At 66.4% G+C, this 55,849-nt stretch carries 54 protein-coding genes (1 of these 54 cut by a window edge); 27 read left to right on the top strand and 27 right to left on the bottom strand.

Features of this window, described 5'->3' with window-relative positions; genetic code table 11:
* Positions 1-113: 113 nt before the first annotated feature.
* The 3 genes from H1S04_RS14015 to H1S04_RS14005 all read left to right on the top strand — a co-directional run bounded on the left by H1S04_RS14015 (position 114) and on the right by H1S04_RS14005 (position 3,037).
* Positions 114-1,895 carry a nitrite reductase gene (locus H1S04_RS14015; RefSeq protein WP_181746157.1) on the top strand — a complete coding sequence of 594 codons (1,782 nt, stop codon included), beginning with the start codon at positions 114-116 and terminating at the stop codon, positions 1,893-1,895.
* A gap of 71 nt (positions 1,896-1,966) precedes the next feature.
* On the top strand, positions 1,967-2,227 hold the full coding sequence (locus H1S04_RS14010) for a hypothetical protein (RefSeq protein WP_181746156.1): 261 nt from the start codon (positions 1,967-1,969) through the stop codon (positions 2,225-2,227).
* Positions 2,228-2,290: 63 nt separating this feature from the next.
* Positions 2,291-3,037 carry a sulfite exporter TauE/SafE family protein gene (locus H1S04_RS14005; protein WP_181746155.1) on the top strand — a complete coding sequence of 249 codons (747 nt, stop codon included), beginning with the start codon at positions 2,291-2,293 and terminating at the stop codon, positions 3,035-3,037.
* Here the strand turns inward: H1S04_RS14005 and H1S04_RS14000 are convergent.
* Complete coding sequence (locus H1S04_RS14000) at positions 3,034-3,450, bottom strand: SufE family protein (RefSeq protein ID WP_181746154.1); 417 nt, start codon at positions 3,448-3,450, stop codon at positions 3,034-3,036. The genes H1S04_RS14005 and H1S04_RS14000 overlap by 4 nt on opposite strands.
* Before the next feature lie 122 nt (positions 3,451-3,572).
* Here H1S04_RS14000 and H1S04_RS13995 point away from each other — a divergent pair, with 122 nt between their 5' ends.
* Positions 3,573-4,085 (top strand): hypothetical protein, encoded by a 513-nt coding sequence (locus H1S04_RS13995; RefSeq protein ID WP_181746153.1) that lies wholly within the window; start codon positions 3,573-3,575, stop codon positions 4,083-4,085.
* Here H1S04_RS13995 and H1S04_RS13990 read toward each other — a convergent pair.
* The 5 genes from H1S04_RS13990 to rpsA form a co-directional block, all read right to left on the bottom strand.
* The gene (locus H1S04_RS13990; protein ID WP_181746152.1) at positions 4,082-4,534 is read right to left on the bottom strand and encodes a GNAT family N-acetyltransferase; all 453 of its coding nucleotides are present in this window, start codon (positions 4,532-4,534) and stop codon (positions 4,082-4,084) included. The two genes, H1S04_RS13995 and H1S04_RS13990, sit on opposite strands and share 4 nt — an antisense overlap.
* Entirely contained in the window at positions 4,531-5,178 is a 648-nt protein-coding gene (locus tag H1S04_RS13985) for a phosphoribosylanthranilate isomerase (protein WP_181746151.1), read from the bottom strand. The genes H1S04_RS13990 and H1S04_RS13985 overlap by 4 nt, the downstream gene beginning before the upstream one ends.
* Position 5,179: 1 nt before the next feature.
* Complete coding sequence (locus H1S04_RS13980) at positions 5,180-5,566, bottom strand: lipopolysaccharide assembly LapA domain-containing protein (RefSeq protein WP_181746150.1); 387 nt, start codon at positions 5,564-5,566, stop codon at positions 5,180-5,182.
* Positions 5,567-5,603: 37 nt separating this feature from the next.
* Positions 5,604-5,888: an integration host factor subunit beta gene (gene ihfB, locus H1S04_RS13975; protein ID WP_181746149.1), complete on the bottom strand. Its 285-nt coding sequence runs from the start codon at positions 5,886-5,888 to the stop codon at positions 5,604-5,606.
* A 175-nt stretch (positions 5,889-6,063) separates the two neighbouring features.
* Positions 6,064-7,743 carry a 30S ribosomal protein S1 gene (gene rpsA / locus H1S04_RS13970; RefSeq protein WP_181746148.1) on the bottom strand — a complete coding sequence of 560 codons (1,680 nt, stop codon included), beginning with the start codon at positions 7,741-7,743 and terminating at the stop codon, positions 6,064-6,066.
* 371 nt (positions 7,744-8,114) lie between these two features.
* On the opposite strand from rpsA, the gene H1S04_RS13965 reads away from it, so the two are divergent.
* Positions 8,115-9,491, top strand: a complete 1,377-nt coding sequence (locus H1S04_RS13965) for a dicarboxylate/amino acid:cation symporter (protein WP_181746147.1) — start codon at positions 8,115-8,117, stop codon at positions 9,489-9,491.
* 54 nt (positions 9,492-9,545) lie between these two features.
* On the opposite strand, the gene H1S04_RS13960 is transcribed toward H1S04_RS13965, so the two are convergent.
* From H1S04_RS13960 to rpsB, 3 genes are all read right to left on the bottom strand, one after another.
* Positions 9,546-10,130 (bottom strand): d(CMP) kinase, encoded by a 585-nt coding sequence (locus H1S04_RS13960; protein ID WP_181746146.1) that lies wholly within the window; start codon positions 10,128-10,130, stop codon positions 9,546-9,548.
* Positions 10,131-10,235: 105 nt separating this feature from the next.
* A complete protein-coding gene (gene tsf / locus H1S04_RS13955; RefSeq protein ID WP_181746145.1) occupies positions 10,236-11,147 on the bottom strand; it encodes a translation elongation factor Ts in 912 nt (303 codons plus the stop codon).
* 70 nt (positions 11,148-11,217) lie between these two features.
* Positions 11,218-11,994, bottom strand: coding sequence for a 30S ribosomal protein S2 (rpsB, locus tag H1S04_RS13950; RefSeq protein ID WP_181746144.1), 777 nt, complete (start codon positions 11,992-11,994; stop codon positions 11,218-11,220).
* Positions 11,995-12,357: 363 nt separating this feature from the next.
* Between rpsB and H1S04_RS13945 the strand changes: the two genes are divergently transcribed.
* The 7 genes from H1S04_RS13945 to H1S04_RS13915 are packed head-to-tail and all read left to right on the top strand — an operon-like array spanning position 12,358 to position 17,247.
* Positions 12,358-12,633, top strand: a complete 276-nt coding sequence (locus H1S04_RS13945; RefSeq protein ID WP_181746143.1) for a lipid asymmetry maintenance protein MlaB — start codon at positions 12,358-12,360, stop codon at positions 12,631-12,633.
* Complete coding sequence (locus H1S04_RS13940) at positions 12,630-12,995, top strand: response regulator (RefSeq protein ID WP_181746142.1); 366 nt, start codon at positions 12,630-12,632, stop codon at positions 12,993-12,995. Before H1S04_RS13945 ends, H1S04_RS13940 begins: the two co-directional genes overlap by 4 nt.
* Positions 12,996-13,006: 11 nt before the next feature.
* Complete coding sequence (locus tag H1S04_RS13935) at positions 13,007-15,172, top strand: chemotaxis protein CheA (RefSeq protein ID WP_181746141.1); 2,166 nt, start codon at positions 13,007-13,009, stop codon at positions 15,170-15,172.
* Between the two features lie 4 nt (positions 15,173-15,176).
* A complete protein-coding gene (locus H1S04_RS13930; RefSeq protein WP_181746140.1) occupies positions 15,177-15,644 on the top strand; it encodes a chemotaxis protein CheW in 468 nt (155 codons plus the stop codon).
* Entirely contained in the window at positions 15,641-16,486 is an 846-nt protein-coding gene (locus H1S04_RS13925; protein ID WP_181746139.1) for a protein-glutamate O-methyltransferase CheR, read from the top strand. Before H1S04_RS13930 ends, H1S04_RS13925 begins: the two co-directional genes overlap by 4 nt.
* Positions 16,487-16,504: 18 nt before the next feature.
* Positions 16,505-16,891: a response regulator gene (locus H1S04_RS13920; RefSeq protein ID WP_181746138.1), complete on the top strand. Its 387-nt coding sequence runs from the start codon at positions 16,505-16,507 to the stop codon at positions 16,889-16,891.
* Positions 16,888-17,247, top strand: a complete 360-nt coding sequence (locus H1S04_RS13915; protein WP_181746137.1) for a hypothetical protein — start codon at positions 16,888-16,890, stop codon at positions 17,245-17,247. The genes H1S04_RS13920 and H1S04_RS13915 overlap by 4 nt, the downstream gene beginning before the upstream one ends.
* A 311-nt stretch (positions 17,248-17,558) precedes the next feature.
* On the opposite strand, the gene H1S04_RS13910 is transcribed toward H1S04_RS13915, so the two are convergent.
* On the bottom strand, positions 17,559-18,332 hold the full coding sequence (locus H1S04_RS13910) for a GntR family transcriptional regulator (protein ID WP_181746136.1): 774 nt from the start codon (positions 18,330-18,332) through the stop codon (positions 17,559-17,561).
* Positions 18,333-18,522: 190 nt separating this feature from the next.
* Here H1S04_RS13910 and H1S04_RS13905 point away from each other — a divergent pair, with 190 nt between their 5' ends.
* The 8 genes from H1S04_RS13905 (at position 18,523) to H1S04_RS13870 (ending at position 25,996) form a co-directional block, all read left to right on the top strand.
* On the top strand, positions 18,523-19,317 hold the full coding sequence (locus H1S04_RS13905; RefSeq protein ID WP_220185242.1) for a class I fructose-bisphosphate aldolase: 795 nt from the start codon (positions 18,523-18,525) through the stop codon (positions 19,315-19,317).
* Positions 19,318-19,341: 24 nt separating this feature from the next.
* Entirely contained in the window at positions 19,342-20,691 is a 1,350-nt protein-coding gene (locus H1S04_RS13900) for an FGGY family carbohydrate kinase (protein ID WP_181746135.1), read from the top strand.
* A gap of 49 nt (positions 20,692-20,740) precedes the next feature.
* On the top strand, positions 20,741-20,971 hold the full coding sequence (locus tag H1S04_RS13895; protein WP_181746134.1) for a hypothetical protein: 231 nt from the start codon (positions 20,741-20,743) through the stop codon (positions 20,969-20,971).
* A 67-nt stretch (positions 20,972-21,038) separates the two neighbouring features.
* A complete protein-coding gene (locus H1S04_RS18975) occupies positions 21,039-21,398 on the top strand; it encodes a DAK2 domain-containing protein (RefSeq protein ID WP_181746133.1) in 360 nt (119 codons plus the stop codon).
* A gap of 173 nt (positions 21,399-21,571) precedes the next feature.
* Positions 21,572-22,513, top strand: a complete 942-nt coding sequence (locus tag H1S04_RS13885; RefSeq protein WP_181746132.1) for an ABC transporter substrate-binding protein — start codon at positions 21,572-21,574, stop codon at positions 22,511-22,513.
* Between the two features lie 61 nt (positions 22,514-22,574).
* Positions 22,575-24,134, top strand: coding sequence for a sugar ABC transporter ATP-binding protein (locus H1S04_RS13880; RefSeq protein ID WP_220185241.1), 1,560 nt, complete (start codon positions 22,575-22,577; stop codon positions 24,132-24,134).
* Complete coding sequence (locus tag H1S04_RS13875; protein WP_181746131.1) at positions 24,131-25,096, top strand: ribose ABC transporter permease; 966 nt, start codon at positions 24,131-24,133, stop codon at positions 25,094-25,096. The genes H1S04_RS13880 and H1S04_RS13875 overlap by 4 nt, the downstream gene beginning before the upstream one ends.
* Before the next feature lie 72 nt (positions 25,097-25,168).
* Complete coding sequence (locus tag H1S04_RS13870) at positions 25,169-25,996, top strand: universal stress protein (RefSeq protein WP_181746130.1); 828 nt, start codon at positions 25,169-25,171, stop codon at positions 25,994-25,996.
* Positions 25,997-26,472: 476 nt separating this feature from the next.
* Here the strand turns inward: H1S04_RS13870 and H1S04_RS13865 are convergent, their stop codons facing one another.
* From H1S04_RS13865 to cobA, 10 genes are all read right to left on the bottom strand, one after another.
* A complete protein-coding gene (locus tag H1S04_RS13865) occupies positions 26,473-28,086 on the bottom strand; it encodes an acyl-CoA dehydrogenase family protein (protein ID WP_181746129.1) in 1,614 nt (537 codons plus the stop codon).
* Between the two features lie 81 nt (positions 28,087-28,167).
* On the bottom strand, positions 28,168-29,430 hold the full coding sequence (locus tag H1S04_RS13860) for a cyclopropane-fatty-acyl-phospholipid synthase family protein (protein ID WP_181746128.1): 1,263 nt from the start codon (positions 29,428-29,430) through the stop codon (positions 28,168-28,170).
* A gap of 433 nt (positions 29,431-29,863) precedes the next feature.
* Positions 29,864-31,399: a nitrite reductase gene (locus H1S04_RS13855; RefSeq protein WP_181746127.1), complete on the bottom strand. Its 1,536-nt coding sequence runs from the start codon at positions 31,397-31,399 to the stop codon at positions 29,864-29,866.
* Entirely contained in the window at positions 31,374-32,591 is a 1,218-nt protein-coding gene (nirJ, locus tag H1S04_RS13850) for a heme d1 biosynthesis radical SAM protein NirJ (protein ID WP_181746126.1), read from the bottom strand. The genes H1S04_RS13855 and nirJ overlap by 26 nt, the downstream gene beginning before the upstream one ends.
* Positions 32,592-32,601: 10 nt before the next feature.
* Positions 32,602-33,084 carry an AsnC family transcriptional regulator gene (locus H1S04_RS13845; RefSeq protein WP_181746125.1) on the bottom strand — a complete coding sequence of 161 codons (483 nt, stop codon included), beginning with the start codon at positions 33,082-33,084 and terminating at the stop codon, positions 32,602-32,604.
* Positions 33,081-33,560: an Lrp/AsnC family transcriptional regulator gene (locus H1S04_RS13840; protein WP_181746124.1), complete on the bottom strand. Its 480-nt coding sequence runs from the start codon at positions 33,558-33,560 to the stop codon at positions 33,081-33,083. Before H1S04_RS13840 ends, H1S04_RS13845 begins: the two co-directional genes overlap by 4 nt.
* Entirely contained in the window at positions 33,557-34,528 is a 972-nt protein-coding gene (locus H1S04_RS13835; protein ID WP_181746123.1) for an AsnC family transcriptional regulator, read from the bottom strand. Before H1S04_RS13835 ends, H1S04_RS13840 begins: the two co-directional genes overlap by 4 nt.
* A 2-nt stretch (positions 34,529-34,530) precedes the next feature.
* Positions 34,531-35,691: a cytochrome D1 domain-containing protein gene (locus H1S04_RS13830; protein WP_181746122.1), complete on the bottom strand. Its 1,161-nt coding sequence runs from the start codon at positions 35,689-35,691 to the stop codon at positions 34,531-34,533.
* The gene (locus H1S04_RS13825) at positions 35,688-35,999 is read right to left on the bottom strand and encodes a cytochrome c (RefSeq protein WP_181746121.1); all 312 of its coding nucleotides are present in this window, start codon (positions 35,997-35,999) and stop codon (positions 35,688-35,690) included. The genes H1S04_RS13830 and H1S04_RS13825 overlap by 4 nt, the downstream gene beginning before the upstream one ends.
* Positions 35,992-36,825: a uroporphyrinogen-III C-methyltransferase gene (gene cobA / locus H1S04_RS13820; RefSeq protein WP_255435624.1), complete on the bottom strand. Its 834-nt coding sequence runs from the start codon at positions 36,823-36,825 to the stop codon at positions 35,992-35,994. Before cobA ends, H1S04_RS13825 begins: the two co-directional genes overlap by 8 nt.
* A 1,313-nt stretch (positions 36,826-38,138) precedes the next feature.
* On the opposite strand from cobA, the gene H1S04_RS13815 reads away from it, so the two are divergent.
* From H1S04_RS13815 to H1S04_RS13805, 3 genes are all read left to right on the top strand, one after another.
* The gene (locus tag H1S04_RS13815) at positions 38,139-38,924 is read left to right on the top strand and encodes a ThuA domain-containing protein (RefSeq protein ID WP_181746119.1); all 786 of its coding nucleotides are present in this window, start codon (positions 38,139-38,141) and stop codon (positions 38,922-38,924) included.
* Positions 38,924-39,979 (top strand): Gfo/Idh/MocA family protein, encoded by a 1,056-nt coding sequence (locus tag H1S04_RS13810; RefSeq protein WP_181746118.1) that lies wholly within the window; start codon positions 38,924-38,926, stop codon positions 39,977-39,979. The genes H1S04_RS13815 and H1S04_RS13810 overlap by 1 nt, the downstream gene beginning before the upstream one ends.
* Positions 39,980-40,194: 215 nt before the next feature.
* Complete coding sequence (locus H1S04_RS13805; protein ID WP_181746117.1) at positions 40,195-42,150, top strand: DEAD/DEAH box helicase; 1,956 nt, start codon at positions 40,195-40,197, stop codon at positions 42,148-42,150.
* Positions 42,151-42,224: 74 nt separating this feature from the next.
* Here H1S04_RS13805 and H1S04_RS13800 read toward each other — a convergent pair whose 3' ends face one another.
* Together H1S04_RS13800 and H1S04_RS13795 are read right to left on the bottom strand one after the other, a co-directional pair.
* The gene (locus H1S04_RS13800) at positions 42,225-43,538 is read right to left on the bottom strand and encodes a dicarboxylate/amino acid:cation symporter (protein WP_220185240.1); all 1,314 of its coding nucleotides are present in this window, start codon (positions 43,536-43,538) and stop codon (positions 42,225-42,227) included.
* A 65-nt stretch (positions 43,539-43,603) separates the two neighbouring features.
* A complete protein-coding gene (locus H1S04_RS13795) occupies positions 43,604-45,019 on the bottom strand; it encodes an aspartate ammonia-lyase (RefSeq protein WP_181746116.1) in 1,416 nt (471 codons plus the stop codon).
* A 224-nt stretch (positions 45,020-45,243) separates the two neighbouring features.
* Here H1S04_RS13795 and H1S04_RS13790 point away from each other — a divergent pair, with 224 nt between their 5' ends.
* The 4 genes from H1S04_RS13790 to H1S04_RS13775 all read left to right on the top strand — a co-directional run bounded on the left by H1S04_RS13790 (position 45,244) and on the right by H1S04_RS13775 (position 50,169).
* A complete protein-coding gene (locus H1S04_RS13790; protein WP_181746115.1) occupies positions 45,244-46,149 on the top strand; it encodes a LysR substrate-binding domain-containing protein in 906 nt (301 codons plus the stop codon).
* Between the two features lie 108 nt (positions 46,150-46,257).
* Positions 46,258-47,343: an ABC transporter ATP-binding protein gene (locus H1S04_RS13785; protein ID WP_181746114.1), complete on the top strand. Its 1,086-nt coding sequence runs from the start codon at positions 46,258-46,260 to the stop codon at positions 47,341-47,343.
* A gap of 71 nt (positions 47,344-47,414) precedes the next feature.
* Entirely contained in the window at positions 47,415-48,437 is a 1,023-nt protein-coding gene (locus H1S04_RS13780) for a Fe(3+) ABC transporter substrate-binding protein (RefSeq protein ID WP_181746113.1), read from the top strand.
* 43 nt (positions 48,438-48,480) lie between these two features.
* Positions 48,481-50,169, top strand: a complete 1,689-nt coding sequence (locus tag H1S04_RS13775) for an iron ABC transporter permease (RefSeq protein ID WP_220185239.1) — start codon at positions 48,481-48,483, stop codon at positions 50,167-50,169.
* A 14-nt stretch (positions 50,170-50,183) separates the two neighbouring features.
* Here H1S04_RS13775 and H1S04_RS13770 read toward each other — a convergent pair whose 3' ends face one another.
* From H1S04_RS13770 to H1S04_RS13750, 5 genes are all read right to left on the bottom strand, one after another.
* The gene (locus H1S04_RS13770; protein ID WP_181746112.1) at positions 50,184-51,323 is read right to left on the bottom strand and encodes an iron-containing alcohol dehydrogenase; all 1,140 of its coding nucleotides are present in this window, start codon (positions 51,321-51,323) and stop codon (positions 50,184-50,186) included.
* Positions 51,320-52,807, bottom strand: coding sequence for a glycerol kinase GlpK (gene glpK / locus H1S04_RS13765; protein ID WP_181746111.1), 1,488 nt, complete (start codon positions 52,805-52,807; stop codon positions 51,320-51,322). Before glpK ends, H1S04_RS13770 begins: the two co-directional genes overlap by 4 nt.
* 69 nt (positions 52,808-52,876) lie before the next feature.
* Positions 52,877-54,595, bottom strand: coding sequence for an ABC transporter substrate-binding protein (locus H1S04_RS13760; protein WP_181746110.1), 1,719 nt, complete (start codon positions 54,593-54,595; stop codon positions 52,877-52,879).
* A gap of 68 nt (positions 54,596-54,663) precedes the next feature.
* Positions 54,664-55,089, bottom strand: coding sequence for a DUF2160 domain-containing protein (locus H1S04_RS13755; RefSeq protein ID WP_181746109.1), 426 nt, complete (start codon positions 55,087-55,089; stop codon positions 54,664-54,666).
* Positions 55,089-55,849 carry the 3' portion of a carbohydrate ABC transporter permease gene (locus tag H1S04_RS13750; RefSeq protein ID WP_181746108.1) on the bottom strand. It continues 43 nt past the right edge of the window, so only the last 761 of its 804 coding nucleotides appear in the window; its start codon lies off the right edge, out of view — the gene reads right to left on this strand; its stop codon occupies positions 55,089-55,091. Before H1S04_RS13750 ends, H1S04_RS13755 begins: the two co-directional genes overlap by 1 nt.

Below are 55,849 nucleotides of genomic sequence, written 5' to 3'. Positions count from 1 at the left end.
GCCCACACTCCTTAACAACGGTCAAGGCGGGGCTTCGGCGGCTCACCTAGTCGTGACGGCGGAACCACAAGCGCGCGAAAGACAGGTCTGGATTACATTTGGAGAAGGCCAGCATGACACGTCAGCATATTCCGATCAGCTCGTCGCTTCTTGCGTCGGCAGCGCTTGCGCTGATCCTCGGCGCGGGCACCGGCATCGCGCAGGAGGCCGCGCCCGCCACAGCCGCCAATATCGAGGATCACACCACGCAGCCGCAGGACCAGTACGAACCCTCGTTGAATGTGCTGGCCGAAGAATCGCTGCCCGCCCCCGGTGCCCCCGAGGGCGTCGAGGCGCTGACCCAGGCCGAGTTCGACGAGGCCAGCAAGATCTATTTCGAACGCTGCGCCGGCTGCCACGGCGTGCTGCGCAAGGGTGCGACCGGCAAGGCCCTGACGCCCGACATCACCCGCGAACTGGGCTTCGACTATCTGCAGAGCTTCATCACCTACGGCTCGCCGGCGGGGATGCCGAACTGGGGCACCTCAGGTGACCTGACGCCGGCGCAGGTCGACATGATGGCGAAATACGTCATGCTCGACCCGGCAGCCCCGCCGGAATGGGGCATGGACAAGATGCAGGAAAGCTGGACGGTTCTGGTCGCGCCCGAAGACCGCCCAACCGAAAAGCTGAACGACTGGGATCTGGACAACCTGTTCAGCGTCACCCTGCGTGACGCGGGCCAGATCGCCCTGATCGACGGCACCAGCTACGAGATCAAGAAGGTGCTGGATACCGGCTATGCGGTCCATATCAGCCGGATGTCGGCCTCGGGGCGGTATCTGTTCGTCATCGGTCGCGACGCCAAGGTCGACATGATCGACCTGTGGATGGAGGACCCCTCGATCGTCGCCACCATCAAGATCGGCGCCGAGGCGCGGTCGATCGAGACCTCGAAGATGGAGGGATGGGAGGATAAATATGCCATCGCCGGGGCCTATTGGCCGCCCCAATATGTCATCATGGATGGCGCCACGCTGGAGCCGCTGAAGATCGTCTCGACCCGCGGCATGATCTATGACGAGCAGACCTATCACCCCGAACCGCGTGTGGCGGCGATTCTGGCCAGCCATTTCCGGCCCGAATTCATCGTCAACATCAAGGAAACCGGCAAGATCCAGCTGGTCGACTATACCGACCTGAAAAACCTCAAGATCACCGAGATCGAGGCCGAGCGCTTCCTGCACGACGGCGGCCTGGACAGCACGCATCGCTACTTCATCACCGCCGCCAATGCGCGCGGCAAGCTGGTCGTCATCGACACCAAGGAGGGCGATCTGGAGGCCGTGACCGAAACCGGGGGGGAAACGCCGCATCCGGGGCGCGGGGCGAATTTCGTCCACCCGGCCTTCGGACCGGTCTGGGCGACCTCGCATCTCGGTGACGATTCGGTGGCGCTGATCGGGACTGATCCCGAAGGCCATCCCGATCAGGCCTGGAAGATCGTCGACAGCTTTCCGGCGTTGGGCGGCGGCTCGCTGTTCATCAAGACCTATCCCGGCTCGAACCACGTCTATGTCGATGCGACCCTGAACCCCGAGGCCGAGATCTCCGGCTCGGTGGCGGTATTCGACATCGACAAGATGACGGCGGACGGCTCCGATCCCGAATTCACCACGCTGCCGATCACCGAATGGGCCGAGATCACCGACGGCCAGCCGCGCGTGGTGCAGGGTGAATTCAACAAGAACGGGACCGAGGTCTGGTTCTCGGTCTGGAACGCCAAGGACAAGGAATCAGCCATCGTCGTGGTCGACGACAAAACGCTGGAGCTGAAGAAGGTCATCAAGGACCCGCGCCTGATCACCCCTACCGGCAAGTTCAACGTCAAGAACACCTTGGGCGACATCTACTGATCGGTTTATGCTGAATGGGCGCGCCTGACCGGCGCGCCCATTCTTATTTCTATTTCTGAAAGTTCCGATTGATGAAGGCCGCCCACCGCTCGACCACGCCCCCCGATCATATCCGCTGGCCGCTATGGTGGTTGTGGCTGCTGCTCTACCCCTTCGTCGCCCTGGCCGCCTGGATTGACCTGTTCATGATCGGACTACTGGCGACATGGGTCGGCCTGGGGAACCTGTCGCCGTTCAACGCCTTGCTGGTCTCGTTGGTGTTGGCGTTGCCCGCCGCTTACGGCACGGCGCTGTGGCTGCGCGGTCTGCTGCACCGGGCCGAAGCGCCCTAAGTCGGCACGGCACCGCATTTTTCCGGCTTTCCCCGGACCGGCCACCATGCCAGCCTGCGCGGCATGGCTGATTTGATTCTGATCCTCGTGGCCGGGTTTCTCGGCGGGCTGCTGAACGCGATTGCGGGCGGTGGCACCTTCATCACCTTTCCCGCGCTTGTCTTCACCGGCATCCCCGAGATCGCCGCGAACGCCACCTCGACCGTGGCTGCGATGCCGGGCTATCTGTCCGCGGCCATCGGTTTTCGCAAGGACATTGCCGAACTGGACCGCCAGCTGCTGCTGCGGCTGACCCTGTGGTCGATGCTGGGCGGCGCCATCGGGTCGGGGCTGCTGCTGATCTCCTCGAACGAGGCCTTTGCGGTGCTGGTCCCGCTTCTGCTGCTGGGGGCCACGCTGGTCTTTCTGAAGGGCGCACAGATCCGCGAATGGGCGGCGCGTCAGCGCGGCGCGGTCACGGCCTTTGGCGCCGGCACCATGATCCCGGTGGCCATCTATGGCGGTTTCTTCAATGGCGGATTGGGGATCGTGCTGCTGGCGCTGTTCTCGATGTGGGGCATGACCAACCTGCATGCGATGAACGGGCTGAAATGCTGGCTCAGCTTCGCGCTGTCGGTGATTTCCTTCGCGATCTTCGCGGCCGGCGGCAAGATCGTCTGGATTCCGGCGCTGGTGATGGGCTTTGGCACCATTCTGGGCGGGCTGGCCGGCGCACCGGTCGCGCGCCGCATCCCGATGCCGGTGCTGCGCCAGCTGATCGCGGCGGTGGGCTTTGGGATGACCGCCGTGTTCCTGTTCCGCCTGCTCTAGGCGGCGGCCGCCGCGGCCGCGTGCTCGCGGATGCGTCCCACCATCGCCCGCAACCCGTTCGAGCGCTGCGCCGACAGATGCTCGTCCAGCCCGAGCCTGCGCAGTTCGGCGGTAGCATCGACGCGTCCGACCTCGGCCACGGGCAGGCCCGCGAACAGCGCATGGACGACGGCCACCAACCCGCGCACGATCAGCGCGTCGCTGTCACCGATGAAGTCGAAGCGGCCATCGGTGACCTGCGGCACGATCCAGACCTGACTGGCGCAGCCCTCGACCTTGCTGACCGGGGTCTGCAGGGCCGGGTCCATCGCCGGCATCGCCTTGCCGATCTCGATCAGGTGGCGATAGCGATCCTCCCAGTCGTCCAGGAATTCGAAGGTTTCGACGATATCCTCGAAGGCAGCGGTGCTCATTCCTCTCCACCCTCCTTGACGGTGCATTCCTAGCTACCGCGCCGCGCGCCCAAGGTCAAAGAGGCTTTGCGCCCCGCGCGCCGATCGCCTATCACTGGGCCGAACGAAAAGGTGGAGAGATCATGCGCGTAGCGACCCTTGCCCTGACCCTCGGCGCGGTGCTGGCCGCAACCGGCTGTTCGCGCTTTGGCAGCGACAGTGGGCTGAATCCGCTCGGCTGGATGGGCGGCGGGTCGAAGCAACCGACCACGCTGGAACCCAAGGGCGGATGGAAGACCCAACAGGAAGACGGGCGCCAACTGGTGCCGCAGATCCTGTCGGCCGGCTTCCAGCCCCTGACCGAGGGCAAGCTGCTGGTGGTGCGGGCCTTCGCGCCGGTCAAGGGCTGGTGGGCTGTCGAACTCATCAGCGCCCGCGTCCAGCCGGCCGGCCAGATGCGCCCCGATGATGACGGCATCCTGCGGCTGCGGCTGGTCGGCAACCCGCCGCTGCCCGGCAGTCCCGAGGCGCGGATGCCCGCCAATCCGCAGGTCGATGTGCTGAACGTGGCCCTGCCGCTGTCGACGCTGCAATTGTCGCGCCTGCGCGGGATCGAGATCCAGGCCGGCGGCGGCGGCGTCTCGCTGAAGCCCTAAAGCGGTTTCTTGAAACCGATATGGCTGGGCGCATAGCCCAGTCTTTCGTAAAAGCGGTGGGCGTCCGCGCGGCTGGCATTGCTGGTCAGCTGCATCAGCCTGGCGCCCGCAGCGCGGGCCCGCATCTCGGCATCGGCCATCAGCGCCGCCCCGGCCCCCTGCCCGCGCAAGCCGGCATCAACCCGCACCGCCTCGACCTGGGCGCGCCGCGCCGCCGACAGCGACAGCCCCGAGATCACCGTCAACTGATAGGTGGCCAGCACCCGGCCCCCGGCCTCGCCCACGATCAGCTGGTTGCCGCCCTCGGCCTGCATGGCGTCGAAGGCGGCCAGATAAGGTTCAAGCTGGCCAGTCTCGCGCGTTTGTCCCAGCACATCATCGGCCAGCAGGGCGACCACCGCCGGCACGTCCGCGCGCATCGCCGGGCGGAAGGTCAGCGCCGCATTCATGTCAGACGGGGAAGATCGGCGGCGGCCACGAAAGCGCGGATCAGCGCCGGGTCCTTCTCGCCCGGCGCGCTTTCCACGCCCGATGAAACATCGACGATGCGCGCACCGGTCAGCCGCACGGCCTCGGCCACGTTGTCGGGGGTCAGGCCGCCCGCCAGCATCCAGGGCGTGAGGAACTTGCGTCCGACCAGCAACCGCCAGTCGAAGGCCAGCCCGTTGCCGCCCGGCAGCGCCGCGTCCTTCGGCGCCTTGGCATCGACCAGCAGCATATCGGCCACCAGCCCGTAATCCCACAGCGCGTCGAGATCCTGCGGCCCGGCGACGCCTACCGCCTTCATCACCGGCAGGCCGGTGCGGGCCTTGATCTCGGCCACGCGGTCGGGGGTTTCCCCGCCGTGAAGTTGCAGAATGTCCAGCGGCACCTGTGTCAGAACAGCATCCAGCAACGCGTCGTCCGGGTCCACGAACAGGCCGACGCGGGCCACGCCCGCCGGCACCTCCAGCGCCAGCGCAGCGGCGGCCTCGGGCGTGAGACTGCGTGGCGACTTCGAAAAGAAGACGAAGCCCACGAAACCCGCCCCAGCCTCGACCGCGGCGGCGACATGTTCGGGCCGTGTCAACCCGCAGATCTTGACCTGCGCCATGTCAGCGCGGCGCGGGAAGCGTCGTGCCCGAGGCCACGGGCCTGGGATTGTCAAGGATGGCCAGCACCTCGTCGCGCGGGGCCTTGTGCTGGTCGCGGAGCGCGCCGACCTCGCGTTCCAGGCGCGCCACCTCGGCCGTGCGGCGCGCGGCCTCGCTGCGGATATGCGCCTCCCGCAACCATTCCCAGATGAAGCCGACGATGATGCCGAAGACGATGGCCACGAAGATCACCAGAAACAGCGGCAGGGTGATCTGCCAGCTGCCGCCGAAATACTGGTCGAGACTGGCTGGAAAGGCCTTCAGCGTCACGGCACCCCGATTGGCAAGCGCGATGGCCAGCAGAATGACGGCGAGCGTCAGGACGAACAGAAGGCGGATGAAGCGCATGGGTTTCCCTCAGGTAGAGATACCTTGATGTGCCAGATCAGGCGTCGCCGTTCAACCTGTCGCGCAGCAGCTTGCCGGTCTTGAAGAAGGGCACATGCTTTTCCTCGACCGGGACGGATTCGCCGGTGCGGGGGTTTCGACCGGTCCGGGCATCACGCTTCTTCACCGAAAACGCACCAAAACCGCGCAGCTCGACCCGCTCGCCACGGGCCATCGCGTCAATCACTTCGTCGAAGATCGTCGAAACGATGCGATCCACGTCTCTCTGGATGAGATGCGGATTTTCCTCGGCGATCTTCTGGATGAGTTCCGAACGGATCATGTTACCCCCAAAACGATGCGCGCCCCCAGAATAAGTCCATCACGAGGGCCAGTAAAAGAGGAAACGCGAAAATTTTCATTTGGTTGCAGCCACCTGCCGGGTTTTTCGGCGCGGCATGAAAAAACCCGCCCCCGGCGTTCGGCCGGGGGCGGGTCAGTGCAAACTGCCTGGAGGCTTATTCGCGGTTCTTCAGCGCAGCGCCCAGGATATCGCCCAGCGAGGCGCCCGAATCAGAGCTGCCATACTGTTCGACGGCTTCTTTTTCCTCGGCGATTTCGCGGGCTTTGATCGACAGGCCCAGACGACGCGATTTGGCGTCGATATTGGTCACGCGCACGTCGACATGGTCGCCCACGCCGAAGCGCTCGGGACGCTGGTCCTGACGGTCGCGGGCCAGATCCGAGCGGCGGATGAACGACTTGGCGCCGTTATATTCCACCTCGATCCCGCCGTCTTCGATGGCGGTCACGGTCACGGTGATGACATCCCCGCGCTTCACGCCCTCAACAGCTTCGGCCATGGCGTCGTTTTCCAGCGCCTTGATCGAAAGCGAGATACGCTCTTTCTCGACATCGACTTCCTGCACGACGGCCTTCACGACATCGCCCTTGCGGAAGTCCTGAATGGCGTCCTCGCCACGGGCATCCCACGAGAGGTCCGACAGGTGGACCATGCCGTCGATATCGCCGTCGAGACCGATGAACAGACCGAATTCGGTGATGTTCTTGACTTCGCCTTCGATGACGGTGCCGGTCGGGTGAGTCTCGGCGAAGACTTCCCACGGGTTGCGCTGCGTCTGCTTCAGACCCAGGCTGACCCGGCGCTTGGCTTCGTCGATTTCCAGCACCATCACGTCGACTTCCTGCGAGGTCGAGACGATCTTGCCGGGGTGGACGTTCTTCTTGGTCCAGCTCATTTCCGAGACGTGGACCAGACCCTCGATACCGGCTTCCAGTTCGACGAAGGCGCCGTAATCGGTGATGTTGGTCACGCGGCCCTGATGGACCGAGCCGATCGGGAACTTGTCGGCGACGGTATCCCACGGATCGGCCTGAAGCTGCTTCATGCCCAGGCTGATGCGGTGGCTGTCGCGGTTGATCTTGATGACCTGAACCTTGACGGTCTCGCCGATCGACAGGATTTCCGAGGGGTGGTTGACGCGGCGCCAGGCCATGTCGGTGACGTGCAGCAGGCCGTCAACACCGCCCAGATCGACGAAGGCGCCGTATTCGGTGATGTTCTTGACCACGCCGTCGACCACCTGGCCTTCGGTCAGGTTGCTGATGACTTCGGCGCGCTGTTCGGCGCGGCTTTCTTCCAGGATGGCGCGGCGCGAGACAACGATGTTGCCACGGCGGCGGTCCATTTTCAGGATCTGGAAGGGCTGCTTCAGACCCATCAGCGGGCCGGCGTCGCGCACCGGGCGCACGTCAACCTGCGAACCGGGCAGGAAGGCGACAGCGCCACCCAGATCGACGGTGAAGCCACCCTTGACGCGGCCGAAGATGGCGCCGTCGACGCGCTCTTCCGCGGCATAGGCTTTTTCCAGACGGTCCCAGGCTTCCTCGCGGCGGGCCTTCTCGCGCGAGATCGAGGCCTCGCCACGGGCGTTCTCGACGCGGTCCAGATAGACCTCGACTTCGTCGCCGACCTTGATGGTCGCGTCTTCGCCGGGGTTCGCGAATTCTTTCAGATCGACGCGGCCTTCCATCTTGTAGCCGACATCGATGATGGCCTGACCCGCCTCGATGGCGATGACCCGGCCTTTGACGACAGAACCCTCATCGGGGGTGTCGATTTCGAGGCTTTCATTCAGCAGCGCCTCGAACTCTTCCATGCTTGTGCGTTCAGCCATAAGCTTTCAGTTTCCTTTACGTTGATATACTGGCCTGACGGTTGGCTCCGCCGGTCTTTATGGTGCCCTTCGGAACGACAAAGGGTCGCAGCACGCGCCCGACCCGAAGAAAAGCGGCCTGTTCTGGCCATGTCATCCGATTGACTTGGGCGCCGCTATAATCCGAGGCGCCGGAAATCACAACCCTGCAAACAGCCCCAACCCCCGCGAAATCAGCAGAATCACGGCAGAAGCGGCAAAGAATGACTTAGCGTCAGTTTCCCTCTTTTCAAGTCCCGCGACTTGGATGCAGGCTGGATGAACGGCCTGTCGCCATGGCGGTCATGCGCGGCAGCGGGAGGGCCGTGCATTCTTTAACCCAGGGCGACAACATGGCTGGTAACGCATCTGCTTCCACCCCGGGACATTCTGGTCCCTGGTATCGTCATCTTTATGTTCAGGTTCTGTGCGCCATCGCGCTTGGCGTGCTGGTCGGTTATTTCTACCCCGAAACTGGCGAGAAGCTGAAACCGCTGGGGGACGGCTTCATCCGGCTCATCAAGATGCTGATCGCGCCGATCATCTTCTGCACCGTCGTCCACGGCATCGCCAGCATGGAAGACATGAAGAAGGTCGGCCGCGTCGGCATCAAGGCGCTGATCTATTTCGAGGTGATGACCACGATCGCGCTGATCGTGGGCCTGGTCATCGTGAACGTCTGGAAGCCCGGCGTGGGGATGAATATCGACCCCGCCTCGCTGGATGCCACGGGCATCGCCACCTATACCGAAAAAGCGGCCGAGATGGGCTTTGTCGACCATCTGCTGCACATCATCCCCAATACCGTCGTCGGCGCATTCGCCGAGGGCGAGATCCTGCAGGTGCTGCTGATCGCGATCCTGTTCGCCTTCGCGCTGCATTGGCTGGGCGAGAAGGGCAAGCCGCTGCTGCACATGATCGACCTGGTGGCGCATGTGTTCTTCGGCATGGTCGGCATCGTGATGAAGGTGGCCCCCATTGGCGCCTTTGGCGCCATGGCCTTCACGGTCGGCAAATACGGGCTGGATTCGCTGGTGGCGCTGGGATCGCTGATGCTGGGCTTCTATGCCACCTGCCTGATCTTCATCTTCGTGGTGCTGGGCACGGTGGCGCGGATCGCCGGTTTTTCGATCATCAAGTTCATCCGCTATATCAAGGAGGAGCTGCTGATCGTGCTGGGCACCAGCTCGTCTGAATCGGTGCTGCCGCGGATGCTGGCCAAGATGGAAAACCTGGGCGTCGACAAATCCGTCGTCGGTCTGGTCATTCCGACCGGCTATTCCTTCAACCTCGACGGGACCTGCATCTATCTGACCATGGCGGCGGTGTTCCTGGCCCAGGCCACCAATACCGACCTGACGCTTAGCCATCAGATCGCGCTGGTGGGGATCCTGCTTCTGACCTCCAAGGGGGCGGCGGGGGTGACCGGATCGGGCTTCATCGTGCTGGCGGCAACGCTGGCATCGCTGGGGACGGTGCCGGTGGCCAGTATCGCGCTGATCCTGGGCGTTGACCGCTTCATGTCGGAAGCCCGCGCGCTGACCAATCTGATCGGCAATGGCGTGGCGACCATCGTGGTGGGCAAATGGGAAAACGCCGTCGACGTGAAGAAGATGAACGCGCGGCTGAACAATGAAAGCGATATCGAGGCGGACGATCCCGAAACCGTGCTGGTGGTCGAGGATCTGCAGACCGGCAGCAATATCCCCGGTCCCGGCCCGACGATCTGACGGGCGCCGAATGGCCGAAAAACAGCAAGGCCGCGCATCCTGCGCGGCCTTTTTCTATCGGCGACGGATCTGCACCTCGATGATGGCGCGTGACACGGCTTCGGTGATGGTCATGTCGGTGGTGTCCAGGATCACCGCGTCATCCGCCGGGCGCAGCGGCGCCGTCGCCCGCGCCGAATCGCGGGCATCGCGTTCGCGCAAAGCCGCCAGCGTCTCGGCCGGATCGGCGCCCAGTTCGGTTGCGCGCCGGCCCGCCCGTACCTCGTCCGAGGCGACCACATACAGCTTCAGTTCCGCCTGCGGGCAGATCACCGTGCCGATATCACGCCCATCCAGCACCGCCCCCGGTTCCAGCCCGGCAAAACGGCGCTGAAATTCGATCAGCGCCAGCCGCACCTCGGGGATGGCGGCAACGCGGCTGGCGGCCTGGCCGGCTTCGTTCGTGCGCAGATCGGGGCGGGCCAGATCGTCGGAATTCAGCGTCTGCGCCGCCTCGACCGGATCGCCGCCCTTGGCCCCCACCGCGCGATACAGCAGCCCGGTATCCAGATGGTGAAAGCCGAAACGCCGCGACAGCGCGCGCGCGATGGTCCCCTTGCCCGAGGCCGCAGGTCCGTCGATGGCGATGGTGAAGGGCATGTGGTCCTCGTTCCTCTCCGGTCGGATGTGCCATGCAGGCACCGGATGGCGCAATGAAAAACGCCGGCCCAGATGAGCCGGCGTTTCCGTCAGATCCGAAAAAGATCAGGCGCCCTTGAGGGTCTTGGCGACCTCGGCGGCGAAATCTTCTTCTTTCTTCTCGATGCCGTCGCCGACCATCACGCGGGCATAGCCGGTGATTTCGACGCCAGCTTCTTTCGCGGCCTGCTCGACCGTCAGGTCGGGGTTGATCACGAAAGGCTGGCCCAGCAGCGTGTTTTCCGCCACGAACTTCTTCATCCGGCCCGGGATGATGTTGTTCTGGATCACCGCTTCGGGCTTCGGCTTGTCGGACGAGGCGTTTTCTTCCAGCGCTTTGGCGGTCTGGACCTGCAGCTCACGCTCCAGCACGACCGGGTCCAGCGTCGCTTCCGACAGCGAAACCGGGTTGGTCGCGGCGATGTGCATGGCGAATTGCTTGCCGATTTCCTGCGCCTTTTCGGTCGGGCCGTTCAGCGCGACCAGCACGCCGATCTTGCCCATGCCGTCGGTCGCGGCGTTATGGACATAGGACACCACGGTGTCGCCTTCCAGAACGTGCATCCGGCGCAGGGTCATGTTTTCGCCGATGCGGGCGATGGCGTCGGTCAGCACTTCCGAAACGGGCTTGCCGTTCAGATGCGTGGCGCGCAGCACTTCGACATCGGTCGCGGTTTCCAGCGCAACTTCGGTGATCTCGCGGACCAGCTGCTGGAAATCGGCGTTCTTGGCAACGAAGTCGGTTTCCGAGTTGATCTCGATCGCGACACCCTTGCCGCCCGAGACCTGCACGCCCACCAGACCTTCGGCGGCCACGCGGTCCGCTTTCTTGGCGGCCTTGGCCAGGCCCTTGGTGCGCAGCCAGTCAACGGCGGCTTCCATGTCGCCATTGGTCTCGGTCAGCGCTTTTTTCGCGTCCATCATGCCTGCGCCGGTGGATTCGCGCAGTTCCTTCACCATCTGAGCGGTGATCGCCATTTGGTCTCTCCTTCTATGGAAATCGGACGGGACATAGTCCCGCCCGGTGACGTTTCAATGACGCGCGAAATCAGGCGTCGGATTCGGCGGCGACGGTCTCGTCCAGATCCTCGGCCGGGGTCTCGGCCAGGGCACCCAGATCAACGCCGGCGGCGCCCATCTGCGCGGTCATCCCGTCAAGTGCGGCGCGGCTGGCCAGATCGCAATACAGCGCGATGGCGCGGGCGGCGTCGTCATTGCCCGGAATGATGTAATCCACGCCTTCGGGCGAGGTGTTGGTGTCAACCACGGCCACAACCGGGATGCCCAGTTTCTTGGCTTCCAGGATGGCCAGGTCTTCCTTGTTCACGTCGATCACGAACAGCAGGTCCGGCAGACCGCCCATTTCGCGGATACCGCCCAGGGAGGCCTGCAGTTTGGCCTGCTCGCGCTCCAGCTGCAGACGTTCTTTCTTGGTCAGGCCTTCGGCGCCATGCGCCATCGTCTCGTCAATCGCCTTCAGGCGGTTGATCGACTGCGACACGGTCTTCCAGTTGGTCAGCGTGCCGCCCAGCCAACGGTGATTCATGTAGAATTGCGCCGATTTTTCAGCCGCGTCGGCGACCGATTTCTGCGCCTGACGCTTGGTGCCGACGAACAGCACCCGGCCGCCTTTGGCGACGGTGTCACGGATGACTTTCAGCGCCTGTTCCAGCATCGGAACGGTCTGGGTCAGGTCCAGAATGTGGATGCCGTTGCGGTCGCCATAGATATAGGGCGCCATGCGCGGGTTCCAGCGCTGGGTCTGGTGGCCATAGTGAACGCCAGCTTCAAGCAGCTGACGCATGGAGAATTCGGGAAGCGCCATGTCGGTTTCCTTTCCGGTTTACGCCTTGGCAGAGGGTCTCAGGGTCGCCCCCAACCGGTGGACCTGTCCGGGATTTCTCCCCGGCGGGCCCGCCTCTGCCTGTGAAGTGCGGTGCCTTTAGGCCAAATCCGCCCGCTTTGCAAGCCTCCTCTGCATCGCGGCGCGGGGGCTTCGCGCCGGTCCGCGCGAATGGTTCAAGTTTTAATTTCATCGGGCACGGGAGAGGCCGCACGCGACATCATTTTCCGTCCGCGTCAACCGAGCCTTAACCCGCCTGTGCCTAGAACAGGCAAAACGTGCTGACGTGAAGGACGCGACAATGCGCAACTCCCTTTCGAGCCGGTGCCCCGCGGGGCGCCAGAGATGACGGCGCGGCTGACGCTTCCGGCGCGGCTGGACCTGACGGCCGCGAAACCGCTTGCGTCGGACATCGCCGCGCTGGCGGGCGATGTCGAACTGGACGCCTCGGGCGTGACGCATCTGGGCGGCCTCTCGCTGCAGGTGCTGCTGGCAGCCGCGCAATCCTGCCGGGCGGCAGGCCGCAGCTTCGCGATCGTCGCGCCTTCCACAGATTTCGACGCCGCGCTGACGCTGTTCGGCGTCGACCCCTCGCACCTGACAAGGAACACCGCCGCATGAGCCTGAACATCCTCGCCGTCGACGACAGCCGGACGATGCGTGACATGCTGCGCATCTCGCTGACCGGGGCCGGCATGATCGTGACCACCGCCGATGACGGCATCCACGGACTGGAACTGCTGGAACACATGCAGCCCGATGCCATCATCTCGGACGTGAACATGCCGCGCCTGGACGGGTTCGGCTTCATCGCGGCGGTGCGCAGGATCGACCGGCTGCGCGCCACCCCGATCCTGATGCTGACCACCGAAAGCGCGCCCGAGCTGAAGGCGCGCGCGCGCAATGCCGGCGCGACCGGCTGGATCGTGAAGCCCTTTGACCCGCAGAAGCTGGTCGGTTCGCTCCACATGGTCACCGGCTGAGGAGGACGCCCATGTCCAATGACCCGATGGCCGAAATCCGCGCCTCCTTCTTCGTCGAATGCGAGGAACTGCTGGAAAGCCTGCAGGACGCGCTGAACGTCATGGACGAAGGCGCCCATGATGCCGAGACCATCAACGTCGTCTTCCGCGCCGTCCACTCGATCAAGGGTGGCGCCGGGGCCTTCGGGCTGGATGAACTGGTGAGCTTTTCGCATCGCTTCGAAACCGTCATGGAGGAGGTGCGGTCGGGCCGGCTGGACCCGACCCCCGAGGCGATCAAGCTGTTCTTCCTGACCGCCGATCTGCTGCAGGACATCGTCCGCGCGACCCGCGACGGCGATGCCGCCCCCCCCGGCACCGAGGCTGTGCTGGCGGCGCTGGAAACGCTTCTGGGCGAGGACGGCTTACAGCCCGAGGAAGCGATCGACTTTGCCCCCATGGCGCTGTCCTTCGATTTCGGTGTCACGACCGCTCCGGACGACGCCGAACGTGAGCCGGGCTGGTCCATCACCTTCGCGCCCGAGGCAGGCCTCTATACCAGCGGCAACGAGGCGCTTCTGATCCTCCGCAGCCTGTCGCAGCTGGGCGCGGCTACGATCCGCTGCCTGATCCCCGACGATCTTCCCGCACCGACGGGGGAGAATGCCGAAACGCCCCTTCTGTCCTGGCATGTCACCTTGCGGGGAGATGTGACCGAGGGCGACATCCGCCAGGTCTTCGACTTCGTGGCCGATGTCTGCCGGATCGAGATCGCGCCTCTGGGCCACGATGCCGGCTTGGGCGGGGACCTGTCCGCGCTGGTGGTCGACGCGCAGGAGGATGCGACCGCCACCGTCCTGGACCCCGCCGCGGCGCCGCCCGCCACGGATATGGGGCAGACGGACGGCGCGAACGCGGAATATGCGGCTGATGCGCCCGCGGCCGGCCGGTCCTCGCGCGCCGCAACTGCCGGTGCGCAGGCCACCGGCGCCAACGAGCCCGCGGCCACGGTTCGCGTCGATCTGGAAAAGATCGACCGTCTGGTGAACCTTGTGGGCGAGTTGGTCATCAATCAGGCCATGCTGGCGCAGAGCGTCGAGAAAGCCGGCATCGGCCATCAGTCCGATGTCATGAGCGGCCTTGAATCCTTCATGATGCTGACGCGGGATCTGCAGGAAAGCGTGATGATGATCCGCGCCCAGCCGGTCAAGCCGCTGTTCCAGCGCATGGCCCGGATCGTGCGGGAAGCCTCGGCCAGCGTCGGCAAGGAGGTGCGCCTGCGCACCGAGGGCGACTTCACCGAGGTCGACAAGACCGTCATCGAACGGCTTGCCGATCCCCTGACCCACATGATCCGCAACGCCGTCGATCACGGGCTGGAGATGCCGGAACGACGTCGCGCGGCGGGGAAATCGCCCGAGGGGCTGATCGTCCTGTCGGCCAGTCACCGCGCGGGCCGCGTGCTCATCGAAATCGAGGATGACGGCGCCGGCATCAACCGCCCGAAGGTGCGCGACATCGCCATCCGCAAGGGGCTGATCGCGCCCGACGCGCAACTCTCGGATTCCGAGATTGACAATCTGCTGTTCCTGCCCGGCTTCTCGACCGTTTCCGAGGTCTCGGCCCTGTCAGGGCGCGGCGTCGGGATGGATGTGGTCAGATCGGCGATCACCGGGCTTGGCGGCCGGATCACCATCACCAGCGCGCCGGGTCGTGGAACCAGGTTCTCGATCTCGCTGCCGCTCACCCTTGCGGTGCTGGACGGCATGGTCGTGCAGGCCGCCGATCAGACCCTCGTGGTCCCGCTCTCCGCGATCATCGAAACCGCCAGGCTGGAACCCGGAAATATCCACCACCTCTCCGCCTCGGGCGAGATGATGCGGATCCGCAGCGAGTTCGTTCCGCTGTTCGATCTCGGGCAACAGCTGGGCTTCCGGGACGCGCGGCACAAGGCGCAATCGGGCATCGTGTTGCTGATCTCGCAGGAGGACGGGCGCCGCGCCGCCCTGATCGTCGACGCGATCATGGAACAGCGGCAGGTGGTCATCAAAGGCCTCGGCCAGAGTTATGGCAACATCCCCGGCGTCGCCGCCGCAACCATTCTCGGCGATGGCCAGATCGCGCTCATCCTCGATCCGGCAGATCTTGTGCGCGCCGGCACCATCCCCTCTCACAGCGACCTGAAAGCAGCAGTGTAAGACCATGACCGACATCATCCAAACGCGCGCGGAAAAAGACGTCGAGCTTCTGTCTTTCCGCATCGGGGAACAGGAATATTGCGTCGACATCATGTCGGTGCGCGAGATCCGCGGCTGGACCCGCGCCACCCCGCTTCCCTATTCGCCGCCGCATGTGAAAGGCGTGATCAACCTGCGCGGGACCGTTCTGCCGGTGATAGACCTTTCCGTCCGCCTCGGCATGGATCCGATCGACGGGCGCGAGCAGAATGTCATCATCGTCGTGAGCGTGGGGGGCACCACCGCGGGCCTGCTGGTCGATGCCGTGTCGGATATCCTCACCGTCCCGAGAGAGGAGATGCAGCCCCCGCCCGAGGTCGGCCTCGATCCTTCCGCGCGCTGCATCGATGCGCTGCTGCTGGTCGATGGCAAGCTGATCCGCGTGCTCGACCTGAAGGTGCTGCTGCCGAACGATGCAAGGGATGTGGCATGAACCGGCCGTTGCCTTCGCCCGCGGATATCGCGCTCAGCGATCAGGACTTCGATCAGCTGCGTCAGACCATCTATTCCTACGCGGGAATTGTCATCGGCCCGGAAAAGCGCTGGATGATGCGGGCGCGGCTGCAGAAGCGGGTGACCGCGCTGCAATTGGGTTCGATGGCCGAATACCTGACACTGGTCAGGGGCGCGCGCGGGGCCGCCGAACGCGATAGGTTCATCTCGTCGCTGACCACCAATGTGACCAGCTTCTTTCGCGAAAGCCACCATTTCGCGCTGCTCGCGCATACGATACTGCCGGCATTGGCGGCGAAGGATCGCAAGATCTCGATCTGGTCCGCCGGATGCAGCAGCGGTCAGGAGCCTTACTCGATCGCGATGACGGTCCTGGAGCATCAGCCGGCGCTGGCGCCATCGGTCCGCATCACCGCATCCGATATCGACACCAGCATTCTGCAGAAAGCCAGGAATGCCATCTATAAACCCGGCGAGCTGACCGGTATCGGACCCGAACAGCGTGCGCGCTATTTTCAGCCCGTCCGGGGAACTGCGCATCCGGGCGAGTTGCAGGCCGGTTCCAGCCTGACCGCGATGGTCGATTTCCGCCAGATCAACCTGAACGCACATTGGCAGGTGACCGAACCCCATGATGTGATCTTCTTCCGCAACGTGGCCATCTATTTTGACGCCATGACGCAACGGTCGCTCTGGCGGAAATTTCACCGGGCGCTCCGACCCGGCGGATGGCTGCTGCTGGGCCATTCCGAACGCGTCCCGACTGACCAGCATGATCTGCTCTGCCCCAGCGGGATCACCGCCTATCGCCGACCGGACTGAACCCTGCAGGAGAGCGTCATGAGCCTCAAAGACCAGATCCACGTCCTCGTCGTCGATGACATGTCGACCAGTCGCGGCCTCATCGTTCAGGCGCTCGAGGCGATGGGGATCCGTAACATCCACCACGCCGCCAGCGGCGCCGAGGCGGTGGAGGCGATGGCGCGCCAGCCCGCCCATCTCGTGCTGTCGGACTACAATATGCCCGGCATGGACGGCATCCAGCTGCTGAAGACCATCCGGACCAATGCGAAGACCAGGGGCGTGGGCTTCATCCTGATCACGGGAAAGGCGGACAAGGAAATCATCGACAGCGGCAGGGCCCTGGGGTTGAACAACTTCATCAAGAAGCCGTTTGGCCCGCAGGAACTGAAATCCTGCCTTGAGGCGGTGGTCGGCCGGCTATGACAGGCAGGCCGGACCCTCTGCCGCTGGGCAGGTTTCTGCAGAATGCCTCGGATCTGCTGGAGGCAACCGCGAAGACCGCGCAGAACCTGCAATTCCACCTCGCCCAATTCATCGAGCACATGCCCGATAGCCCCCGCCAGCCGCCTGACCTCATCATTCTGCAATCGCTGGATCTGATGACGCAGACGCTGGCGGACCTTTCCACGGCCTTCCGGGCGACCTCGCGCGGCGCGATGGAAATGCCGGTCCCGGAATGGGCCGAGGTCGTGAAACAACTGAAGCTGGAATATGTCGCTCGCGCCCTGACCTGTGGCGGGGATCGTCCGGGCGCGGAAAGCGAGGTCGAGCTGTTCTGAGCGGTGCGGGCATCTTCTCGGGATCGACGGGACCATCGGCGCGTCAGTGCGGCGCATCGGCGGCGCCCCTTGGGGGCCTGACTCGAACGCCGAACCATTCTGTCGGCGGTCGGATGCGCCGGAATGCGGACCGCCCTGGGATCTGCCGGCCGGCGTTTCTCAGCATCGGTGCGGCCGCAGGCACGTTTGAAGCTTCTGCGCCGTGGACACGATCAGCGCGAAGAACGCCTGCCTCCGCCGCAAGAGGCGGCTGCATCGCCGGGGGCCGAACGCGGCGCGGCGCGATGGACCCAGGCTCGGATATTGCAGGCTCAGATATTCGTCCGGCCGGCCTCGGCGTCGCCGACCGCCTGCGCATCAACCGAGATCGTGACCACATCGCTGCGCACATAGGATTCGTAATAGTCGAACGGCACCCCCGATATGTCGCGCGACATCGACTTGATCTGCAGTGCCGGGACGTTCTTCGACAATTGCAGATAGCGTGCCGCAGCGGCGGGGGGCAGGACAGCCGCGACCTCGCGGCGGGCATGACAGATGCGATAGCCGGCCGCGCGCAGGGTCGCGTTCAGCGATTGCGTTCCCTTGAGAACCGGCTTGCCGATCAGCGTCCGGCCGATGGCCAGCGGCATCCAGTTGGTCGAATAGACCGCCGGCAGCCCGCCAAGGAAGCGTAACCTTTCCAGGCTGAAGCCGACCGTGCCCGGCGCCAGGCCCAGGGCGCGCGCCGCCGGGTCCGGCAACGGGCCCTGCTGCCATTCGAGGACGCTGGTTGTAATGGCCACATCCGGCGCGTGCGCGGCGGTTTCCAGAAAGCCCTCGGTCACCTGCAGCTTCCAGCGATTGTCGGACTGATCGCTGACGAAGGCGCCCCGGCGCGGCACGATGCGGATCAGCCGCTTCTGCTCCAGCACGCGAAAGGTGTCCCGCACGGTGGATCGGGCAAGCTCGAAACTGCGGCACAGCTCGGATTCGCCGGGAATACGCTCGCCGCTTTTCAGCGCCCCGGACTTGATCCGCTCCTCGATGATATTCGCCAGCTGGAGGTAATAGGGTTCGGTCGAGGCGCGGTCGATGCTTTGCATGATGATACCCGTTTTGTACGAACGTAACGGACAGAAAATGCCCGCGCAATGCTCTGACCCGGCCGCGAGGCGGGATTGACTCGTGGTTTTTTGTACGTACAGTACGATCATAACTGCAGGCAACCCGCCGCCTATCCACCGGGTGCCGGGCACGCCACGGCCCTGTTACCTGCACCTCGAGGAGACCCCATTGGCCAACCGTTATTCCACCAGTTACCGGATGAACCGGGTGCTGCGCGACGACCGCGCCGCGCTGATCGTCCCCATCGACCACGGCCTTGTCTGGGGCCGGGTCGAGGCGTTGGAGGCACCGGTGCAGGTCATGCGCCGCTATATCCCGATGGACATCACCGGCTTCATGGTCTCGACCGGAATCGTCAAGCAATCCGAGGTGGAGATGGCGAAGAACTCGCATCTGGCGCGGGTGCTGGCCATTGACGCCTTCTGGCCCACCAGCGCGCCCGAGACCGGGACCGGCTGCATGGCCGCCACTGTCGAGGACGCCGCCCGGCTGGGTGTCGACTGCGTCAAGATGCTACTCCCGTGGAACGTGCCCGACGACGAGAAGATCAATTACTGCAGGCGCATCGGCAAGGTCATCGGTGATGCCGGCCGCTGGGGCATTCCCACCATGTTGGAGCCGGTCTTCCTGAACACCCCGCGCAGCCCCGAGATCATCGCGGCCGAGATGGAGGTGGCGCGGGTCTGCTACGACCTCGGCGCCGATATCATCAAGATCACTTTCCCCGGCCCCGACGCGACCAACATGCTGTGCAACGAACTGGACATTCCCATCGTCGTCGCCGGCGGTCCGCTCAGCGGCGATGCGGCCTCGACGGTCAGTGACATCCGGCTGGCGATCGAGGCGGGCGCGCAGGGCGTCGTCGTCGGCCGCAAGATCTGGCAGCGCCCGCAGGCGGAGGCCGCCGACATGATGGCCGAGATCGCCGAAATTACCCGCGCCAGCTTCACCCGCCGCTGGTAAGTTCGCGCCGGGAGGAGGCAGGGGATGCTGCTTTGCGGGGTCGATATCGGCTCGACCAATGTGAAGGTCGGGCTGTCAGATGGCGGCGGGCTGCTTCGCCACGTCGAAATCGTCCCCACGCCGCGCCAACGGGATGAATTCGGCCCGGTCGCCCATCCCGGAACGCTTCTGCAGCTGATCGAGGATCTGATCCTGCGCGCCTGGCGGATGGACGGCGGCCCGCCCATCACCGCGATCTGCACCACCGGCGTGGGCGAGGACGGCCTGCTGCTCGACGCGGATCTGCGCCCCCTCGGCCCGGTCATTCCCTGGTTCGACCGCCGTGCCGCCGCCGATGCGGACGCCCTTCGCGCCAGTGCCGCCGCGACCACCCGCGCCGGCATCGCCATGGACCCGACCCGGACCGGGGCGAAATGGCGCTGGCTGCGGCGGCACTGCCCGGATCTGGTGGCGCGGGCGCGGCTTTGGGTGGCGCTGACCGATTATCCGCTGATCGCCTGGGGTGCGGCGCCCTTCATGGCCGAAACGCTGGCCGCGCGGACGGGCTGCTATGACCCGGTGGCGCACGACTGGATCGGGGCCCTTCTGGCGGAATGCGGCGCGCCGCCGCTGCCGCCGGTGATCCCGGCGCCCCGGATCGTCGGGCGGATGTCCAGTCCAAGGCTGATCGCCGCCGGCGCGGCCACCCCGCAGACCCTGCTGGCCGCCGGAGGACATGACCATCCGATCGCCGCCTCGACGATCCTGCGGCACGCGCCGTCGGCGCGGATCGACAGCCTCGGCACGGCCAGCGTGCTGTACGCCGAGATCCCATCAGCCGAGACCGCCTCCCCGGCGCTGCTGGCCCATTCGGTGCCGGTGCGGGGGGGCGCGGGACTGGCGGTGCTCGGCGTCGTGGCCCTCGCCGAGGCGCTGCAGGGCGCCGCAGCCCCCGCCGAAATTCGCGCCTTCCTGCAGGCGCTTCCGCTGCCCGGACAACCGGGGCAGCCGCTGCCGCTGATCCCCGGCGCCCCCGATGGCCGCCCCATCCGCGCCGTGCTGGAAGCCGCCGCCATGACCACGCGCGCCATGTTGGAGGCCCTTCCCCCCGGCCCAGTTCACGCCACCGGCGGGTGGAGCAGGTCCAAAGGCCTGCTGCAATTGCGCGCCAGCGTTCTGGACCGAACCATATTCGCCGCCGAGGAACCGGAACTGGCCCTTGTCGGCGCGGTGCTGATGGCCGCCGAGGCGGCTGGTGCCCCGGCCGATCTCCGCCCCCGCAGCCGCGCCATCCCGCCCCTGCCCGCATGGCGCGACGCCTATGCCGCCGCCTGGCCCGGCTTTCTGCACCGCCTGCAAGCGGCGCAACACCAGGCTGGCGGGGGCGGTTTATGACGGCATCGCCCTGCGTAAGACCCCATGCGACCGCCCGCAGAGGATGCCGATGAAAAAGCGTCTCAATGGCCCCTCCCCGGTGGTGAGCGAAATGCTCGAAGGCCGGGTCGCCGTGACCTCGGCGAACGTGCTGCTGGCGGGCGAAAGCGTCGCCGCCGGGACCGACCGCCCAGGCCGCGCCGCGCGCAACGTGGCGGTGATCTCGGGCGGGGGCAGCGCCCAAAAGCCGGTCCATACGGGCCACCTCGGGCGCGGGCTGAGGGCATCCCGGTCAGGGTGATGATCGTCGCCGGTGATGTGGCGCTGAAGGACACCGTGGGCCCGACCGCCGCAGAGCTGCGGGCACGGTGCCGGTTCACAAGATCTCGGGTGCTGCCGCCGAAGCCGGCCTGCCGCTGGCCAAGGTCGCCGCCACCGGCCGCAAGCCCGCGGCACAGGTCGGCTCGACGGAGGGCTCGGCGTCCGCAGGCTGGCCGCCCTGGGCTAACCGGGCTTCGAACTGGCGGAGGACGAAATCGAGTTGGGCCCCGGCATCCATGGCGCAAGGTTGGCAGGCTGCTATTGCCGCCGCCGATCAGGGATTGGAGGCGACGAAATCCATGCAGCCGCACGCCGGGCGCGGCAGCTATCCGGGCGACCGCGCCACCGGCATTCCCGATGGGGGCGGCCGCCGTCACCTTACGGCTGATGCATGGATGAAGACATGACCCCCCGCACAACCCCGACAGGCAGGCGCGACAACCAGACCGGCCAGTCTTGCGCGAAACGGTTGACTCGAAGCCGGCCCGGAATAGAGTCCGTTCCGTACGGACAAAAATCCATAAGGCGGCTCTCTGATGGAGGTCAGGACAGCCGCCCCATCCCCGGAGGAGGATGCTCGATGAAGAAGACTCTTGCGCTGCGCATGGCTGTGATCGCGCTGACCAGCTCGGTTGCTGCCATGGCCACCGCCCAGTCCCTGCCCGAACGCGTCGGCATCACCGTCGGTACGCTGGGCAACCCGTTCTTCGTGCCGCTGGTCAAGGGCGCGGAAGATGCCGTCAAGGCCGCCAACCCGGATGCCGATATCACCGTGGTCAGCGCCGATTACGACCTGAACAAGCAAAGCTCGCAGATTGACAGCTTCATCGCCTCGGGCGCGACGCTGCTGGTGCTGAACGCCGTCGACAGCGCGGCGGTGGGGCCTGCCGTCAAGCGCGCCAAGGATGCCGGCATGACGGTGGTGGCCGTCGATGTGACCGCCGCGGGTGCGGATCTGGCGGTCCGCACCGACAATACCCAGGCCGGACGTATCACCTGCGACTATCTGGCCAAGGCGATCGACGGCAAAGGCGACTTCATCATCATCAACGGGCCGCCGGTCAGCTCGATCATCGATCGCGTGACCGGCTGCAAGGAGGCGCTTGCCGCCTATCCCGACATCAATCTTCTGTCCGACGATCAGGACGGCAAGGCCAGCCGCGACGGCGGCTTCCAGGTCATGCAGGGCCTGCTGACCCGCTTCCCCAAGATCGACGCGGTCTTCGGCGCCAATGACCCGACCGCCATCGGGGCCGAACTGGCCGCCAAGCAGTTCAACCGGACCGAGATGATCATCGGCGGCGTGGACGGCTCGCCCGATTTCGTCGATGCGCTGCAGAAGGACGGCACGCTGCTGGTCGCCTCGGCCTCGCAGGATCCTTACGGCATGTCCAAACAGGCGGCCGAGCTGGGGCTGAAGCTGATGGCCGGCGAGACGCTGCCCGAGACCGAGATCCTGCTGGAAACCGAGCTGGTCACCCGCGACAACGCCGCCGGCTGGACCGCATGGGCGACCGAATAGCGTGATGATCCGGGCGGGGGAGGCTTCGCCCCCGCCCGTTCGGCAGATCAGGGGAACCGCCATGGCAGCCACGGCCGAGATCACGCAGCCGCCCGCGCCGCGACTGGTCATGGACAACATCTCGAAGACCTTCGGGCCTGTCCGGGCCTTGCAGGGGGTCTCGCTCCGGGTGATGCCGGGCGAGGTCCACGCCCTGATGGGCGAGAACGGGGCCGGGAAATCGACGCTGATGCGGATCCTCGCCGGGGCGATTCCCGCCGATGCGGGGGGCCGGATCGAGATCGACGGCCGCCCGGCCGAGATCAACGGGCCGCGCGACGCCCGCGATCTGGGCATCGCGGTCATCTATCAGGAACTGTCGCAATCGCCCAACCTGACCGTGGCCGAGAACATGTTTCTGGGCCGCGAGCGCCTGCGCGGCCCCTTCCTGACCGACCGCCCCCGGCAGCGCCGCGAATGCGCGCCGGTGCTGGCGCGACTGGGTGCCGATTTCGGCCCGGACACGCGGGTCGCGGACCTGTCGCTGGGCCAACGCCAACTGGTCGAGATCGCCCGCGCCCTGCTGCAGGACGCCCGCCTGATCGTCATGGACGAACCGACGACGGCCTTGAGCGAGCGCGAAAGCGAACATCTGTTCACCCTCATCGACGCCCTGCGCGCCGAGGGCATCGCCATCATCTACATCTCGCACCGGATGGAGGAAGTGTATCGGCTGGCCGACAGTGTCAGCGTGCTGCGCGACGGCCGCGATGTCGGCGGCCTCAGCCGGGCGGAGCTGGATGCCGAGCGCCTTGTGTCCATGATGGTCGGGCGCGAGATTTCGGGCTTCTATCAGAAGCTGCACCGCCCCGCCCCGCACGACGCCCCGGTGCTGGAGGTGCGCGACCTGACCGATGGCGCGGGCATCGGCCCGGTCAGTTTCGACCTGTTCGCGGGCGAGGTGGTCGGAATCTCCGGGCTTGTCGGATCGGGCCGGACCGAGGTGGCGCGGCTGATCTATGGCGCGGATCCGGCGCGAGGGGGCAGCGTCCGGCTGGACGGGACGGAACTGGACCACCGCCAGCCGCGCGCCTCGCTGGATGCAGGGCTGGCCTATCTGACCGAGGACAGGAAGGGCAACGGGCTGTTTCTGGACATGAGCGTCGCCGAAAACACCGCCATCAGCGTGCTGCATCGCCGCAGCGGGCCGGGCGGCCTGCTGCCGCCCGCAACCGTCACCGCCATGGGCCGCGACCGCATCGAGGAACTGGACGTGCGCGGCGCCGCCCCCGCCACGCGGGTGGGCAACCTGTCGGGCGGCAACCAGCAGAAGGTGCTGCTGGGCCGACTGCTGGAAACCGCGCCCCGCGTGCTGATCCTCGACGAGCCGACGCGCGGCGTCGATATCGGCGCGAAATCGGAAATCTACAGCCTGATCGACCGGCTGACCGCCAGCGGCATGGCGGTCCTGATGATCTCCAGCGAACTGACCGAGCTGCTGGGCACCGCCGACCGCATCCTGGTGATGCGCGACGGCCAGATTGCCGGCGAGGTCCCCAACACCGCCGCCAACCCCGCCTCGCCCGAGGCGATCATGCGCCTCTCGGCCGGCGCCACCCCCAGAACCGGAGGTTCCGCATGACCAACCCTTCCCAGACCGCCGCGTCCCGGCGCGAGACGATGCGAACCTGGCTGCGCCTGTCGGGGATGCTGCCGGTTCTGGTGCTGCTGTGCATCGGGTTCGAGCTGGCCAGCGGGCGCTTTCTGTCGGTGGGCAACCTGTCGATCGTGATGCAGCAGGCCTCGATCAACGCGGTGCTGGCGGCGGGGATGACCTTCGTGATTCTGACCGGCGGGATCGACCTGTCGGTCGGCTCCATCCTCGCGCTGGCGGCGGTGGTGGCGGTGGGCGCCACCATCACGCCGGGCTTCGCCTGGGCGGCGATCCCGCTGGCGCTGCTTGCGGGGGCGGCCTGCGGGCTGGTCAACGGGTCGCTGATCGCCTGGCTGGGGCTGCCGCCGTTCATCGTCACGCTGGGGGCGCTGACGGCGGTGCGCGGGGTGGCGCGGCTGGCGGCGGGGGACAGCACGGTCTTCAACTCGGACCTGCCGTTCAGCGTCATCGGCAATGGCAATCTGCTGGGCGTGCCCTGGCTGGTGGTGATCGCCTTTCTGGTGATCCTGCTGTCCTGGGTGATCCTGCGCCGCACCGTGCTGGGGACCTGGATCTATGCCGTCGGCGGCAATGCCGAGGCCGCCGCCCTCGCCGGGATCAAGGTGCCGCTGGTGCTGCTGTTCGTCTATGCCCTTTCGGGCCTGCTGGCGGGGCTGGGCGGCGTGATGTCGGCGGCGCGGCTTTACGCCGCCAACGGCCTGCAACTCGGTCAGGCTTACGAACTTGACGCCATCGCCGCCGTGATCCTGGGGGGCACCAGCTTCGTCGGCGGCATCGGATCGGTCTGGGGAACGCTGATCGGGGCGCTGATCATCGCGGTCCTGTCCAACGGGCTGATCCTGCTGGGGGTTTCGGACATCTGGCAATATATCATCAAGGGCGGCGTCATCATCCTGGCCGTGGCCATCGACAAGCTGCGTACCCGCTGACACGCGCCGCTTGCGCAAATCCCCGGAGCAGTCGACAAATGGGCCAGACAGAATCCTAGGGAGAGAACGTGCATGGCGATCCGCAGCATCCTGACCAGCTATACCGGCAGCGGCGGCGGCGCCGCCGCCCTGCACATGTCGGTGCTGATGGCGAAGAAATACGACGCCCGCATCACCGGCGCGGTCTGGCAGCCGCCGAACCCGCTGCGCAAACGCTCGGCCGCTTTCCTGACCCGCGATATCGACACCATTCTCGACCAGATGGAGACCGCATTCGTCGAGGAACGCCGCCTCGCCTTCGAGACCACCGTGGCCGAGGCCGGGCTGGCCGATCGCGCCAATTTCATCGCGCTCGGCAATACCGGCCGCACGCTGGTCGAACTGGCCCGCGCCCATGACGTGGTGGTCATGGGCGGCCCGGCGGATCGAGGCCGGTCCGAAGATTTCTCGATCCGACCGGATGTGATCGCGCTGCGCTCGGGCCGGCCGGTCATCATCGTGCCTGCGGATTACAATGCCCCGGCGATCAATGAAACCGCGGTGGTGGCCTGGGACGGCAAGCGCGCCTCGGCGCGGGCGCTGGCGGATGCGATGCATATTCTGGCGACCAAGGACAAGGTGACGCTGCTGGTGATCGGCGAGGGCCCGGTCAAGGATCGCGAGCAGATCGACGACGTGCTGCGGCTGCTGGCGCTGCACGGGGTCGACGCCGCCTTCGAACAGCGCCCCGCTGCCACCGGCGGGATCGGACGCACCATCCTCGATACCTGCATGGATCTGGGCGCGGGCATTCTGGTCATGGGCGCCTATGAACACAGCAAGTTTTCCGAGGACCTGCTGGGCGGCGTCACCCGCGACATTCTGGAAAATGCCGATCTGCCGCTGCTGATGTCGCACTGACCGCCGGTCGCAGCCAGCGCGGTTCCGGCCAGCTGGCCTGACCATCGATCCGGCTATGACACCGATGGGCGGCAGGCGGAACTGCCTGTGCCCTGCCGCCCGATCTCGGACACGCTCGGGCGCAGACCCGCCGAATGAGCTGCCCCATTCCGCACCAGCCTGCCACGCCCATCAGGCGGGGCGCGTTTCACGCTCGCGGCACCAATCGCATTCGTGTCGCCGATCAAGGCCGGTGGCACGCCCATGCCAGCCAAGCGCCCCAGGAACATCGCGCGCCGCCGGACCTCACCGATGCGGCGGCGGCCCGCGCCGCCATCCGGCACCCGATCATCGCTCGCGCCGCGTTGGTTGTCCCGCGCCGCGCATAGCCATGCGGACGATCCTGCGACCCACCCGGCACCTCGGTGCAGACCTGCACGCGGCTTTCGCCACCGGGCCCCAATCCGGCGGAGCCGGGGATAGCAGCCCCACGGCGGTCAAAAAACCTGTTCGGGAAAGCACAGGTCCAGCAGGTTCCCGGCCTGACCGGCTGGCAGCGCACCATAGAAACGCCCCCTGCCCGGCGTCAGCCGGCTGGCCGAATAGGCGTCGGCCAGGGCGGACGGTCCCCGGCGCAACAGCACCGAGGCGGTCAGCAGCAGCGCCGCGCTTTCGACGAACCAGCGCGCTTCGGCCTCGGCGACGGCACCGGCCCAGCGGTCGCGATGGGCGCGCAGCGCGGCATCATAGGCGGGATGCAGCCCCCGCGCCGCCAGAAACTGCGCCTCCAACGCCTCGGCGGCCGCCGGATCCTTCGCCAGCGTGCGCAGCGCATCGAGGCAGATGACATTGGCCGAGCCTTCCCAGATGCCGTTCAGCGGCGCCTCGCGATACAGCATCGGCAGGGGGGTGTCCTCGACATAGCCCATGCCGCCCAGCACCTCCATCGCCTCGGTGACAACCAGCGGGCACAGCTTGTTGGACAGGTATTTCGCCAGCGCGACGCCGATGCGGGCAAGGGCGCGGTCCTGCGCCGCGCCGCCGTCGAAATGCGCTGCCACATGCAGTCCCAGCGCCAGACTGCCCGCCCAATCCAGCGCCGCGTCGGCCAGCACCGCCCGCATCAGCGGCTGGTCGATCAGCAGCCGCTGAAAGGCGGAACGGTGCCGGACCCAGTGATGCGCCTCGCGCAGGGCCGCGCGCATCAGGCCGGCAGGGGCGATCGCGGTGTCCAGCCGGGTGTGGTGGACCATCTCGACAATGGTGCGGATGCCCTCACCCTCATCCCCGATCCGATGCGCCAGCGCGTCCTGATATTCGATCTCGGCGGAGGCATTGGACCGGTTCCCCAGCTTGTCCTTCAACCGCTGAATGCGGATGCCGTTGCGCGCGTCCTCCAGCCAGCGCGGCACCAGAAAGCAGGTCAGCCCCTGCCCGGTCTGCGCGAGCGTCAGAAACCCGTCCGACATCGGGGCCGAGCAGAACCACTTATGCCCGGTCAGCCGCCAATGCGCCCCGTCCGCCACCGCCCGCGTCGCATTGGCCCGCACGTCCGAGCCGCCCTGCTTCTCGGTCATCGCCATGCCCAGCGTCAGCCCCGTCTTCGCCGCCGCCGGCCGGACCGAGGGATCGTAACACCGCGACAGCACGCCCGATACCCAGCCGTCCAGACCCGCGGCCCGGCGCAGAACCGGCGTGGCGGCATAGGTCATGGTCAGCGGGCAGCAATGACCCGGCTCGACCTGACTGGCCAGATAGACCATCGCGGCATGGCGCAGATGCCCGTCCGCGCGATCCTCCCAGGCGATCGAATGATACCCCGCCGCCGATGAGGTCTCCATGAAACGGTGATAGGCCGGATGGAAATGCACCTCGTCCAGACGGCGGCCGCCGGCATCGAACAGCACCAGCTCGGGCGGATGACGGTTGGCGTCGCGCGCCGCCGACCGCATCCGCAGACTGCCCATCGCCGCACCATAGCGGGCCAATGCGCCGCCCTCGGCGAAATGGCCCCGCAGCACAGGATCATCACGCCAAAGATCGCGATCCGCCACCGACGGCGGCTGGTTCGACACCTCATGCGTGCCCAGATCGGAACGTCCTTCCAGCATCGGCGCCTCTCCCGTTTACACCGCCCCGACGCCGTCATAGCGTCAAATGCCGCAGCCTTGGGCGCGACGTGGCGGCAGTCGTTACGGCCAGTCCTCGGGCCATGCCGGTCCGGGAAGACCGCGCCGGGCTTCGGCCTCGGCCAGTTGCGCCTCGGCCGATGACAGATGGTCGCGCGTCACCGGCACCGCGTCCACCCGATGGGCCAGCTGGATCTGCCAGACCACCATCCCCCCCTCGCGGAAGGCGGCCTCGCAGCCGGCCAGATAGAATTCCCACATCCGGCAGAACGCCTCGTCATAGAGCGCCTTCGCCTGATCGCGCCGGGCCATGAAAGCCAGCCGCCAGGCACGCAGGGTCTCGGCGTAATGCAGGCGCAGGACCTCGATATCGGTGACCACAAGGCCGGATTTCTCGATCGCCTGCATGATTTCGGACAGGGCCGGGGTGTAGCCGCCTGGGAAGATGTAGCGCCGCAGGAACGGGTTCGTCGCCCCCGGCGGATCGACCCGGCCGATGGTGTGCAGCAGCATCACCCCGTCCGGCCGCAACATGCTGGCGGCTTTGCGAAAGAAACCGTCATAATGGTTGATGCCCACATGCTCGAACATCCCGACCGAAACGATGCGGTCGTAATCGCGTCCGATCTCGCGGTAATCCTTCAGGCGGAAATCGATGGCCAGCCCCTCGGTCCTCGCACGGCGCTGCGCGACGACCAGCTGCTCATCCGAAAGCGTCACCCCATCGACGCGCGCGCCCGCGACCTGCGCCAGATACAGCCCCATGCCGCCCCAGCCGCAGCCGATATCCAGCACCTCCATCCCCGGATCCAGCTGCAGCTTGGCAGCGATGTGACGCTTCTTCAGCAACTGCGCCTGGGCCAGCGGAATATCGGGCCGGGGGTAATAGGCGCAGGAATATTGCATGTCGGGGTCCAGAAACAGCCGATACAGATCCGCCGACAGATCGTAATGGCGCTGCACATTGCCCCGCGCCTGGATACGCGTGTTGATCTGGTGCAGCCGCCGCGTCAGGATGCGCATCCGCTCGAAGGCCTTCATCCAGACCGCCGGCATCAGCCCGCGGCCGCCATTGGCATAGCCCAGCATGATGAGGTCGTAGATCGAGCCCTGCACCATGTCGATCTCGCCGTCCATGAAGCACTCGCCCAGCTTCAGCGCCGGGTTCGACGCCACCGCCCGCTCCGCGCGGGTGGTGTTGAAGCGCACGGTTATCGGCGGCCCGCTGCCATCGCCCAGCCGCAACTCCTCCCCACGGGCAGAGATCACGGTCAGCTGCCCCAGCTGCATGTGTTTTTCCAGAAACAGGCGTAAAAGCGTATTCATCCAGCCCTGCACCGCCGGCACCGGACAGGGCGCCAAGCGTCTTTTTTCTGTCAGTTGCATGACACAGCACGCGTCTGGAGAAGTCCAGCCTTGCCGCGCAAGCCTGCAGAGCGCCTGCAAAATATCGCCGGCTGGCCTCCGTTTGGATCAGACATCGCGGGGGTGAACTGGCCGCGGGCGAGGAGAGGTCGCGCCCCTGCGGCCCGCTGGACCATGATGGAAAATCCTGTCTGGCGCAGGCGGTGCATCCTCACATGGCGCGACGGGAAAGGTCGGTGCGCGTCACAGGCGCCGATCGACTGCACCCGGATTGTTCTTCAGCAGCCCCGAACGGGTTCGAAGGGCCGTCGCACGACACGCGGAAGCCCCAAAGGGCCTTCCCGTGATCCTCGGGGCTGGCAGGCCCAGCGATGCGGTCCCGCGACGGCGCAAGCTAGTGGCTGGTGCCATCCTCGAAGGTGATCTTGTTCCAGACGTTATACTTGCCCGAGGGCTTTTTCATCGGCAGTCGCTTCACCTCCCGCAGGGTCTGCGCGTCATAGACCACCACCGCGCCCTCGTCCTCCCACAGGGAAACCAGCACATGGCTGCCATCGCGCGTGAATTCGGCATGGGCGAAGGTTTGGCCGGGGAATGGCGCCAGCGTGGTCACGATTTCCAGCGTCTGCTTGTCGATGACATGCATCTCGTCCCTGTGCGGCCCGAAGAAGACATCGGCCCAGACATAGGGGCTGTTGTCATGGCTGCGCAGGAAGAAGCCCGGCCCGTCGGTCCTGATCTGGCTGACCAGTCTCCAGTCCTCCATGTCGATGACGGACAGCACGCCCTCGTTCAGATGCGGCGTGGCCATGACCTTGCGGCCATCCCGATCCCACGTGATGCCCGAACCGAGATGCGGCATGCCGGGCAAGGGCAGTTCCGCAATCTCGCGTCCCAGATCGAGGTTGACGACAACGCCCTTGTCGCCCTGTCGGTTGGTGCCGATAAGGTTGCGGTAATCAGGGGTGAAGAAGAAATCGTCCAGGGGTTCTTCCGTCTGGATGCGGCGGCGGGCGAACAGGCCCGGTGCGGCGCCGGGCACCTCCTTGAGGCCCGTCGCGGGAACGAAGCCGTCACGGACGGCTCCCGTTGCGGGGTCAGTGGCGACCTCCCAGATCTCGGGCGCGTCCTTCAGCGCCAGCACGAAGGATTTGCGTGATGGCGCCTGATAGACCGCCGAGACACGGCTTTCCGTGCCGTCCCGCGCGGTGACGGGAACCGCTTGGGCGACGGACAGGTCATCCGTCGACAGCACGCTCAGGCTGGCCGGCAGATAGTTCGCCACGGCCAGCCACCTGCCGTCCTGGCTGATGGCGATGTTGCGGCTGTTCAGGCCGGCGCGGATGCGGCCAACCTCCTGCAGGGACCAGATGTCGTATTTCTGCACCCAGCCGTCGCGCGACATGATGAAGACGAAGCGGCCGTCGGGGGTGAATTTCGGGCCACCGTGGACGGCGAAAGGGGTCGCGAAGCGGTCCAGAACGGCGAAACTGTCGCCGTCCAGCACGCTGACATGATGATCGCCGGTTTCCACCACCAGCGTGATGTTCATCGGATCGCCGGTGAAAACGGGTTCCGGCGCGGGCCGATAATCCGGGTTCATCCGGCGGCTCCCGGCCATCTGCTGGGCGGACCAAAGCGGGGCCTCGGCCAGCGGCGCCTGGAGGTAATCCGCCAGCGCCGCGATCCGGTCGCCCGTAAGCTGATCGGCGAAACCCGCCATCTGGGTCGCGGGGCGCCCCTCGGCGATGATGGCTTCGATTCCCCTCAACCGCGCCAGTGTCTCCGGGATCAGCGCCGGGCCGGTGCCACCCAACCGGTCCTCGCCATGGCAGGCGGCGCAATTCGCGGCGTAATCGGCAGCCGCATCGGCCTGCGCGAGCAGCGGGAACGCGGCCAGAAAACTAAAGGAAACGATGCGCCGGATCATGGCTCTTGCCTCGGAATGGAGTGACGGAAACGCGGTTCAGATCGGCATCGGCGACGCCGATCTCGGCGGCCGAAAGATAGCAGGCGGGATCTTCCGCCCAGGGGTCGCCGGTCAACTGCAGGGCGCGGATGCGGGTATTGCCGCCGCAGACCGCCTTGTAGGCACAGGCCCCGCAGCGGCCTTTCAGCGGGCGCGGGCGGGTGCGCAGCGTGGTGAGGATCGGGTCATCGCCGGGCCAGATCTGCGAAAACGGGCGCTCCTTGACCGATCCGGCGGTGTAGTCCGACCAGTAGGTATCGGGATGCACACGGCCTTGCGGGTCGATATTGCCGACCCCCAGCCCCGAGGAATTGCCGCCCCAGGCCTCCAGATGGTCGCGCAGATGGGTGACGGTGGCGGCGTCGAAACGGCCCTCGGCCCAGCGCAGGAAATAGACCGCATCGGCGTCATTATTGCCGGTGACGACCTCGAAAGCCTCTCCCGCCGCGACCGCAGACCAGGCGCGGTCGATCAGAAGGTCCATGGCGCGGCGGGTATGGCCGTGATCGGTATCCTCACCCCGGTGCTTGTCGCCCCGGCCCGCATAGACCAGATGCGAGAGGTAAAACTTGTCCACGCCTTCATCCCGGCACAGGTCCAGCATGGCGGGCAGATGGTGCGCATTGCCATCGGTGATGGTGAAACGCAGTCCCACCTTGACGCCCCGCGCCTTGCAGGCCCGCACGCCCGCCAGCGCGTCGGCGAAGGCGCCATCTACGCCCCGGAACCAGTCATTCACCGCGCCGATCCCATCGAGCGAGATGCCCACATAGTCAAAGCCCAGTTCGGCCAGCCGGTCGACATTCCCGCCATTGATCTTGGTGCCGTTCGTCGACAGCGACAGGTGGCGGAAGTTCAGGCGGCGGGCCTCCTCGGCCAGTTCCCAGAAATCGAAGCGCGACATCGGCTCTCCGCCCGACAGGATCAGCGCCGGGATGCGGAAATCCGACAGGTCACGCAGCGCCGCCATCGCCTGTTCGTGCGTCAGTTCGCCCGGAAAGGGGCGATCGGCCGAGACGGTATAGCAGTGGCGGCATTTCAGGTTGCAGCTGCGGGTCAGGTTCCAGATCACGACCGGCTTGACCGGGCCGGAACGGCGGCGGGCCGGGGTCGGATCATTGATCTGGTGCATGTATTGGGTCAGGCGAAACATGGGGCCTCCGTCAGCCGTCCTGCAGCCGCAGGCCGGTCTTTTTCAGGATCCGGGTGGAATAGAGGATGTCGTCGGCACGGCAGGCCCCCCCGAGGATCGCGCGGACCTGCGCCCGCTTCGTCTCGACCTCGGCCCGGCTGGTCCCGTGCAGCATTGCGAACAGGTTATAGCGCCAGACCGGCGCGCGCGGCCGCAGGTAGCAATGGGTGACGAAATCAAGCGCCCCGATCCGTGCGCCGAGGGTCGTGGCCTGCCGGTCCACCACGTCCCAGACGCTCATCCCGTTGGCGGTCATCCCCAGCGCGTAATGGTTCGGCGCGATGGCGATTCGGCGGACGATGCCGCGATCCTGAAGCGCGGCGAGGCGGGCGATCACCTCGGCCTCGGTCAGCATCAGCCAGGTGGCGATCTGCGCATAGGGGCGCGCGGTCAGCGGCAGCCCCGCCTGCGTGGCCTTGATGAGACGGCGATCGGTCGGGTCCAGCACGCTCATGCCGTCACCCGGAAACCGATGAAGAACTCCTGAAGCTTGGGGAATTGCCAGACTGTCAAGCCGGTTTCGGCCGCGATCCGGGCGGCGGTCGTGGCGATGCCCTCGGGCGTGGGCGTGGCCAGCACGAACCACATGTTCAAGGCGTGGTCACGGGCATAGTTATGCGCGACCTCGGGGTGGCTGTTGACCATCCCGGCGATGCGGTCGGCATCCTCCTCCGGGACGGACAGCGCGCACAGGCAGAAGGCCCCGCCCATGGCGGCAGCGTCGAAGAAGGGACCGAAGCGGGTGATGGCGCCGATGTCGCGCAGGCGGGTCAGCCGGGCAATCAGTTCCGCGCCGCTGAGGCCAAGCGCGGCGCCGGCATCGTCGAAAGGCTGCGGCGTCAGCGGAAATCCGTCCTGCAACGTGTTCAAGATGGCGCGGTCGCAGGCATCCAGCGCGTCTTCGGGCAGGGTCTGGCGCAGGCGGGTCATGCGGCGACCTCGGTGATGGTCGCCCCGCGCTGGCGGAAGCAACGGGTGGAAAACAGGATACGATGGGGCACGCCGGCCAGTTCCGGCAGCGCGCGGGCGAGATCCAACACCGCCATCGCCTCGGGCCGGGTGCGTGCGTGGATCATGCAGAACAGCGGCCAGTCCCAGACCCCCGGCACCTGGCGGCGCTGATAACACAGCGTCACGCCGGGCACGGCCGCCAGCGCGCCGCCGGCTGCGGGGATCGCGGCTTCGGGCAATTGCCAGACTACCATGGCATTCTCGCGCCATCCGAGCGCCCGGTGTTTCACGATCACGCCCACGCGGGTCAGCAGCCGCGCCCGCACCAGCGCGGCGATGCGCGACAGCACCTCCGCTTCGCTGCGGTTCTGGTCACGGGCAAGCGTCGCGAAGGGCGCGGGTTCCAGCGCCAGGCCCGAGGACAGCGCCTGCATCAGCCCCGCATCGCCGGGCCGCATCGCGCCCAGATCGGTCGGCAGGGCGAGGGCCATGCTGCGCCGCGGCCCGCGCAATGGAAAGCCGAGGTCGATATTGAAGGCCCGGACCAGCGGCAGCGACAGGACCGACAGGCAGGTGGCGGCTTCAATCCGCGCCAGGCTTTCGGCCAGCCTGCCCGCATCGGGCGCAGTGGCCACGAACCACAGATTCCAGTCATCTTCGCGCAGATAGGAATGGTTCACCCCAGACTCGGCATTGACCCGTGCGGCAACATCGTCGATCCGCTGCGGGGGCACCTGCAACGCCGCGAGCGTCGAGGCCGCCGCCGTATTCGGCCGACAGGTTGCCCCCACCCGCGCGATCCGGCCCGCTTCGCGCAAGCGGCGCAAACGGGCGATGACCTCGGCTTCGCTGGTGCGAAGCTGCCTGGCCATCGCGGCGAAGGGGCGCGGGATCAGCGGCAGATCACGCTGGAAATCGTCCAGAAGGCGCAGATCCAGCTCATCCATGCTCACAACCCCATCCGATGGGCGCGATCGGTAAAGAAGATGCCCGAAGGCGCCTGGGCGGGAATCTCGGCCAGCAGCGCGCGGGTGCGGGCATCGCGGATCTCGACCCGGTTCTCGTCGCGGATGGACAGCCAGACCTCGCGGCCGCGCGGGGTGAATTCCATATGCAGCACGCCCTTGCCGGGGGTCAGGGTATCGATGACCTCACGGCTGAGCACATCGACGATCTGCACCTTGTCATTGTCGGGCGGGGCGAAATTCACCCAGACCTCGCGCTTGTCGGGGCGCGCCAGCGCGAAGACCGGCTGACCGGCCAGATCGGTGCGGGCGATCTCGGTCAGGTCAGCGGCATCGACCCAGAGCAGCTGATGCAGCCCCACGGCAGGCAGCGCGAAAACGCCGTCGGCCAGCGTCCAGCCCTGCAGATGCGGCATCTTGTAGACCGGCAGATCCGGCTGGTCACGGCCGTAATCGGCCAGGAAACGTGTGACCTTTGGCGGGTCCTGCCACAGGTCGATGGCGGTCAGCCCCTTCTCGCCGAACAGGCCGACGATATAGGTGCGCCCGTCGCCGGTAAGCAGCGCGTCATAAGGGTTGGCGCCGATGCCTTCCAGCCTTGTGATCACAGGCTTCGCTGGATCGGCCGAATGGTCCAGCAGCCAGACCTCGCCGGTGTCCCAGGTGGCGACGGCGAAGCGGCGGCCGGGCACATCGGCGATGCCCACGGTCTTCGACCCCATCGGGATGTCGGCGACCAGATCCAGCGTCCCGGCGTCGAAGACCTTCACCCCGCCGGGGTCATAATTCGATACCGCGACCAGCCTGCCATCGTCCGAGATTGCGCCACCGATGGAATTGCCCGCCTGTACCACACGCTTGACCACGGCGCGGGTCAGCAGATCAACCTTTGTCAGGCCGCCGTCGCGGCCGAAGACAAAGGCGAACCGTCCATCCGGCGCATAGACCAGACTGGCATGCGAGAGGTCGCCCAAGCCCTTGATCCGGCCAATGACGGCACGTTCGCTGTGGTCCACCACCAGAAGCGAGCCGGCCTCGCGTTCCACCACCAGTCCCAGATCGCCGGTGCCGCGCAGATCATCCGCCAAAGCCGGAAAGGCCAGCATCACAGCGGCACATATCGCGACGAGAGGATTGAATTTCATGGCATTTCCTTTTGCAGAAGATAGTCGGCGATCCAGCGCGCCTCCTCCTCGGTCAGCAGCGCGCGCCAACCGGGCATGGCGCTGCCGGGCAGCCCGTCGAGGATCAGCGCCGCCAGATCGTCGGGAGCGCGGCCCGCAAGCGCCTGCGCCGTGATCGGGCTGCCGAGCCCCCCGGTCCGGCGCAGTCCGTGACAGGACCCGCAATCCTGCCGCACCATGTGGCGCAGTTCGGCTGCCCGCGCGGGTGCGACCTCGGCCGCCTGGGCGGGCAGCGCCAGCGCCAGCAGGAATGCCGCCAGCCTAGCCATGCGGGACCCGCAGTTCGGCTGGTGCGGGGACCGAGACCGGCGGGTCGGCGTCCTCGGCCAAAGCGGCGACGTGACCGATGAGGAACAGCATCGGCGCCGGCATCGGATTGTCGCGGACCATTCCGGCGATGCTGCCGAGATCGCCGCGCAGGTGCCGCTCTCGCGGGGTCGAGGCCTGCGAAACCGCCAGCACCGGCAGGTCGGCCGGCATGCCATGGGCGATCAGCCGCGTGGCGATCTCCGCCATATTGGCCGCGCCCATATAGACTGCGAGCGTGGTCCGCGGATCGGCCAGCGACGCCCAGTCGAGATCCAGCGGTGCGCCCCGCGCCCGGTGCCCGGTGACATAGCGCAGCCCCGTGGACCAGCGGCGATGCGTCAGCGGCAGGCGCAGTACGGCCGCCGCCCCCTGCGCGGCCGTGATGCCGGGCGTATAGTCGCAGGGAATACCGGCGGCGGTCAGGGCCGCGAATTCCTCGCCGCCGCGCCCGAAGATGGTCGGATCACCACCTTTCAGCCGGGCGACAGTCAGTCCCGCCCGCCCCAGCTCGACGAGGATTTCATTGATGCGCTCCTGCGGAACGGGGTGGAAGCCCGCTGCCTTGCCGACAGCGACGCGACGGGTCCGGGCCGGAATACAGGCCAGAATCTCGTCGGCCACCAACCGGTCATGGACCACCACATCGGCGGACTGGATCAGCCGCAGCGCGCGCAGCGTCAGCAGGTCGGGATCACCCGGCCCCGCACCGATCAGGTGGACATGGCCCGGCGCAGGGGACCCGTCGGCGGGGGCCGCGCGGCGGGTCGGCTGTCGGCTGTCCTTCATTGCTCGCTCCATGCTGACGGCTGCCGGACGGGGGCTCACTGCGCTGCGCCGGTGGCCCCGGCGCGCGGAGCGGCGAGAGAGGTCGGACGACTGTTCGCTGCCTCGAGGCGGGATCTTGCGTGTGGTGACCGGTCGTTCATCGGGCAATCCTGTTCTGCTGGATCATCTGTCCCGGTCTTGCCTGAAAATCGCCGCCGCCGCTTTGACGTTGGTCAACAGGCCCCGGTCAAAGCGTCACGACACGCGCGCGCCATGACGCTGCACGCCCGCACAAGGGGTGCGGCGAAATCGTGCGTGGATGTGCGCGGCACCCCGCTCCCCGGCGGACAGCGCCCAATAGCTGCGATCAGACAGCGCCCTTGATCGAGGACAGGCTGGGGCGTCGTCGAAGCGGCGACTGAAGGAATGGCCGTGGCCCCGGCGATGAGGACAGCCAGACTGGCGCGACGGAAAAAACCGGTGGGCATGACGATTCGTGATCTCCTGACTGTAAGAACGACCCCGCGCCCGGCCCTTCCAAGCCCTGCTCGGGCAAAGCTCGACTTGGAAACCGGGGCCACCCAAGCAGGACTTGCGGCCCCCCGCCGACAGGCCATCCGGCGCCCGGACAGGTTTCGGATGTGAGGGAGCGGCACGGCCAGGATGAAGGACATGGCAAGGACAACAGGACGCTCGGTCACCCGCAGCCTCGACGCGCTTGATGATATCCCACCGATCGTCGCCATCATCTGGCGAATGCCAGACGCGCGGCGCATCACCGATATGACCGACATGCCGACCTCAGCCGGGCGGCCGCCGAGATCTGTCGGTGATCGCTCGCGGGAACCTGATCGACCTCGACGAACTCGCCTGTGGGGCAGCGTGATCGGCCTTGCCGTTCGCCATTATCACGGCGCAGGTCAGCCCGTCTATCCGGCAACATGCCTCGGTCTGAGGGGAGGAGCGTTCACGATGTGGGCCCGTCTTCCGAAGAGCATTGCCTTTCATCTGCCAATAGTGGCCATTCGCGTTCCTCACGGGATTTCCGTTCTTCCATGCGATCCTCGGCCTGCACGTCACGATCCGGGGCTGACCCGCTTCCTGCACGGCCTTCCGGTCGGGATCCGGGACGCCGCCACGGTCGCAGCAGGACATGCCGCTGCGGGTGCAGGCGCGGCTGCAAACTGCGACGTTGCCTCATGCGACGGAAAATGTGACGACGATCCATGTCGTCCACGACCAGGGGAAGGCGATGACGATGGCCAACCGTATCGCGTCCTGCGCGGTCTCATACCGGGCAGGACCACTCCGAAACCGCGCGAAAGGAAAAGCAGATGACCATCCGTGTGACCGTCTTTGGCGAAAACGTTCATGAACAGAAAAACAGGGTCGTCGCCTCGATCTATCCCCAGGGGATGCACCAGACCATTGCCGATGCGTTGAACGCGGACCCCGCGCTCAGCGCCGAGACAGTGACGCTGCAGCAGCCCGAGCATGGGCTGACCGCCGACAAGCTGGCCGAAACCGATGTGCTGTTCTGGTGGGGCCACGCTGCGCATGGCGATGTCGAGGACGCCGTTGTCGAGCGCATCGTAAATGCCGTCTGGTCAGGCATGGGCATGGTCTTCCTGCACTCCGCACATTTTTCGAAGCCCTTCAAACGCCTGATGGGCACGCCCTGCAACCTGACCTGGCGCGAGGCGGGCGAGCGTGAGCGGCTGTGGCTGACATCGGTCAACCATCCCATCGCGGCGGAACTGCCCAACCATTTCGAGCTGGAGAACGAGGAAATGTATGGCGAGCCCTTCGGCGTCCCCGAACCCCTCGAAACCGTCTTCGTCAGCTGGTTCGCGGGCGGCGAGGTCTTCCGCTCGGGCCTGACCTACAAGCGCGGCGCGGGGAATGTCTTCTACTTCCGCCCCGGCCACGAAACCTATCCGACCTATCACGACGCCAATGTCCAGACGGTGCTGAAGAACGCCGCCAGATGGGCCTATAACCCGGCACCGCGTATCGCCGATCCCAGCGCCGCGCCCAATGTCCCGGTGAAGGACGCGCTGGAGCCGATCGAGGAACGTGGCCCGCGCCTGCATCAGGACGGCGAGGAAGGGTATCGCTGATGGACGGAATCCGGCTTCTCATCCTCGGCACCGGTGGCATGGCGCGCAATCATGCCGAAGCCTTCGGTCAGATCCCCGGCGTCGAGATCGTGGGCGGCGTCGACACCCGCCCGGCCCAGCTGGACGCTTTTCGTGCTGATTTCGGCATCCCCCGCGGCTTCGCCTCGCTGGACGCGGCGCTTGACTGGGGGCAGTTCGACGCCGTCACCAATGTGACCCCCGACGCTGCCCATCATCCCACCACCATGCCGCTCTTGGCGGCGGGCAAACATGTGCTGTGCGAAAAGCCTCTGGCCACCAATGCCGCCGAAGCGTGGCAGATGGCCGATGCCGCGCGGGCGGCGGGCGTGGTGAATATGGTCAACCTCAGCTATCGCAACGTGCCGGCGCTGCAGGAGGGCGCCCGGATGGTGCGTGACGGCGCCATCGGCACCGTCCGCCATTTCGAGGCCTCCTATCTGCAAAGCTGGCTGACCCAGCCCGCCTGGGGCGAATGGCGCAGCGAAGGCCAGTGGCTGTGGCGGCTGTCCAAGGCGCATGGCTCCAAGGGCGTCTTGGGCGATGTGGGCATCCACATTCTCGACTTCGCCACCTTCGTCGCCGGTCTGGACGTGGCCGAGATCTCGGCCCGGCTGGCGACCTTCGACAAGGCGCCGGGCGGCCGGATCGGCGACTATGTGCTGGATGCCAACGATTCCGTCACCATGCAGATGCGGCTGCGCAATGGCGCGCTTGGCACGGTCGCGGCGACACGCTTTGCCAGCGGCCATCTGAACGATCTGCGCCTGCGCATCTACGGCGATCTCGGCGGGATGGAGGTCAGCTTCGAGGGCGGCGTCAGCCGGCTGCGCGCCAGCCTCGCCGCCGATCTGCAATCGGCCAGCTGGCATGAGATCGAGACCCCGGACGTGATCCCGATCTATGCGCGCTTCATCGCCGCCATCCGTGGCGAGGACGCGGCAGACCCGGACTTCGCCCGCGGCGCAGCGCTGCAGACCCTGCTGGACCGGGCCGAGGAATCGGACCGCGAGGGCGGCCGCAGCCTGACGGTTTGACCTCGATCCGGTCGCGGCCCTGCGGCGCGGCTGCCGCGCAGCCGCGACCTGCGCGGGCTTTTTCCGGCGATTTGCCTCGAATCCGCTTTGACTTTGTGCCGGTGGGACGATACTGCGGCGGATCGGCTGTTCTGGGATGCGCGTGGGTTTTGGGTCGCGCGCCAACGGGACCGGGCCGCTCATCCGGGCCGCGGCCCCATTTCCAGGCAGAAGAAATGACCAATACTGACATCGCAGCGCCACTGGCTGCGGCCTTGGCCGAGCGAGGCTACGACTCTCTGACCGCCGTGCAGCAGGCGGTTCTGGCCCCCGATGCACAGGGCCGCGACCTGCTGGTCTCGGCCCAGACCGGCTCGGGCAAGACGGTGGCCTTCGGGATCGCCACCGCCCCCGACCTGTTGGGCGAAAACGACAACCTGCCCGAAGGCACGGCGCCCCTCGCGCTGGTGATCGCGCCGACGCGCGAACTGGCCCTGCAGGTCGCATCCGAACTCGGCTGGCTATATGCCGCGACCGGCGCCCAGATTGCCACCTGCGTGGGCGGCATGGATTATCGCACCGAACGCCGCGCGCTGGCGCGTGGCGCGCAGATCGTCGTGGGCACCCCCGGCCGGTTGCGCGACCATATCGAGCGCGGCTCGCTGGATCTGGCCGATCTGCGCGTGGCGGTGCTGGACGAAGCCGACGAGATGCTGGATCTGGGTTTTCGCGAGGATCTGGAATTCATCCTCGAATCCGCGCCCGAGACCCGGCGCACGCTGATGTTCTCGGCCACGGTGCCCAATGCGATCGAAAAGCTGGCCCGCGACTTCCAGCGCGACGCCCTGCGCGTCGCCGCCATGGGCGAGGCGCGCCAGCATGGCGACATCGCCTATCGCGCGCTGTCGGTCGCCGCCCGTGATCGCGAAAACGCCATCTTCAACCTGCTGCGCTATTATGAGGCGCAGACCGCCATCATCTTCTGCAAGACCCGCGCCAATGTGAACCACTTGCTGGCGCGCATGGGCAATCGCGGTTTTCGCGTGGTGGCGCTGTCAGGCGAGCTGTCCCAGCAGGAACGCACCCACGCGCTGCAGGCCCTGCGCGACGGCCGCGCCCGCGTCTGCATCGCCACCGATGTGGCCGCGCGCGGCATCGACCTGCCGGGGCTGGAACTGGTGATCCATGCCGATCTGCCGACCAATTCGGAAACGCTTCTGCACCGCTCGGGCCGGACGGGGCGTGCGGGCGCCAAGGGGGTCTCGGCGCTGATCGTGCCGCCCTCGGAAAACAAGAAGGCGCAGCGCCTGCTGGCGGGGGCGAAGGTCGTGGCCGAATGGGGTCAGGCGCCGTCCGCCGACGAGGTCAGCGCCCGCGACGATGTGCGGATGCTCGACCATCCGGCGCTGAAAACCTCGCTTGAGGACATGACCATCGCCAATGATCTGCTGGCGCGGGTGGGACCGGAACAGATCGCCGCCGCCTTCGTGCAGCTGTGGCGCGAAGGCCGGCCGCCGCCGGAAGAACTGACCGACACCGCCACGCCGTCCGCCGCGACCCCGCGCGCCCCGCGCGAATTCGGCGATTCCGTCTGGTTCCAGCTTTCGGTCGGCCATACCGGGCGGGCCGAAGCGCGCTGGCTGCTGCCGAAAATCTGCGAGGCGGGCAATATCACCCGCGACGCCATCGGCGCGATCCGCATCCGCGAGAACGAAAGCTACGTCCAGATCGCCACCGCCGACGCCCCCCGCTTCGGCGAGGCCTATGAGATCGAGCCGGGCCTGATGATGACCCGGATGCATAGCGAGCCGTCGCTGGACAGCAGCAGGCGCGAACCGCGCCCGAACTCGCGCCCGTCGAAACCGGCGCGGGATTTCAAGGCCGGGCAGCGCCGCACCATCGGTGATGAGCCTTCGAAGCCCCGCTGGACGCCGAAGGGCGATCCCGACGGCACCGCCGAAGCGCCGCGCGAAAAGGTCCGCTGGACCGCCGCACAGAAAAGCGCCAAGGCCAAAGCGGCGGCTTCGGACGGCGCCCCGGCCAAAGCGGCGAAATTCGGCGGCAAGCCCGCCGGCAAGCCCAAGGCGAAAAGCTGGGGCACCGACAAACCCGCCGGCAAACCCGCCGGCAAACCGGCGAAATTCGGGGCCAGGCCCGGCGCCGCGCCGCGCAAGCCCAAGGGTCGCGGCTGACATCGGCGCCAAATGAAAGACGGCCCGCAACCGATTGGTTTGCGGGCCGTTTTGTCTGGTAAGGAGATGCGGCGCTAGTCCTGCCGCAATGCCTTCAGCGTAGGCGAGTCCATGACATGGGGGGTGTCATAGGCCTGCTGGTCAAGCTCGCCCTCGCTTTTCGCCACCACCACGGCCACCGCGCAATCGCCGGTCACGTTCAGCGCCGTGCGCGCCATGTCGAGAATCCGGTCGATGCCCGCGATCACCGCGACACCTTCCAGCGGCAGCCCGACCGAGGCCAGCACCAGCGACAGCATGATCACCCCTGCCCCCGGCACCCCCGCGGTCCCGATCGAGGCCAGCGTTGCCGTCAGGATGATCGTCAGGTAATCGGTGCCGCTGAGGTCGATCCCGAAGGCCTGCGCCACAAACAGCGCACAGACCCCCTGATAGAGCGCCGTTCCGTCCATGTTGATGGTCGCGCCCAGGGGCAGCACAAAGCTGGAAATCCCGCGCGGCACGCCCAGATTCTTTTCCGCCGCCGTCATCGATACCGCCAGCGTGCCCGAACTGGAGGTCGAGGTGAAGGCCACCATGGCGGGTTCGAATACGCCCTGAAAGAAGCGTAGCGGGTTCAGCCGCGCCAGCAGCCGGACCATGCCGCCATAGACCAGCAGGGCGTGGATGACGCAGCCCAGATAGACCGCGAAGATCACCTTGCCCAGGGGCAGCAGCATGTCGATGCCGTAACTTCCCGCCACCCAGACCATCAGCGCGAAGACACCGTAAGGCGCGAAAGCGATGACGATGGCGGTAAGTTTATAGATCACCTCGGACAGCGATTCGAAGAAGTCACGGACCGGCGCGGCCTTCTCGCCCGCCAAGTTGATCGCGATGCCGAACAGGATCGCGAAGACGATGATCTGCAGGACATTGCCATCGACCGCCGCGGCGATCGGGTTGGTCGGGATCAGATCGACGATGATCTGGACCACGCTCGGCGCAGCCTCGGCTTCGACGGCGCTGGCGGCGGCGGACATGTCGATGCCGGCGCCCGGCTGCAGCAGGATTCCCAGCGCAAGACCGATGGTGATGGCGATGGCGGTGGTGAACAGATACAACACCACCGTCTTCAGCCCGACCCGGCCCATCTTGCCCAGATCCTGCATCGACATCATGCCGACCACCAGCGACACGAAGATGAGCGGCACGATCAGCATCTTGATCGCGTTCACAAACATGGTGCCGATCGGCTTGATCGCCAGTGCGATATCGGCATGGCCGGTCTGATTCAGCGCGATCCCCAGGGCCGCGCCGAGCGCCAGCGCGATGAATATCTGCTTCCACAGCATCATCCCGCGCCAGCGCCCCCAGAGACCGCGCGGTTTCACGGTGTCTTCGGTCATATTTCCCCTCCCTCAGGGTGAATGCTGCGGCGCAGGACTGCGCCGCCCTCCTGCATTCGTGGTGATTATGACGCCTTCGCGCGCAGCGCCTGCGGACCCAGCACTACATCGGGCAGGAAGGCCGCGTCCAGGTCGGCCTCGCTGACGCCGCCGACAATGGCCGCTGCCTCACGGATGGTCAGACCCAGCGCATGCGCGGTCTTGGCGATCTTGGCGGCCTTCTCATAGCCGATCCTGGGCGCCAGCGCAGTGGCGAAGATCAGGCTTCCGTCCAGAAGCTGGGCGCAGCGGACCTCGTCGGCGCGGATGCCGCTGACGCAGCGGTCGGTCAGCACCTGCATGGCGCGCGTCAGCATACGCATGGATTCCAGCACCTTGAAGATGATGACCGGCTCCATCGCGTTCAGTTGCAGCTGGCCGGCCTCGGCGGCCATGGTGACGGTCATGTCGTTGCCCACGACCTGATAGGCGACCTGGTTGACCACCTCGGGGATGACCGGGTTGATTTTGCCCGGCATGATCGACGATCCCGCCTGAACCGGCGGCAGGATGATCTCGCCGATCCCGGCGCGCGGACCGCTGGACAGCAGTCGCAGGTCGTTGCTGATCTTCGACAGCTTCACCGCGATGCGTTTCAGCACGCCCGAGAAGGTGATGAAGGCGCCCAGATCCGACGAGGCCTCGATCAGGTCGGAGGCCCCGACCAGCGGATAGCCCGAGACCGCCGCAAGGTTTTCCACCGCTGCCGCCGCGTAGCCATCGGGCGAGTTGATGCCGGTGCCGACTGCGGTGCCGCCGAGGTTCACCTCCATCAGCAGGCGCGACAGCTGCTCCAGCCGGTCGATATCCTCGTTCACGGTGGTCGCGAAAGAGGCGAATTCCGATCCCAGCGTGATCGGCACCGCGTCCTGCAGCTGGGTGCGGCCGACCTTCATCACATGCCCGAACTCGCGGGCCTTGATGGCGAAAGCGTCGCGCAGCCGGCGCTGTTCGGCGGCCAGATCGACACATTTGGCCAGCACCGCCAGCCGGATGGCGGTCGGATAGACATCATTGGTCGATTGCGAGCGGTTGACGTGGTCATTCGGATGCAGATGCGCGTAGTCGCCATAATCATGGCCCAGCTTGGCCAGCCCCAGATTGGCGATGACCTCGTTGGTGTTCATGTTGGTCGAGGTGCCGGCGCCACCCTGCACCATGTCGACAACGAAGCTGTCATGGTGCTGACCGCCGATGATCTCGTCGCAGACCTCGATGATGGTCGCGGCAAGGGCCGGGTTCAGTTCGCCCAGATCGCGGTTGGCCATCGCGGCGGCCTTCTTGACCATCGCCAGCGCCCGGACCAGTTCGGGGAAGTGGTTCAGCCCGACCCCGGTGATCGGGAAATTGTCCAACGCCCGCTGCGTATGGACGCCATAAAGGGCATCGGCGGGCAGTTGCATCTCGCCCAGCGAGTCATGTTCGGTGCGCATCTCGGTCATTGGTCAATCCTCTCCCATCCGGCGGAATCGCGTCCTGCCGGCCCATGAATGCATCGGTCGTCAATCTCGGCCTCGGGGGGCGGAACAGTTCTGCCCGGCCCGGCTGGCGGTTCCCTAGCAAACCGGAATCGCGATTCCCAATGCCATCCGCGAATGCGTTATGCAAAAATTGCATGACAACGCGAATCGCCCGCATTTGTGGACTGCGCTGAGGGGGGCCGGGGATGGAAATCAACTGGATCGAAGATTTCATGGTGCTGGCGGTCACCCGAAACTTCTCGCGCGCGGCGGAAACCCGCAATGTCAGCCAGCCCGCCTTCAGCCGCCGCATCCGCAATCTGGAATATTGGGTGGGCGCGCCGCTGCTGGATCGCAGCGTCTTTCCCATCGCCCTGACCCCGGCGGGCGAGGCCTTCCGCAAACGCGCCGAAGACGTGCTGCGCAGCCTGCAATATGCGCGCGAGGAGGCCCGCGGCATGGTCGCCCGCCCCGACGAGGTCATTAGCTTCGCCGCGCTGCACACGCTGGGGATCAATTTCTTCCCGCGCTGGCTGGCCGGGATCGAGGCGGCGCTCGGCAAGCAGAAAACCCGCGTCGTGCCCGACAACCTGTCGGGCTGTGTCGAGGCGCTGATCTCGGGCAGCTGCGACGCGATGCTGTGCTACAGCCATCCGGGCGTGCAGATGTCGCTGGACAGCGCCAGCTTCCCCTCGGTCGAACTGGCGCAGGACCGCATCGTGCCGGTCAGCGCGCCCGATGCGCAGGGACGCCCGCGCCACGATCTGGGCGGCTCCGGGCCGGTGCCCTATCTGTGCTATTCGCCCGAAAGCTTCCTCGGCCGGCTGGTTCAGCCCCTGGTCGAGGCCCATGGGCTGAACCAGCGGCTGATCTTTCATTATGAAAACTCCATGGCCGAGGCGCTGAAGCCTGCCGCACTTGCCGGCGCGGGCGTGGCATGGCTGCCCGAACTGGCAATCCGTGACGAGTTGGCGCAGGGCACATTGCTGCCGGTCGGGCCACCCGAATTCGGTCTGCAGGTCGCGGTCAGGCTTTACCGGATGCGCACCCCCGCCAGCGCCGAAATGGACCGGCTCTGGGCGCATGCCGCGGCTGCGGCTGCTGGGGGCTGATCACGCTGCCGTGGGACGGATCGACTGGACGGCGCGGCCTGTGCTGATTAACTGCAAGGTCACACGGCCGCAGCCCAACTGCCGCCGCCCTGTACGAAAGCGAGGAAAATGTCAGCCAGCCAGCCAATCGCGCTTGAGCTTGACCGGGTGTCGCGCCGTTTCGGTCGGCAGGATGTGCTGGTGGATGTCTCGCTGGCAGTGCCGCGTGGGGGGATCACCTGCCTTCTGGGGGAATCCGGCTGCGGCAAATCGACGCTGCTGGGGCTGATTTCCGGCATCGACCGCCCCGATGGCGGCAGCATCGCGATGGCCGGACAACAGGTTTCGGGGCCGCAGACCTTCGTTGCGCCAGAGGCCCGCAATGTCGGCTTCATGTTCCAGGATTATGCGCTGTTCCCCCATCTCAGCGTCGAGGACAACCTCGCCTTCGGGTTGCGCGGACTGCCGAAGGCCGAGCAGAAGGCCCGCATCGCCGAGGTCGCCCAGCGGATCGGTGTGGCCCATCTGATCGGGCGCTATCCGCATTCGCTGTCGGGCGGCGAGCAGCAGCGCGTGGCGCTCGCGCGGGCGCTGGCGCCCAAACCGGCGATCCTGCTGATGGACGAGCCGTTTTCGAACCTCGATCAGGGCCTGCGCGAACGCGTGCGCCGCGAGACCGTCGAAATCCTGAAATCGCTGGACACTACCGCCATCATCGTCACCCATGACCCGCAGGAGGCCATGGCGGTGGGCGATCAGGTGGTGCTGATGCGGCACGGCCGCGTCGAACAGAGCGGCTCGCCCTATGACATCTACGACCGCCCGGTCTCGTCCTACGCGGCCGAGTTCATGGGCCCCTGCAACCGGCTGAACGGCATCTGGGCCAAGGGCAATATCGAGACCCCGATCGGTCGTTTCCCCGCCGATCTGGACCTGCCCGAAGGGGCGCTGGCGGTGGCCTGCATCCGCCCGCAGACACTGGCGGTGATGCGCGACGGCGAAGGGATCACCGCGCGCATCCTGGGCAAATCCTTTCTCGGCGAAAGCGAGCAGATGGATATCAGCGTCCACCCGCTGGCCCAGCCCCTGCGCATCCACAGCCATACCCGCAGCCCCATGGCCGTGGGAGAGCAGGTCAAGCTGAACCTCAACGGCGCGCAGGTCCATGTCTTCGCCGAAGCCGACACTCCGCCCCCGCCAAAGAAACTTGACTGAAACAATCAGTTTCTATAGCGCAGGTCAGGAACCCACGCCGACCAACGGCCCTGTCCTCCGAAAGGCTGACCATGACGATCAACACCAAGACCCGCCTGACGCTGTGCACCGCCACGCTGGCCCTTCTGGGCACCAGCGTCGCCGCGCAAGAGCTGAACCTCTACACCTCGCGCGAACCGGGTCTGGTCGAGCCGCTGCTGGAAGCCTTCACCAAGGAAACCGGCGTCAAGGTGAACACCGTCTTCCTGAAGGACGGTCTGGCCGAGCGCGTGGCCTCGGAAGGGGAAGCCTCGCCCGCCGACCTGCTGATGGCGGTCGATGCCGGCAACCTGGCCGATCTGGTCGACAAGGGCCTGACCCAGCCGGTCGAATCCGAGGTGCTGACCGCCGCCGTTCCCGAAAACCTGCGCGATCCGGGGAAACAGTGGTTCGCCCTGTCGATGCGCGCCCGCGTCGTCTATGCCGCCAAGGATCTGGAACTGGACAGCATCACCTATGAACAGCTGGCCGATCCGGCCTGGAAGGGTAAGCTGTGCATCCGTTCTGGCCAGCACCCCTATAATACCGGCCTGTTCTCGGCCTTCCTGTCGCATCACGGCGCCGAACAGACCGAGACCTGGCTGGAAGGCGTGAAGGCCAATCTGGCCCGCAAGGCCGGCGGCGGCGACCGTGACGGCGCCAAGGACATTCTGGGCGGCATCTGCGACATCGCGGTGGCGAATTCCTACTATGTCGGGCTGATGCGGTCGGGCAAGGGCGGTGACGAACAGCGCGCCTGGGGCGACGCCATCAAGGTGATCCTGCCGACCTTCGAAGATGGCGGCACCCATGTGAACATCAGCGGCGCCGCCGTCGCCAAATATGCCCCGAACAAGGAAGAAGCCGTCAAGCTGCTGGAATTCCTGGTCTCGGACGAGGCGCAGAAGATCTATGGCGAGGCCAATTTCGAATATCCGGTCAAGCCGGGCGTGGCGCTCGACCCGATCGTCGCCTCGTTCGGCGAACTGAAGGTCGACCCGACGCCGCTGACCGAAATCGTTGCCAACCGGGCCGAGGCGAGCGCGCTCGTCGACAAGGTCGGCTTCGACAACTGAGGATCAGAGGCCGGGCGGTCACGCTCCGCCCGGCCCTTTTTCCATGACCGAGACCGCAGAAGCCGCCGCCACTGCCCCGCCCCCTCGTCGCCGCATCGCGATCCGCGGCGCCGGATGGATATTGGCCTCGGCGCTGATCGCGGCGCTGATCATGGTGCCGGTGGCGGCGCTGATCTGGCAGGCGGCGCAAGGCTCGGACGGGCTGTGGCGCCACCTTGCGGCCTATGTTCTGCCCCACGCGCTCGGCCAGACGGCGATGCTGATGGCGGGGGTCGGCCTGATGGTCACGGTGCTGGGCACCGGCGCGGCCTGGCTGGTGACCGCCTATGATTTCCCCGGCCGCCGGGTGCTGGAATGGGCGCTGCTGCTGCCGCTGGCGGTGCCGACCTATATCGTCGCCTATGCCTATCTGGACCTGCTGCACCCCCTGGGGCCGGTGCAATCGCTGATCCGCGATCTGCTGGGCTATACCAGCCCGCGCGAGTTCCGGCTGCCCGACATCCGCTCGATGCCCGGCGCGATCCTGCTGCTGGGGCTGGTGCTTTACCCCTATGTCTACCTGCCGACGCGGGCGATGTTCATGACCCAGGCCGCCAGTCTGGTCGAGGTCTCGCGCACGCTCGGGACCCGCCCGCACCAGATCTTCTGGCGCGTGGCGCTGCCGCTGGCGCGCCCGGCCATCGCCGTCGGCGTCAGTCTGGCCCTGATGGAAACGCTGAATGACATCGGCGCATCGGAGTTTCTGGGCGTCCGCTCGCTGACCATCTCGATCTATACCACCTGGGTGACGCGCTCGGACCTGCCGGGTGCGGCGCAGATCTCGCTCGCGCTGGTGTTGCTGGTCGTGGCGCTGGTTTCGTTGGAACGCTGGGCGCGGCGGCGCCAGCATTACAGCGCAGGCGCGCGGCGGGCGCGGCAGTTCCGGCCCCAGCGCCTGCATGGCGTGAAGGCCGCCGCCGCCCTGATGGCGGGGCTGGTGCCCGTCACTTTCGGCTTTCTGGCCCCGGCCCTGTTTCTGGCCGTCGAGGCGTGGAAGCGCTTTCAGTTCGCCGGCCTCTCGGACCGGCTGCTGGTCGAAGCGCGCAACACCTTCCTGCTCTCTGCCGGGGCCACGGTGGCGGTGCTGATCTGCGGGCTGATCGTCGCCTATGCGACCCGCCTCCTGCCGCATCGCGGGATGCTGGCGTTGCAACGCATCGCCTCGCTGGGCTATGCCATGCCGGGGACCGTGCTGGGGCTGGGCGTGCTGATCGCGGTCGCCAATCTCGACCGGCTGATCGATCGCAGCGCGCAGGACTGGTTCGGGGTGTCGACCGGGTTGTTGCTGATCGGCTCGGGGACGGCGCTTGGCTATGCCTATCTGGCGCGGTTTCTGGCCATTTCGATCGGCTCGGTCGAGGCGGGCCTCAGCCGAATCCCGCGCAGCTATGACAACGCCGCCCGCACACTGGGCCATGGCGCGGGCGCCACGCTGCGCCGCATTCACCTGCCGCTGTCGCGCCCCACCATCGCGGCAGCGGGCCTGCTGGTCTTTGTCGACTGCATGAAGGAGCTTTCGGCCACGCTGATGCTGCGGCCGCTGAACTTCGAAACGCTCGCCACCCATCTTTACGGCGAGGCCGCACGCGGCACCTATGAGGAGGCGGCACTCGCCGCGCTCGCCATCGTCATCGTCGGGGTATTGCCGGTGATCCTTTTGGCGCGGGTGCGGCAGGGCGATAACGGCAACTGACGATCAGGCCGCCCTCAGGCCGCTGCGCCCAGCACCTGTTCCAGATCCGACACCGTCAGCGTCACCGGATTCCCCTTGTAGGAGGAGCTTTGCATCGCCGCGACCGCCACCTGATGGTGCAGCGCCGGGGCCAGCCCCTGCGCCAGCAGACCCGGAAGTCCTGCCTTTCGGGTCCAGTTGGCGAGGGCGGCGGGCGCTTCGGCCTCGGGCACTGAGAGCGCCTCGGCAATGATGGCGCAGACGGTGGCGATGCGTGCCGCCGCCGCACCGTCGGCGCGCAGCCGGTTCATTCCCAGCACCGGCCCCAGCAGCGCGCCGCAGATCGCACCATGCGCCGCAGGCGTCACGCCACCGATCACCCCGGCCAGCCCATGCACCGCGCCCAAGCCGCCATTCGCCAGCGCGATGCCGCCCGACAGGCTGACCCAGGCCATGGTATCGCGCGCGGCCGGGTCCTCGGCCTCCATCAACCGTGCCAGCGCTTCAAGGCCCGGCGCAATGGCCGGAAGCGCGATCGCATCGGTGAAGGGCGTGGCCTTGGCGGAGACATAAGGCTCGATCACCTGCGCCAGCGCGTCGAGACCCGAGGCCAGCGTCACCGCGCGCGGGCTGCCATCGGTCAGGGCCGGATCGACGATGGCGATGCGGGGCAGCATCTGCGCATCGCGCAGCGAGACCTTGCGACCATGTTCCGGCAGGCCGATGACGGCGTTGCGCGTGGCCTCGGCCCCGGTGCCGGCGGTGGTGGGGATGGCCACGAAGGGCAGCGGGGGCGCCGTCAAGGGCAGACCCTTCCCCACCACCTCAAGATGATCCATCGGCTCGGAAGGCGCGGGGATCAGCGCCGCCAGCGCCTTGCCCATGTCGATCACCGCGCCGCCGCCAAGGGCCACGACCCAGTCGGGACGGGCAGCGCGGGCCTGATCCAGCGCCTTTAGCAGCATCGGCAGCGTCGGTTCCGACCCGCAGCTGATGGTCGCGACCCGAAGTCCCGCGTCGCGCAGCGCCTCGACCAGCCATGCGGCGCGCGCCGCCGAGGCGCCATGCACGACCACGCCCCTGCCCCCGAAGGCGGCGATCAGACCGAGGGCTTTCGCGGCCTCTCCACGTCCGAACAGCACCTGTCCGGGCAGCGCGAAACCGAAGGCGCTCATGTCGCGGCAATCGTGGCTTGGACGGCGCGCTGCCAGCGGGCGTATTTCGCGCTGCGCGTGTCGTCATCCATGCCCGGATCGAAGCGGCGTTCCAGCGCCCAGCTTTCGGCGAAACCCTCCGGCCCCGGATAGATGCCCGCGCGCATCCCGGCGAGCCAGGCCGCGCCGAGCGCGGTGGTTTCCGTCACCACAGGCCGGTCGACCGGTGCGCCCAGAATGTCCGACAGGAACTGCATCGCCCAGTCCGAGGCGACCATGCCGCCATCGACGCGCAACACGCCCTCGGCCCCGGCGCTCCAGTCGGCGCGCATCGCTTCCAGCAGGTCGCGGGTCTGATAGCCCACGCTCTCCAGCGCCGCGCGGGCGAATTCGGCCGGCCCCGAATTGCGGGTCAGCCCGTAGACCGCGCCCCGGCTTTCGGGGTGCCAGTAGGGCGCACCGAGGCCAGTAAAGGCCGGGACCAACACCACCTCCTGCGTCGGATCGGCCGCCTCGGCAAGCGCCTGCGTTTCCGAGGCATGGCGGATGATCTTCAGCCCGTCGCGCAGCCATTGCACCACCGCGCCCGCGATGAAGATCGAGCCTTCCAGCGCATAGGTGGTCCGCCCGTCCAGCCGATAGGCGATGGTCGTCAGCAGACGGTTGGTCGAGGGCACCATCTGATCGCCGGTATTCAGCAGCGCGAAGCAGCCGGTGCCATAGGTCGATTTCATCATGCCGGGCTGAAAACAGGCCTGCCCGATGGCGGCGGCATGCTGGTCGCCGGCGACGCCCAGAATCGGGATCTCGCGCCCGAACAGATCGGCGCGGGTGGTGCCGAAATCATCGGCGCAGTCGCGGACTTCGGGCAGCAGCGCCGCCGGAATGTCCAGCAGGGCCAGGATCTCGTCGTCCCAGCGGTTCTCGGCGATGTTATACAGCAGGGTGCGGGCGGCATTCGTGGCGTCGGTCGCGTGGACACGGCCGCCCGTCAGGTTCCAGATCAGCCAGCTGTCGACGGTGCCGAAGGCCAGCTCGCCCTTTTCGGCGCGGGTACGGGCGCCGGGGATGGTATCGAGCAGCCATTTCAGCTTGGTGCCCGAGAAATAGGGGTCCAGAAGCAATCCGGTGCGGGCCGTAATCATCGCCTCATGGCCCTGATCCTTCAGGTCGGCGCAGATCCCGGAGGTGCGGCGGTCCTGCCAGACGATAGCATTGTGAAGCGGCTGGCCGGTGGCACGGTCCCACAGCAGCGTGGTCTCGCGCTGATTGGTGATGCCGATGGCGGTGATGGCGGCGGCGGTGATCCCGGCCTTCTCGATGGCCGCGCGGGCGGTGGCGGCGACGGTGGCCCAGATGTCCGAGGGGTCATGCTCGACCCAGCCCGATTGCGGGTAATGCTGGGGGAATTCCTCCTGCGCAACGGCGACGGGGCGCAGCTCCGCATCAAACAGGATGGCGCGGGACGAGGTGGTGCCCTGATCGATGGCGAGGATATGGGTCATGGCGATGGTCCCGACGTGAAAAGAAAGTGACGGCGGGCGGCCCGCAAGCCGCCCGCCCGAGATCCGGGCTTACTGCCAGGACTTGATCAGCTCGTCATAGGCGATGGTCTCGCCCTGCGGCTTCTCGTTTTCCAGCTTGGCAACCGGCGCGCCTTCCGCGTCCAGCCATTCCTGCGGGTCCTTCTCCTCGTTCATCTTCGGACCGAGATCGCCCTGCACGCCCGCACGCTCCAGCCGCTCAAGCACCTTCTCCTGCTCGGCACACAGCGCATCCAGCGCCTCCTGCGGGGTTTTCGCGCCCGACAGCGCATCGCCGATATTCTGCCACCACAGTTGGGCCAGCTTCGGATAATCGGGGATATTGGTGCCGGTCGGCGACCACTGCACACGGGCGGGCGAGCGGTAGAATTCGATCAGACCGCCCAGTTTCGGCGCGCGTTCGGTGAAATGCTCGCTGTCGATGGTCGACTGGCGGATGAAGGTCAGCCCGACATCGGATTTCTTCACATCGACCGTTTTCGAGGTGACGAACTGCGCATAAAGCCACGCCGCCTGCGCGCGGTCGACCGGGGTCGATTTCAGCAGCGTCCACGACCCCACGTCCTGATAGCCGATCTTGGTGCCTTCGGACCAATAGGCGCCATGGGGCGAGGGTGCCATGCGCCATTTCGGCGTGCCGTCCGCGTTCACGACGGGGGTGCCTTCCTTGACCATGTCGGCGGTGAAGGCGGTATACCAGAACATCTGCTGGGCGATGTCGCCGCGCGCCGGCACCGGCCCCGCCTCGCCGAAGGTCATGCCCATGGCCTCCGGCGGCGTATAGGCCTTCAGCCAGTCGATGGCCTTGGTCACGGCATAGACGGCAGCGGCATCGTTGGTCGCGCCACCGCGCGCCACGCAGGAACCGACGGGCCGCGAGTTCTCGTCGACGCGGATGCCCCATTCATCGACCGGCAACCCGTTCGGGTCACCCTTGTCGCCCATGCCGGCCATGGACATCCAGGCATCGGTGTAACGCCAGCCGAGGCTGGGGTCCTTCTTGCCGTAATCCATGTTGCCCCAGGCCTTGGTGGGACCGCCCTCGATATAGGACATGTCGCGGCCGGTGAAGAATTCGGCGATATCCTCGTAAGCCGACCAGTTCACCGGCACGCCGAGGTCATAGCCATATTTGGCCTTGAAATCGTCCTTGGTCTTCTGGTCGTTGAACCAGTCATAGCGGAACCAGTAGAGGTTGGCGAATTGCTGGTCGGGCAGCTGATACAGGTCGCCATCCGGCGCGGTGGTGAATTTCAGCCCGATGAAATCCGGCAGATCGAGGCCGGGATTGGTGAAATCCTTGCCCTCCTCGGCCATCCATTTGGTCAGGTCGCGGGCCTGCTGATAGCGCCAATGGGTGCCGATCAGGTCGCTGTCGTTGACATAGCCGTCATAGATGTTCTCGCCGGTCTGCATCTGGGTCTGAAGCTTTTCGACCACATCGCCCTCGCCGATCAGGTCATGAGTGACCTTGATGCCGGTGATGGCGGTGAAGGCCGGCGCCAGCACCTTCGATTCATATTCATGGGTGGTGATGGTTTCGGAGACCACCTTGATCTCCATCCCGGCCAGCGGCGCGGCGGCGTCGATGAACCACTGCATCTCGGCCTCCTGCTCGGGCCGGGTCAGCGTCGACATGTCGCCGATTTCCTTGTCGAGGAAAGCCTTCGCGGCCTCCATATCGGCGAAGGCGGGCGCGCCTGTGACCATCAGCGCAAGCGCCATGGCAGTCGTGTAGTTCAGTCTCATGTGATCCTCCCGTTGAGACTTGGTTATCGGTCCGGGGCCGGGCGCCCGCCCCCGGAAATGTCAGGCCGTCACACCCAGCGGAACACCGCCGCGGCATAGACGAAACACAGTCCGAGGCCCCACCAGACCGGGGCGCCGAAGAAGAACAGCCAGCCGAGACAGATGAAGGCCGAGCCGAGAAGCGAGATGAACAGCCGGTCCCCGCGCGTGGTGTCAATCCGCAGGATGCCCCGGCGCGGGGTTTCCGGGAAGCGGATGGCGAGGATGGTGAACAGCACCAGCAGGCTGGCGATGATCCAGAAGAACAGCGCCACCGGGAAGGTCCAGGCCATCCAGCCGCCGGGGATCATCGGATCGGTCCAGGCTTTCGCGCCGTCCTCGGTCATCGGGGTGACCCAGATCAGAAAGCCGAGGGCGGCGCCAAGCACGAGAATGGCGGCGGCATAGATCGCCGGCCAGTTGGTGCGGCGGGCGGTGATTGCGGTGTCAGTCATCACACCCTCCCCAGGGCGAAGCCCTTGGCGATGTAGTTGCGAACAAACCAGATGACCAAGGCCCCCGGAATGATGGTCAGGACGCCCGCCGCCGCCAGCACGCCCCAGTCCATGCCCGAGGCACTGACCGTGCGGGTCATGGTCGCGGCGATGGGTTTGGCGTTCACCGATGTCAGGGTGCGCGACAGCAGCAGTTCCACCCAGCTGAACATGAAGCAGAAGAAGGCGGCGACGCCGATGCCGCTCGCGATCAGCGGCATGAAGATCTTCACGAAGAAGCGCGGGAAGGAATAGCCGTCGATATAGGCCGTCTCGTCGATTTCTTTGGGCACGCCGCGCATGAAGCCTTCCAGAATCCACACCGCCAGCGGCACGTTGAACAGGCAATGCGCCAACGCCACAGCAATATGGGTGTCGAACAGCCCGATCGAGGAATAAAGCTGGAAGAAGGGCAGCGCGAAGACCGCAGGCGGCGCCATCCGGTTGGTCAGCAGCCAGAAGAAGAGATGCTTGTCGCCGACGAAATTATAGCGCGAGAAGGCATAGGCCGCCGGCAGCGCCACGGTGATGGAAATCACCGTGTTCATCACCACATAGATGATCGAGTTGACGTAACCCATATACCAGCTCGGATCGGTCAGGATGATCCGGTAGTTCCGCAGGGTCAGGTTCTGCGGGAACAGGGTGAAGGCGCCGGTGATCTCGGCATTGGTCTTGAAGCTCATGTTCACCAGCCAGTAGATCGGCACCATCAGGAACA

Origin of the sequence: Paracoccus sp. S1E-3 (genome assembly GCF_013868135.1) — a bacterium.
Lineage (GTDB): Bacteria > Pseudomonadota > Alphaproteobacteria > Rhodobacterales > Rhodobacteraceae > Paracoccus.
Note: the sequence above shows the minus strand (reverse complement) of the source record. Positions and strands in the feature narration are given on the sequence as shown.

Bases quoted from the DNA above. Each gene is read 5' to 3' on its own strand.
- H1S04_RS14015 (WP_181746157.1), top strand. From the start codon at position 114: ATGACACGTCAGCATATTCCGATCAGCTCGTCGCTTCTTGCGTCGGCA.
- H1S04_RS14010 (WP_181746156.1), top strand. From the start codon at position 1,967: ATGAAGGCCGCCCACCGCTCGACCACGCCCCCCGATCATATCCGCTGG.
- H1S04_RS14005 (WP_181746155.1), top strand. From the start codon at position 2,291: ATGGCTGATTTGATTCTGATCCTCGTGGCCGGGTTTCTCGGCGGGCTG.
- H1S04_RS14000 (WP_181746154.1), bottom strand. From the start codon at position 3,450: ATGAGCACCGCTGCCTTCGAGGATATCGTCGAAACCTTCGAATTCCTG.
- H1S04_RS13995 (WP_181746153.1), top strand. From the start codon at position 3,573: ATGCGCGTAGCGACCCTTGCCCTGACCCTCGGCGCGGTGCTGGCCGCA.
- H1S04_RS13990 (WP_181746152.1), bottom strand. From the start codon at position 4,534: ATGAATGCGGCGCTGACCTTCCGCCCGGCGATGCGCGCGGACGTGCCG.
- H1S04_RS13985 (WP_181746151.1), bottom strand. From the start codon at position 5,178: ATGGCGCAGGTCAAGATCTGCGGGTTGACACGGCCCGAACATGTCGCC.
- H1S04_RS13980 (WP_181746150.1), bottom strand. From the start codon at position 5,566: ATGCGCTTCATCCGCCTTCTGTTCGTCCTGACGCTCGCCGTCATTCTG.
- ihfB (WP_181746149.1), bottom strand. From the start codon at position 5,888: ATGATCCGTTCGGAACTCATCCAGAAGATCGCCGAGGAAAATCCGCAT.
- rpsA (WP_181746148.1), bottom strand. From the start codon at position 7,743: ATGGCTGAACGCACAAGCATGGAAGAGTTCGAGGCGCTGCTGAATGAA.
- H1S04_RS13965 (WP_181746147.1), top strand. From the start codon at position 8,115: ATGGCTGGTAACGCATCTGCTTCCACCCCGGGACATTCTGGTCCCTGG.
- H1S04_RS13960 (WP_181746146.1), bottom strand. From the start codon at position 10,130: ATGCCCTTCACCATCGCCATCGACGGACCTGCGGCCTCGGGCAAGGGG.
- tsf (WP_181746145.1), bottom strand. From the start codon at position 11,147: ATGGCGATCACCGCTCAGATGGTGAAGGAACTGCGCGAATCCACCGGC.
- rpsB (WP_181746144.1), bottom strand. From the start codon at position 11,994: ATGGCGCTTCCCGAATTCTCCATGCGTCAGCTGCTTGAAGCTGGCGTT.
- H1S04_RS13945 (WP_181746143.1), top strand. From the start codon at position 12,358: ATGACGGCGCGGCTGACGCTTCCGGCGCGGCTGGACCTGACGGCCGCG.
- H1S04_RS13940 (WP_181746142.1), top strand. From the start codon at position 12,630: ATGAGCCTGAACATCCTCGCCGTCGACGACAGCCGGACGATGCGTGAC.
- H1S04_RS13935 (WP_181746141.1), top strand. From the start codon at position 13,007: ATGTCCAATGACCCGATGGCCGAAATCCGCGCCTCCTTCTTCGTCGAA.
- H1S04_RS13930 (WP_181746140.1), top strand. From the start codon at position 15,177: ATGACCGACATCATCCAAACGCGCGCGGAAAAAGACGTCGAGCTTCTG.
- H1S04_RS13925 (WP_181746139.1), top strand. From the start codon at position 15,641: ATGAACCGGCCGTTGCCTTCGCCCGCGGATATCGCGCTCAGCGATCAG.
- H1S04_RS13920 (WP_181746138.1), top strand. From the start codon at position 16,505: ATGAGCCTCAAAGACCAGATCCACGTCCTCGTCGTCGATGACATGTCG.
- H1S04_RS13915 (WP_181746137.1), top strand. From the start codon at position 16,888: ATGACAGGCAGGCCGGACCCTCTGCCGCTGGGCAGGTTTCTGCAGAAT.
- H1S04_RS13910 (WP_181746136.1), bottom strand. From the start codon at position 18,332: ATGCAAAGCATCGACCGCGCCTCGACCGAACCCTATTACCTCCAGCTG.
- H1S04_RS13900 (WP_181746135.1), top strand. From the start codon at position 19,342: ATGCTGCTTTGCGGGGTCGATATCGGCTCGACCAATGTGAAGGTCGGG.
- H1S04_RS13895 (WP_181746134.1), top strand. From the start codon at position 20,741: ATGAAAAAGCGTCTCAATGGCCCCTCCCCGGTGGTGAGCGAAATGCTC.
- H1S04_RS13885 (WP_181746132.1), top strand. From the start codon at position 21,572: ATGAAGAAGACTCTTGCGCTGCGCATGGCTGTGATCGCGCTGACCAGC.
- H1S04_RS13880 (WP_220185241.1), top strand. From the start codon at position 22,575: ATGGCAGCCACGGCCGAGATCACGCAGCCGCCCGCGCCGCGACTGGTC.
- H1S04_RS13875 (WP_181746131.1), top strand. From the start codon at position 24,131: ATGACCAACCCTTCCCAGACCGCCGCGTCCCGGCGCGAGACGATGCGA.
- H1S04_RS13870 (WP_181746130.1), top strand. From the start codon at position 25,169: ATGGCGATCCGCAGCATCCTGACCAGCTATACCGGCAGCGGCGGCGGC.
- H1S04_RS13865 (WP_181746129.1), bottom strand. From the start codon at position 28,086: ATGCTGGAAGGACGTTCCGATCTGGGCACGCATGAGGTGTCGAACCAG.
- H1S04_RS13860 (WP_181746128.1), bottom strand. From the start codon at position 29,430: ATGAATACGCTTTTACGCCTGTTTCTGGAAAAACACATGCAGCTGGGG.
- H1S04_RS13855 (WP_181746127.1), bottom strand. From the start codon at position 31,399: ATGATCCGGCGCATCGTTTCCTTTAGTTTTCTGGCCGCGTTCCCGCTG.
- nirJ (WP_181746126.1), bottom strand. From the start codon at position 32,591: ATGTTTCGCCTGACCCAATACATGCACCAGATCAATGATCCGACCCCG.
- H1S04_RS13845 (WP_181746125.1), bottom strand. From the start codon at position 33,084: ATGAGCGTGCTGGACCCGACCGATCGCCGTCTCATCAAGGCCACGCAG.
- H1S04_RS13840 (WP_181746124.1), bottom strand. From the start codon at position 33,560: ATGACCCGCCTGCGCCAGACCCTGCCCGAAGACGCGCTGGATGCCTGC.
- H1S04_RS13835 (WP_181746123.1), bottom strand. From the start codon at position 34,528: ATGGATGAGCTGGATCTGCGCCTTCTGGACGATTTCCAGCGTGATCTG.
- H1S04_RS13830 (WP_181746122.1), bottom strand. From the start codon at position 35,691: ATGAAATTCAATCCTCTCGTCGCGATATGTGCCGCTGTGATGCTGGCC.
- H1S04_RS13825 (WP_181746121.1), bottom strand. From the start codon at position 35,999: ATGGCTAGGCTGGCGGCATTCCTGCTGGCGCTGGCGCTGCCCGCCCAG.
- cobA (WP_255435624.1), bottom strand. From the start codon at position 36,825: ATGAAGGACAGCCGACAGCCGACCCGCCGCGCGGCCCCCGCCGACGGG.
- H1S04_RS13815 (WP_181746119.1), top strand. From the start codon at position 38,139: ATGACCATCCGTGTGACCGTCTTTGGCGAAAACGTTCATGAACAGAAA.
- H1S04_RS13810 (WP_181746118.1), top strand. From the start codon at position 38,924: ATGGACGGAATCCGGCTTCTCATCCTCGGCACCGGTGGCATGGCGCGC.
- H1S04_RS13805 (WP_181746117.1), top strand. From the start codon at position 40,195: ATGACCAATACTGACATCGCAGCGCCACTGGCTGCGGCCTTGGCCGAG.
- H1S04_RS13800 (WP_220185240.1), bottom strand. From the start codon at position 43,538: ATGACCGAAGACACCGTGAAACCGCGCGGTCTCTGGGGGCGCTGGCGC.
- H1S04_RS13795 (WP_181746116.1), bottom strand. From the start codon at position 45,019: ATGACCGAGATGCGCACCGAACATGACTCGCTGGGCGAGATGCAACTG.
- H1S04_RS13790 (WP_181746115.1), top strand. From the start codon at position 45,244: ATGGAAATCAACTGGATCGAAGATTTCATGGTGCTGGCGGTCACCCGA.
- H1S04_RS13785 (WP_181746114.1), top strand. From the start codon at position 46,258: ATGTCAGCCAGCCAGCCAATCGCGCTTGAGCTTGACCGGGTGTCGCGC.
- H1S04_RS13780 (WP_181746113.1), top strand. From the start codon at position 47,415: ATGACGATCAACACCAAGACCCGCCTGACGCTGTGCACCGCCACGCTG.
- H1S04_RS13775 (WP_220185239.1), top strand. From the start codon at position 48,481: ATGACCGAGACCGCAGAAGCCGCCGCCACTGCCCCGCCCCCTCGTCGC.
- H1S04_RS13770 (WP_181746112.1), bottom strand. From the start codon at position 51,323: ATGAGCGCCTTCGGTTTCGCGCTGCCCGGACAGGTGCTGTTCGGACGT.
- glpK (WP_181746111.1), bottom strand. From the start codon at position 52,807: ATGACCCATATCCTCGCCATCGATCAGGGCACCACCTCGTCCCGCGCC.
- H1S04_RS13760 (WP_181746110.1), bottom strand. From the start codon at position 54,595: ATGAGACTGAACTACACGACTGCCATGGCGCTTGCGCTGATGGTCACA.
- H1S04_RS13755 (WP_181746109.1), bottom strand. From the start codon at position 55,089: ATGACTGACACCGCAATCACCGCCCGCCGCACCAACTGGCCGGCGATC.